Below are 56,772 nucleotides of genomic sequence, written 5' to 3'. Positions count from 1 at the left end.
AGGCCGACCTCTTTGTGACGTGCCATAGCTATCATGCCCTCCGCCGCGCCGTGGCGGTGCTCGATCGCGAGCAGGTGCCGTGGGTCATCATCGGCAAGGGCTCCAATCTGCTGGTTGCCGATGGCGGTTATCGCGGCGCCGTCATTTCGCTCGGACGTGAGTTTCAGCGCACGGTTGTTGCCGATGACGGTTGTACGCTGACGGTCGGTGCGGGCGTGATGTTTGCGCGCCTGGTCAACGATGCCCTGTCGCGTAGCCTCTCGGGCCTTGAGTTTGCCGTTGGCATCCCTGGTTCGGTCGGCGGTGCGATATCTATGAATGCCGGCACACGGACCGAGTGGATTGGCTCGCTGGTTGAGGATGTCGTAACGTTTGACCCGGCATCCGGTATCAAGCATTATGCGGGGTCCGAGATCACTTGGGGCTACCGCGAATGTAGCCTTCCCCGCAATGAGATCATCCTCGAGTGTGTGCTCAAGCTTAAACCGGCGCCCAAGGCCGACATTCGCGAGCGCATGGAGCGGTACCTGACGAGGCGCAAGCGTACACAGCCCATGGGTCGCGCATCCTGCGGGTCGGTCTTTCGCAACCCGCCTGATGCGAGTGTGGGCAAGCTTATCGAGGATTGTGGATTAAAGGGTTTTTCGATTGGCGGCGCGGAAGTTTCGCCCGTTCACGCTAATTTTATCGTTAATAACGGAACTGCCTCGGCCGATGACGTTGCCGCGGTTATCAGACATGTGCACGGAAAGGTGAGGGAGGCGTATGGCATCGAGCTCAGACCGGAAGTTAAATTCCTCGGCTTCTAGAGCATCGAAACCCACCTTCCGCCGCGCCGGAGGGCGTTCCGGCGCGCCTGCCAAACCTCAACGCAATACCGTCGCGCACTCTAAGTCTGTCGGGCATGCTCGACAGACCAGTCGTCCGGTCGTCGGCTCGCAGCTCGGTAATCGTCCGGCCGCAAAAAAGTCCTCGCGTCCCTCGGTGACGTCAAAGCCTGTTATGGGCGCCAAGCCTGCCCGTCCCATGGCAACTCCCAAGCCCTCGACGGGAACTAAAGCGGCGCGTCCGGGTCGCACGCTGGGCGCATCGAAACCGCGCTCGCTGACATCGGTGTCGGCTACCGCCAAGAAGCCTTCGGGTAAAAAAGGCGTCAACCTGTTGTCTTCACTTGGGGCGATGGCAAATAAAACATCAGACGCCGCTTCTGTCGTTGCAGGCAAAGGCAAAATCGTGGGCGGCGTTCTGGCCGTCTTGGCCGTGCTCGTCGTCGTTGCCATCGTGGTGATCAACTCTGGATTGTTTACCGCCACTGATATTCAGATTCAAGGCAGCGAGCATGTGACGAAGCACGATGCTATCCAGCTGATCGATTTGCCCGAGGGAACGTCGCTTTTTAACGTCGATCCCGACCAGATTACCGAGGACCTCAAGCAGAACCCGTGGGTCTCGGGCGTGGATGTCCAGCGTCAGTTCCCGCATACGCTCATCATTACGCCTATGGAGCGCAAGGTCATCGCAATTGCCTATATCAGCTCCGATGACCTTGCCTGGGCCATCGGGGATGATGACACCTGGATCGCCCCGCTGTCGACGTCGGTCGAAGTGGACGACCAGGGCAACGTCATCACGACAGGGCAGGGCTCAGATACCCTGACCGGCATTGATGCTGCGCTGGCGCTCGCTAAGCACTATGGCGCGGTGTTGTTGACTGATGTCTCGGCGGATGTCGCTCCGGTTTCCGGCCAGGCGGTGAGCTCCAAGGCCGTTAAGGCCGGCTTGGATTATGTGCGTGGTTTTTCGAGCGAGTTCTTGGGACAAGTCAAGGATATTTCCACGCCTTCGGTCGAAGCCATCTCGGCAAACCTCAATAACGGCATTGAGGTGTCGCTGGGTGATTCGGACGATATCGCCAAGAAGGAACGCGTAGTCACCAAGTTGCTTTCGCAGGTAGAGGGCGTAACGTATATCAATGTGCGCTCTCCGGGCAACTACACATTTAGGAATGCTCCGACCTCGTAGCGCTGGTTGATGCTTTGTTGAGGGGCCATACCACGCCGTTTATCTGGTTTGTTTGGTTTTCACGGTCAATTATTTGACTGATACGTTCATAATGTGCAACCATAATACGGTTTACCTTTGCATTTACTTTCAACCTGAAGGTTAATGTGCGCAGGGGTCGACCCATGCTATGGCTATAACCTTTGTTCGGAGGACCGACATGCACGAGACAGAGATCAACAACTACCTTGCCGTCATTAAGGTGGTCGGCGTCGGCGGCGGCGGTACCAACGCGGTCAATCGAATGATCGAAGAGGGCATCCGCGGCGTCGAGTTTGTTGCCATCAACACCGATGCTCAGGCACTCGCGATCTCTGATGCCGATATCAAGGTGCACATCGGCACCGACCTTACCCGCGGTCTGGGCGCCGGCGCCAACCCCGAGGTTGGCCGCAAGGCTGCCGATGAGTCCCGCGACGACATTGCCGAGGCGCTTGCTGGCGCCGACATGGTGTTCATCACCTGCGGCGAGGGCGGTGGCACCGGTACCGGCGCTGCTCCCATCGTTGCCGATATCGCGATGAACGAGGTCGGCGCACTGACCGTCGCCGTCGTGACCAAGCCCTTCACCTTCGAGGGCCGCAAGCGCAAGAAGAGCGCCGAGGAGGGTATTAAGACCCTCTCCGATTGCGTTGACACCATGATCGTCATCCCCAACGATAAGCTGCTCGACATCGCCGAGAAGAAGACCACCATGCTCGAGGCCTTCGCGATTGCCGATGGCGTCCTTTCCCAGGGCACCCAGGGCATCACCGACCTCATCACCGTCCCCGGTATCATCAACCTGGACTTCGCCGATGTTAAGACCATCATGAAGCAGGCCGGTACCGCCATGATGGGTATCGGTACCTCTTCTGGGGATACTCGTGCCGTCGACGCTGCCCAGCAGGCCATCTCCAGCCCGCTGCTCGAGAGCTCCATCGATGGTGCCACGCGCGTTCTGCTCTCCATCGCCGGTTCCAAGGACCTGGGCATCCAGGAGATCAGCGACGCCGCCGACGTTGTCGCCAACGCCGTCGACCCCGAGGCGAACATCATCTTCGGTACCGTTGTCGACGAGTCCCTGGGCGATCAGGTGCGTATCACCGTCATCGCTACGGGCTTCTCCGATTCCAACGTCAACCGTCAGGACGAGCTCTTTGCTGCTCAGCAGTCTCAGAGCAAGGCCGCTGCCTCCGCTGAGCCGCAGCGCACCGCTCCGGCTGCCAGCCCGGCTCAGGCCGCTCCGACCCGCAACGTCGGTGGTACCGAGCTGCCCAACTTTGGCAACGACCAGTTCGAGCTTCCCGACTTCCTGAAGCGCGGCAGCTTCTAGTTCGTTTTTCTCAACGACCTGCACGGGGTGTGTCCATTTGGATGCACCCCGTTTTGTTTCTCGTTTGTAAACGAAAGCCTCCAATCTCCTTACGTTCCCTTTACGTTTGGTCCCTACCGCTGCGGGTATCCTTTTAAGGAAGTATGACAGCCGTATAAACGCGGACTGCGCGGCGACGCCGCGGTACTTGTGTTATTAGGAGGCTTTAGTATGGCAGCACGTGCGGACAGGGTTTCGCGTGTCGACCATGATGGAGTTACGTTGGTGGAGGGCGCGACATCCGATGTCCGCTTTGCCTTCACCGAGCGCGCCGGTGGTGTTTCCGAAGATGCGTACTCCTCGCTTAACTTGGGCTCGCATGTTGGCGATGACCCCTTTGCTGTTCAAGAAAATCGTCGTCGCGCGCTCGAGGCTATGGGTGCCGCCGAGTGCGAGCACAACCTGCTCGTTCCCAATCAGGTCCATGGTGACCATATCGTTGCGGTGACCTCGAACGGCGCCGATGACCTTGAGGACGTCCGCGAGCAGATTGCCGAGGGCTGCGATGCCATCGTCTGTACGGCGCATAACGTGCCCGTGCTGCTCTGCTTTGCCGACTGCGTTCCCGTGGTGCTGGTGGCCCCTGGCGGATTTGCCGTGGTGCACTCCGGTTGGAAGGGTACGATTGCACGTATTTCCGCCAAGGCGTGCCAGGCGCTTTGCGATGCTGCCGGCTGCGATGCGAGCGACGTTTCCGCCTATATCGGCCCCCATATCTTGGGTGACGAATATGAAGTATCCCAGGAGCTCATGGATCGCTTTGCCGCCGAGTTCTCTTGCATCGATGCGAGTACCTCTCGCATGCTCGATCTTTCCGCTGCCATTTGCGAGGCGCTGGTAGATGTCGGTGTCGACGCGGATAATATCGTGGATACCCAGCTTTCGACTGTGCGTCAGAATGACCGCTTTTATTCCTACCGTAACGAGGACGGCGCCTGTGGGCGCCATGCTGCGATCGGCGTGATGCTATGAGAAAGATCGTATCGATCCTGAGCGCCGCTGTGCTTACGCTTACGCTGTGCGCCTGTTCTTCGGGATCTTCTACCTCTTCCATTACTGTCGCCGGCTCCACGACCTGCCTTCCTATCGCCGAGATTGCGGCAGAGGGCTTTAAGGAGGAGACCGGCATCGACGTGCTCGTTTCCGGTTTGGGCTCTTCCGCTGGCATCGAAGCCGTCAGCGCTGGCACGGCCGATATCGCCAGCTCCTCCCGTGGACTCAATGCCGACGAACAGGATCTGGGCCTGACTCCCATCGTCATTGCCCACGACGGTATCGCGGTCATCGTGAACGACGATAACCCGGTCGATAACCTCTCGACCGAGCAGCTCCGCGATATTTACGCCGGTAAGATCACCAACTGGAAGGAAGTCGGCGGAGAGGACCTGAAGATCCAGGTCATCAACCGAGACGAGGCGTCCGGCACGCGTGAGGCCTTCCGCACCATCGTGATGGACGGCACCCCGTTCGATCGCCGCTCGGCCGTTCTTTCGGGCACGGGCCAGGTGCGCGACGTGGTATCTCGTTCGCGCGGGGCTATCGGCTACATTTCACTGGGGTTCGTCGATAGCCTCAACGCCAAGACCTCGGTCAAGGCCGTCTCGGTCAATCATGTTGAGGCGTCCGAGAAGACGGTCGCGAGTGGCGGCTATCCCATCTCGCGCGACCTTTACTTCTTTGTGAAGGGTGCGCCTTCGCAGCGGGCGCAGGATTACATCGACTACGTGACGTCCGAAAAGATGGACAAGCAGATTCGCGAGGCGGGCTTTATTCCCGTCACCAACGACGAGAAGGGGAGTGAGTAGCATGGAAGCACAGGAAAACTCCCAGACTGAACAGAATGCTCAGGCGCCCAAGAAGCGCGAGCTGGCGCTCGTATCGCGCAGCACCTATATCAAGGAGAAGGCGCTGCAGTGGATCTTCTTTGCCTGCGCGTTCTTGGCGGTTGTTACCGTCATCCTGATTTTTGTCTTTACCACGTACTCGGCGCTGCCCGTCTTTACCGACATTGGTCTGGCGGACTTCTTTAGCTTTACGTGGGCGCCCTCTGAGGGCCACTACGGCATCGTGTCGCTGCTTGCCGGCTCGGGTCTGGTGACCGTCGGTGCACTCGCCATGGGTGTGCCCCTAGGCGTGGGCACGGCCGTGTATCTGGTCGAGATCGCCGGCAAGCGCGTGCGCAAGCTCATCAGCCCTGCCGTTGACCTGTTGGCCGGCATCCCTTCTATCATCTATGGCTTCTTTGGCATGATCATCATCCGTCCGTTTATCGCGCAGGTGACCGGTGGTCTTGGTTTTGGTGCGCTGACGGCGTGGTTCGTGCTTGCCATCATGATCGTCCCTACCATCACTACGCTCACCATCGATGCCCTCAATTCCATTCCCATGGGCATTCGCGAGGCATCGTATGCCATGGGCGCCACCAAGTGGCAGACCATCTATAAGGTCGTGCTACCTGCCGCCAAGCTGGGTATCGTGGATGCCATCGTGCTGGGTATGGGCCGTGCCATCGGCGAGACCATGGCCGTGCTCATGGTCGTGGGTAACGCCCCGGTTATTCCCGACAGCATTGCGAGCCCCATCTCGACGCTCACGAGCCAGATCGCGCTCGACATGAGCTATTCCTCGGGTCTGCACCGCTCGGCGCTGTTCGGCATGGGCGTGGTCCTGTTTATCATCTCCGCCACGCTGGTGGGCGTCGTCCGTCTGATTTCCAAGAAGAAGAGGGGGTAGGCTATGTCCGATTCCGTTGACACGACGGTCGATACGACCTCGTCGCGCGAGCGCATCAAGCGTGCCCTTTCCCACGGCAAGAAGGGCCGCATCAACAAGGACCTGTCCAACAAGATCATGCTTGGCGTGTTTCGTGCCGCGGCATACATTACCACACTGGTGCTGGTCGCTATCATCGCCTACGTGGTCATTAACGGCCTGCCGCATATCTCGCTCGACTTTATCTTCGGTTGGCCCCAGGGCGTCAACGCCGAGGGCGGAATTTGGCCCACGATCGTCTCGACCGTCTATGTGACGGCGCTCGCCATGCTTATCTGCACGCCGGTTGCTGTGCTGGCAGCCGTCTATCTGGCCGAGTACGCCAAGCAGGGCAAGGTCGTCGAGCTCATTCGCTATGCTGCTGACGCTTTGGCCTCGGTGCCCTCTATCGTTATGGGCCTGTTTGGCTACGCCTTGTTTGTCGAGGCCATGGGTCTGGGCCTTTCGATGGTCTCGGCCGCTCTGGCACTCGCGCTCTTGATGCTTCCCATCGTCATGCGCACCACCGAAGAGGCCATTCGCGCCGTTCCGCGCTATATCCGTTGGGGCGCGTACGGCCTGGGCGCCACCAAGTGGCAGGTCGTCTCCAAGATCGTGCTTCCTTCTGCCTTTGGCCGTATTGCCACGGGCATCGTCCTCGCCATCGGCCGTGCCATTGGCGAGACCGCGGTGGTGCTCTACACCATGGGCCAAGCCATCAATCTACCTATTTCGCCGCTCGATTCCGGCCGCCCCATGACGGTTCACCTGTACCTGCTTGCAAACGACGGCATCAACATGAACGCAGCCTACGGCACCGCGCTCTTGCTGATGGTGATCATTCTGGCCTTCAACCTGTTTGCGCGCTTCCTGTCGCGCAAGCGTCGCTAGTTAAGGAGTCCCATGTCCGTTTATCAGTCCGCTCCCACGCTGGAGCAAGCGGCCATTACGGCCAAGGATTTCAACTTTTGGTACGGTGACTTTCATGCGCTGACGGGGCTTGACCTCAACATCGCCAAAAACGCCATCACCTCCTTCATTGGCCCTTCGGGCTGCGGCAAGTCGACGTTTTTGCGCTGCATCAACCGCATGAATGATCTGATCGAGGGTACGCGCGTCGAGGGCACCATGACGCTCGACGGCAATGATATCTATGCCGAGGGCGTCGACCCGGTCGATCTCCGTCGTCGCGTGGGCATGATCTTTCAGCAGCCCAACCCGTTTCCCAAATCCATCTACGAGAATGTCGCCTTTGGCCCTCGTCTGCAGGGCGTGACTAGCAAAAGCGACCTCGATGACATCGTGGAAGAATCGCTCAAGCGCGCCAACCTCTGGAAAGAGGTATCCAATCAGCTCAACAAGGATGGTTTGGCGCTCTCGGGCGGTCAGCAGCAGCGTCTGTGCATCGCGCGCGTGCTTGCGGTGCAACCCGATGTCCTTCTGATGGACGAGCCCTGCTCCGCCATCGACCCCACGTCCGTCTCTAAGGTCGAGGATCTGATGGCCGAGCTGGCGCCCGAGATGACGATCATCATCGTCACGCATTCAATGCAGCAGGCAGCTCGTATTAGCGACTACACCGCATTCTTCTTGCAGGAAGTTGCCGGCGAGCCCGCCACGCTCATCGAGTATGGTCAAACCGACGCCATCTTCACCAGCCCGGTGGACTCGCGGACGGAAGACTATATCACCGGCCGCTTTGGCTGATCGGTGCGACTAGTCCCAAGCCGATCGGATCTGGTCCGGTGCGTATTCACTGTGCGGGCGGCATGACCGCACCCAACTGATTGGAGTGAACCATGCGCAAACTGTTTTCCCGTCAGCTCATCGAGGCCCGTCACGAGATGCTGAGCATCTACGAGGCCGTCGATCTGGCCCTCCACGATGCCGTGAAGGCCTATGTGACCGACGACCGCAAGCTCGCCACCAAGACCAAGAAGCGCACGCTTTCGATTGACGCACGCTGCGCCAACCTGGAGGCCGTCTGCTACAACCTGATTGCCACGCAGTCACCGGTCGCCTCCGACTTTCGCTTGCTGCAGACGATCATCTACGTCGACTTTAACCTGCAGCGCATGACCGATAAGGTTCGCCAGATTTGCCGCGCCACGCGTCATATGATCAAGGCCGACATCTCGCTGCCCAAGGAGCTTGTCGGCACGGTCGAGGCCGAGGCTGAGGCCGTCTACCAGGTACTGGGCTCTTCGCTTTCTGCGCTCGTCACCAACGACATGTCCATCATCTGCAACTTGGCCGTCGAGGACGAGCCAGTGCACGCCGCCTACGAGAAGTTCTTCCGCACCTTTAACCGCATGGACACGGGCGATTTTATGGACGACGACAGCAACTATGACGACCTGCGCCGCGCCATCATGGTATCGCGCTATCTCGATCGCATCGCCTCGATTTCCATCGATGCCGCCTGCCGTCTGACCTTCCTGTTGACCGGACAGCGTATGACTGCCGGTGATATCGCCTGCACTGATGAGGATGAGCTCGAGAGCATGCGCGTGCCTTCGGGCGAGGGTGTTATCATGAGGCCCGCCGTCGATGCACGCTACGTTGCCAAGGTGCCCGTTAACGAGGTCAGCGAGGGTCTTCGCTACCTGCTCGATCATCTTGAGGACGAGGACGATGGCGAGGACGACGAGGAGTAAGTAACCCCGTTCATCGAAAGATTGTAAATACCTAAGTGAGCGCGGCCTTGCACATGCGGGGCCGCGCTCTTGCGTTAGCATGGGACTACTTGTTTGGCTGTCAGCGGAGGCGATTAGCAATGGATAACTATTTGGACTTGATGCGCGCTCGCCGCGAGCGGATTCTGGAACGTTTTTATGCGGCGCTCGATCGCGCGGGCCGCCCCCACGACGCCGCGCGCCTCATTGCCGTGTCCAAGACCGTTGGTGTCGATGAGACCGTTGCCGCCATCCAGGCGGGGTATCGCCATTTTGCCGAGAACCGCCCGCAGGAGCTGGTTCGCAAGCTCGCGGGTCTGGCGGAGCATCCGGAGCTGCCCGAGGTGCGCTTCGATATGATCGGCAACCTGCAGACCAATAAGATAAATGCGGTGCTGGGCTCAGCCGAGCTGATTCACTCGGTGGGTTCGCTGCATCTGGCGCAGGCGATCTCGAGCCGTGCTGTCCGCAAGATTGGGGCAGGCGAGCTTGCCGGCCCTCAGCGTGTGCTCATTGAGGTCAATGTGAGTGGTGAAGAGTCGAAGGGAGGCTTTTCGCCCGATGAGATTCGCGCCGCCGCGGGTGAGCTTGCGGAGCTTGAGGGAATTTGCGTGCAGGGGCTTATGACTATGGCGCCCCGGGGGAATAAGGATGTGGCACGCCGCACCTTTGCGGGGCTTCGTGAGCTGAGGGATGAGCTGGAGGCGGCGCATCCCGATTTGAACCTACCTGAGCTTTCCTGCGGCATGAGCGAGGACTTTGAGCCTGCCCTTGAGGAGGGCTCTACACTCGTTCGCCTGGGCAGGGTAGTATTTAGCCCGGAGTTTGCAGTAAAATAAGGCTCTGAAGTGCGCACTGATTATCGGGGCGCCTGCACTAAACCGCGAGAGGACACAACCATGGGCTTCCTTGACGAGATTAAAAATAAGATGCACCTGGGCGGCCAGCAGGGTTACGACCAGGGTTATGGCCAGGACGACGACTACGGCTACGATGACGGCTACGACGATGGCTATCAGAACAACGGCTACAGTGGTGCTTCGGGCGAGGGCTTCTACACCCAAGACGAGCCGAGCAACGGCCTGCTTGGCCAGACGCGCCGCGGTGAAGCTGAGTCGGTTGCCGTGTATACGCGCTCCGGTCAGCTGGTCGGCGATGACTCCCGCCATGCCACGACGTATAACCCGCCTTCGCGCTCGCAGGACAGTGTTGCGAGCGGTTATCGTCCTGGTGCCTATGACACGCCGTCGAGCTACGCCGAGAATACCCGCGCCCGTGCCGCCGCTGCACCCGCGCCTGCACCGAGCGATGCCTCGGCCTATGCGAGCAATATCATCAACGCCACGCCGCAGCTGCCGGCCTATGTCCTGCGCCCCGAGAGCTATGACGACGTGGAGACCGTGGTGCGCCGCGTTCGCACCAAGCAGCCTGTCGCACTGATTTTTGTGGGCGTACGCACCGAAGTTGCCAAGCGCGTCTTGGACTTCTCTTACGGCTTTGCCTGCGGTCTGGGTGCCACGGTCAAGGAGGTGGGCGACCGCGTGTTCATGGTGCTGCCCGCCGGTTGCGAGGTCAAAGATTCCGATCTCAAGAAGCTTCGTGCCGACGGCTACCTTAAGTAAAGACAAGACGAGGAGATTCCCATCAACATCTACACTATCGTCCAGCTGGTCAACACGCTGTTCAACTTCTATTCCACGCTCATTGTCGTCTACTGCTTTATGACGTGGATTCCCATGAAGCAGGGTGGTTTGCTTCAGGATATTGCCGCGGTGCTTGATAGCGTGTGCGGTCCGTGGCTCAACCTGTTCCGTCGTTTCATCCCGCCGATGGGCGGTATCGATTTTTCGCCGGTCGTTGCGATTATTGCGTTGCAGTTGGTGCAGAGGCTGGTTCTGCAGCTTCTTATAGGTATACTCGTGTAGAACTGACTTAGTAACTTACGTCGGGCGTGTAGCGCCGAGGCGATGAAAAAGGAGACTTGTTATGGCTATTACCCCTGCAGACATCCAGGCTCAGACTTTCTCTGAGGCCAAGCGTGGCTACGATCCTGCTGAGGTCGACGTCTTCTTGGAGACGCTGTCTTCCGAGGTTGACGCTATGCTCGCTAAGATCGTCGACCTTAAGGGTCGTCTGACTGCTACCGAGCAGCAGCTTGCCGATGCGCAGGCTCAGCTTGCCCAAGCTCAGGATGCCACCGCCCAGGCCGTTCCTGCCGCCCCCGTGGCTGCTCCCGCCCCTGACTTCTCCGCTCAGGAGCGCCAGATTTCCGCTGCCCTGATCGCTGCCCAGCAGACCGCTGAGACCATCGTCAACGATGCCAACGAGAACGCTGAGCGTATCCGCAACGAGGCTGACGCCAAGGCCCGCGAGGTTATCCGCCAGGCTCTGACCGAGAAGCAGGCCGAGCTCGAGGAGATCGATCGTCTCAAGGCTTCCCGTGAGGAGTTCAAGGCAGAGTATCTCAAGCTCATCCAGCACTTCATGGACGATGCCCAGAATTCCTTCCCGGCCGATCTGATGGCCTCCACGCCGGTCGGTTCTGCCGCTTCTCCTGCAGTGACTGTTCCCGCCGAGCCGCTGCCCGTCGCTGACCCGGTTGTCCCCGTGGCCGATCCCTTCGCCCCGATCGACAACTTTGCTGCCGACGACCTGGACTAACATTCGGCCTACAATTTAGTGCCTAGAAAGGACCCGCAGCTTGCGGGTCCTTTTTTATGACTGTGCAGGGGCGCGCAACATAAAAAACCGAGCCCTGCACATTGTGGCGCAGAACTCGGCGAATGGGTGAGCGGTAAAAGGTAGGTTTTAGGGCATGTGCCAAAAAACTACTTGAGGAGGAAGTTGGGGAGGGGAATGGTACGGGCCTCGCGATGCTCGGGGTCGGCGATGTGGTCGGCAGGATAGCCACAGACAAGCATGTGATAGGGATAAACGCCCTTGGGCAGATTGAACTGCTCCTGTGCCACCTCTGGCTTAAAATGGCATACCCAGCACGTTCCCAGGCCCTGCTCGGTGGCCTCCATCATCATCTGATCGCAAACGATGGATGTATCGATTTCGCTGGAATTCATCTGATCATACGGGCGCACCCAAGCATCATCGGTAACGCTGCAAATAAGGAAGATAAGCGGAGCGCCAAAGATAGACCCATCACGAGCAAACCGAGGCTGACAAGCAGCAGCCTTCTCCAGAAGCTCAGGCGTATCCAACACCATCACACGGGTTGGATGATTATTACAAGCAGAAGGAGCAATCCGCCCAGCCTCAACAATGGCATCCACCACAGCCTGCTCCACAGAACGATTCTCAAACTCGCGACAAGAATAACGACCCCGAGCCAGATCCAAATAAGACATACAAGCCCTCCAACAATTTAATAACGAAATAAAAGACAACCAAAGGGTACCCAGAGCAACATTCAGCCAAACGCTCAGCGCTGCCCAAAGTCATGACTGATGCCAAAGACGCTTTCAACCAAAGCCACCATGCATTCCGCCTATTAGCCCAGGTTCCCAATGGTGATACGTAAGGCGAAGGCCCGACACCTATTTACTTTCGAACGACTCTGCCACGCAGCCGGAGTGAGAAAGCAAATAGGTGCCGGGCCTTCGCCGGTGGGACGCGTACCACTAATTAACCGCTTTTGAACGACTCTGCTTGCAGCCGGAGTGAAAAAGGTATTAGTGGCCGGGCCCGCGACCGGTGGGATACGTGCCCCCAATTAACTGTTCTTCATGACAATCGAATCCACGACATCGGCCACATTCTCGCAGCAGTCGGCGCAGTACTCCAGGAAGGCGTACACGTCACGCCAAGCGATGACCTCGAGCGGGTCCTTGCCGTTAACGTGCAGGTTACGCATGGCGTTGATATAGAGCTCGTCGGCCTCGGACTCGATGGTGTTGATCTGGATGACGAGCTCGCGCAGCGTTTTGGACTTGCGGTAGTTAGGCAGCTCGACCATCAGGTCTTTCATGGCGCGGCAGGCGTCGGTCACCTTGTGGGCGATCACGATGGCATCGGGATGGATGCTCTGGATGTTGGTGAAGTAGACGCGCTGCACGACGCCCTCGATGCGGTCGAGCACGGTGTCGAGCGAGCAGCTCATCAGGTCCAGATCCTCGCGCTCAAGCGGGGTGATAAAGGCGGTGAGCAGGGCGTCCTCAAGCTCATGGTGCTTCTTGTCGGCCGCATGCTCGATCGCATGCATCTTGTCGAGCATATCGTGAATCTTTGCGGGATTGAAGTTCTCGAAAATCTTGGTAAGCAGCTCGGCGGCCTGGACGGCGAGGTCGGCGCAGGCGACGTAGTTGTCAAAGTAGAACGAATCGGGTTTCTTTGCCATGAGTGGGTCCTTTCGAGGCGAAGACGGGTGGGCGAGGTGTTACGGTCCGGATGGACGTTCGGTTTGACTAGAGGAACATCATGAACAGCTTGGCCATGACAAAGCTGATGAGTCCGCAGGCGGGGAAGGTGAAGAACCAGGTGAACATCATGTCCTTGACGACGCCGAAGTTGATGGCCGAGAGGCGTTTGACGGCACCGACGCCCATGATGGCGCAGGTCTTGATGTGCGTGGAGGACACGGGGATGCCGGTAAGGGTGGCAAGCAGCAGGTTCGCGGCGCCCGCCAGGTCGGCGGAGAAGCCCTGGTACTTTTCGAGCTTGACCATGCTCTGGCCAACGGACTTGATGATGCGCTCGCCGCCCACGCTGGTGCCGATGCCCATGGTGGCCGAGCATAGCAGCATAATCCAGATGGGGATGCCGGCATCGCCGACGCTCGTCTGGCCGCTGGCAAAGGCCACGCCTAAAAAGAGCACGCCGATGAACTTCTGTCCATCCTGCGCGCCGTGCATAAAGCTCATGGCCGCAGCGCTCGCGATCTGAGCGTATTTAAAGAAGACATTGGCACGTCGCCTGTTGGCGGCGGCGAAAAGAATCGAGACGAGCTTGCACAGGACCCAGCCCATGACAAAGCCCAGACCGATGGAGAGCGCCAGGCCGTAGATGACCTTCATCCACTCGTGGACGTTGACGCTGCTCGCACCGCCGAGGGCGATGGCGGCACCGGTCAGGCCGGCGATAAGGCTGTGGCTTTGCGAGGTGGGGATGCCAAAACGCGACGCTGTGGCGCCGTAGACGACGATGGAGAACAGCGCCGCGCACAGACAGGCGAGCGCCATGGTGCTGTTTCCGCCAAAGTCGACAATATGGGAGATGGTGTTGGCGACGCTCGCGTTAAAGTGCGTCATGATGAGCACGCCAAGGAAGTTGAATGCGGCACTCATGAGAATAGCGGCGCGGGCGGGCATGCAACGCGTAGTGACGCAGGTCGCGATGGCGTTGGGTGCGTCGGTCCATCCATTGACGAAGATGGCGCCGAGCGCGAGGATCACGGTGACGGCAAGGACTGGGTTCGACACAAGTTGGCCGAGGAAGGTTGAGAACGTTACGTCCATATATGGGCTTTCTCGAAGTTTGCAGGCACGTTACAGAAACATGATAAATCGTATCACCTCCTGCGGGTTTCTTTACCGAGTTCTGATGGGAGCAGTGAATTTTTTGGCACTAAAAATGAATATTAGCCCTGTTGACCGTGGGTGTTCTTTTTGCTAACACACCATGAGGACACGTGCGCGCGCCCCAACACCCCAAAACCACAGCCTGTTCGCTTTACAACATGCAAACATGCGTTCGATAATAGGAGGCATGGAATATCGACAGACAGATGGCAAAACTCGGCGCGTGCACAAGCAGTATGTGGACGTCGTGGCTCGCATCCTCGCGGGCGGACAGGTCGTGCCGGTCACCGTCTGCTGGGTCGACGGTCGTTGCTTTACGATTGACGAGATTGTCTCGACCACTGGGTTTGGCCTGACGGTTCACGGCATTCGTACGGCAACCTATAAGGTGCGTTTTGGCGGGCACGCGACCGAGTTGTATCTGGAGGACCAGACGCGCGAACGGCCAGATGGCTCGCAGGCCCATCTGATGCGTTGGTGGGTGTGGGCATTCGACCGCACGCTCGAGGGCGAGCGCCGTGGGTAAGGACGTACGGCATTCGGGTACAATGACAGGAATCTTGTCAGCTACTGCGCCGTTATTTGTGGCGCTTTTTGAAAGGACGGACCTATGAACGATATCCAGGGCTATCAGAACGGCCCCGTCGAGAGCGGCGCAAGCCGCGCCAAGGAGATGTCGCCGCGCGCGTACAATCTCGCCATGTCTGCCCTGATCTTCTTGGGCTTTTGCGCCATGGGCGCCGGTGCCTACTTTACGAGCACCATGTCGTTTGCGCGCATGATGATGAGCGGCGCCGCCTTGCCGCTGGTCTTTGGCTCGTTTATTTTGACCATCGTCGGCATGGTCATGATGTCGGCCGCCGCCAGCAAGCAGTCCGTGGGCCTGTCCCTTGTGGGCTACGTAATCTTTGCGAGTACCTTTGGCCTGACCGCGTCGTTTGGCCTTGCCAACTACGACCTGCCCACCATCAACACCGCCTTTATCGCCACGGCCGCCATCACCTTCGTCTTTGGCGCCTTGGGCGTGACGTTCCCCAAGTTTTTCCAGCGCGTATATGGCATCGGTTTTGGCATTCTGCTCGCCACTATTCTGGTTGAGATCGTGCTGATGTTCATTGGCGTCTCGCAGACCATCACCGACTTGATCGTGATCGTGGTGTTCGCCGGCTTTATTGGCTACGACACCTATGCTGCCACGACGGTGCCGCCTACGCTGCCCAACGCCGTGCTCATGGCGTCCAATCTGTTCGTGGACATTATCAACGTGTTCCTGCGCATCCTGAACATCCTTGGCCGTCGCGACTAGTGACGAATTGCGGCGGTGCTTGCCGTGTGTGCAAATCGATGCGAAAGGCGGTCCTTCGGGGCCGTCTTTTTTGTACGCGGCGGGGTATCATGGATGGGAAAAGCCGATAGCGGCAGAGACCGAGAAAGGTGACCACTTATGGCAGACGTCGACAACAGGAACCGTAACCGCAGGTCCAATCCCAAGCGCGAGGCCCGTGCCAAGGCCGCCGAGCGTCACGTGGCGACCGTGTCCGAAGCGTGCGCCAAGGATATCGAGCGCTCGCTTGCTGGCGTGCGCGAGTTCGATGGTATGCCCGCCGGATTTGTCGCGGCGATGAAGGCCAAGGTTCAGAGTGCTGTGGCCACCGAAGAACAGGTTGCCGAGGACGTCGAGGGCGCGGAGGCTGCCGAGACCGAGGCAGCGCCCGAGCCCGTCGAGGAGCCTGCCGAGGAAATCGCCGAAGCTGAGTCCGCGCCCGCTGAGGAGCCCGCTCCGGTTCTGCCCGAGGTCACCGTGCTCGATGCCTCCGCCACGCAGGCCATCCTGGACAACGGTCGTGGCTATGCGCAGTTCTGCGACATGGCCGTGCTCGCCTTTGCCTCGTTCACCAACCCGGGCGGTGGCTATATTCAGGGTTATCTGGGCCAGGAGGCCACGCTGTGCGCCGATTCGTATCTGTACAACGTTCTCGATAAGCAGCGTAAGTGGTACGGCGAGAACCGTCGCCGCAACATCAACTGCGAGCTCTATCGCAACCGCGCCCTGGTGGTGCCTGCGGTGCGCTTCGACCGCAACCACGTGCATGCATACGCCGACGTGATCGTGGCCGCTGCGCCCAACGTTAAGCGCGCCCGCCAGGAGTATCGCGTGAGCGACGATGCTCTGCTGGATGCCCTGCGCGACCGCATCCGCTTTGTGCTTGCCATCTGCGACGAGTTGGGTCGCGAGAAGCTCGTGCTGGGCGCATGGGGCTGCGACAACAACGGCTTCGATGCCGAGGCCGTGGCCGAGCTCTTCCGCAAGGAGCTTGCGTCGGGCGACTTTAAGGTCAAGCAGGTCTTCCTTGCCGTGCCCTCTACGCGCTGGGACGAGGACTTCGCCAAGTTCGAGCACGTACTGGCAAACTTCCCCGAGCGCAACGAGGAGTCCTATGCCCAGGTTGCCGCTCGCGCTGCGGCAGCTCACGCCGCCGAGCAGGCCCAGGCTGCTACCGAGGATGATGAGGACGAGGACGATTGGCGCAAGTACCTGTAATCGGTACGTGCTGACAGATAGGTCGAGCCGGCGGGAGAGGCTGCTCCCGTCGGCTTTTTACCGAGCGAGGGGCTTACGATGAAAAACGTTCTATGCTTTGGCGACAGCAACACCTATGGTTATGATCCGGCGGGCATGCGCGCCGGCACCGCGGTGCGCTATGCGCGGGATGTGCGCTGGTGTGGCGTGGCCCAACGTGACTTAGGCGAGGGCTGGCATGTAATTGAAGAAGGCCTCAACGGCCGCACGACGGTACGCGACGACATGTGCCATTTGGACACCAATCTTAACGGCATCCGCGCGCTGCCGATGCTGCTCGAGGCCCATAAGCCGCTTGATGCGATCGTTATTATGCTGGGAACTAACGATTGCAAGACGGTCTTTGGTGTGACGGCCTCCGATATTGCCCGTGGCACTATGGCGCTGATTCGCGCGGTGCGTGCATTTCCCTGGACCAATGCCGCACCCTGCCCACGTATTCTGCTGATGGCACCTATCAAGATCAAGCCGCAAATCGCCGATGTATATATGACCGATTTTGACGAGCGTTCCGTCGAGGCCTCGGAGCATTTTGGTGAGTACTACGCACATGTGGCTGAGCAGTTTGGCTGCGACTTTTTGAATGCCGCCGACTTTGCCGAGCCGGGCGATATCGACTATCTGCATATGATGCCCGAAAGCCACGAGAGCCTGGGTCACGCCGTGGCAGCCAAGCTCCAAGAGATGCTCGGTGAGTAGCGCGACCCCAAACCACCACAGAAGTTCCCCTTGTGGTGGCTTGTTTCGTTGCTTTGTCTCGATCTGTAACAGTTGTAAGGCCGAAAACGGGCTAGATGTTACAGATTAAGATTATTTAGGTCGATATCGGTCGTTTGTCTCGATCTGTAACATCTAGGGTCGATTTCGCCGAGTTACTGTTATAGATCGAGATCTTTGTGTGAACCACCACAAAGGTGTTCTTTGTGGTGGTTTGGGTTGCGGACTTTAGTACTGCCACATGTGGTTGACGGGGCCGGAACCTTTGCCCATGTCAAAGCCGGCGGCGAGAGCGCCGGTTAGGTATGCCTTGCCCGCATTGACGGCGTCGGCAAGATCCATGCCCTGGGCCAGCGCGCAGGCGATGGCGGACGAGAGCGTGCAGCCGGTGCCGTGTGTGTTGTCGGTCTCGATGCGCTTGTGGCGGAACCACGTGGTGAGTGGATCTCCAAGATGGTTGCCCTCGTCATCGAGTGGCGCGGGTTCGGCCAGTACATCGTTGGCCTCGTTGACAAAATGTCCGCCTTTAACTAGAGACGCGCATCCAAAGCGGCGGGTGAGAAGCATGGCGGCATTTTGCTGCGTGCGCTCGGAATCGACATCGTAATCGAGCAGCGCCATGGCCTCGGGAATATTGGGCGTGATGACAGTCGCCAGCGGGAACAGGCGGCGTGTAAGCGCTTCGGCGGCATCCTCTGCGATCAAGCGAGCGCCCGAGGTCGCGACCATGACGGGGTCGACGACGATATTATGTGCGTCCCAAGCGCTCAGGCGGTCGGCGATAACATCGATAATCTCGGCAGAGGAAACCATGCCAATCTTGACGGCGTTGGGGCGGATATCGTCAAAAACGGCATCGATCTGCGCCGCGACAATATTCGGGGAGATGTTCTGCACGGCGGTGACGCCCAGGGTGTTCTGTGCGGTGATGGCGGTGATGGCCGTCTCGGCATACAGGCGGTGCGCCGTGATGGTCTTGATGTCGGCCTGAATGCCGGCGCCACCGCTGGAATCGGATCCTGCGATGGATAGAACGGCAGGTACCTTACTGCGATCCATGTTCGCTCCCTTGTTCGGTTGGAATCAAATGGGTCTATAAGCCAGCATTATAAAGATGCCCGGGCCGACTCTATGTCGAACCCGGGCGGGCGATGCAATCTTTACGCAAATGCAAGCAAATGTTCACACGTCAACAATTGACAGGCACCAGCTCGCCGCCAGAAGCGGCCGCGGCGACAGGGCTAGTCCTCCATGCCGAGGTCGATCGTGGTGCCCTCGAAGATCTTGTTGACGGTGCGGACGGCGCACATCTTGCCACACATGGTGCAAGTGCCCTCGGTGGCGGCGGGGGACTCCTCGTAGCGCTTCTTGCCCGTAACCGGGTCGAGCGCGCACTTCCACATGGCGTCCCAGTCGAGCTTGCGGCGTGCCTGGCCCATCTTGTCGTCCATGTCGCGGGCGTGGGGCACCTTTTTGGCGATGTCGGCGGCGTGTGCGGCGATCTTGGTGGCCATGAGGCCGTCGAGCACATCCTGGGCGTTAGGCAGGCATAGGTGCTCTGCTGGTGTCACGTAGCACAGGAAGTCGGCACCGGAGCTGGCGGAGATGGCGCCGCCGATGGCAGCGGTGATGTGGTCGTAACCCACGCCGATATCGGTCACCAGCGGCCCGAGCACATAGAACGGGGCGTTGTGGCACAGGCGCTTCTGTAGCTTCATGTTGGCAGCGATCTCGTCGAGCGCCATGTGACCCGGGCCCTCGACCATGACCTGGACGCCGGCGGCCCAAGCGCGCTTGCACAGCTTGCCCAGCTCGATCATCTCGGCGGTCTCGGTGGCGTCGTTGGAGTCGTAGAGGCAGCCCGGGCGGCAGGAGTCGCCGAGCGAAATCGTCACGTCGTACTCGTGGCAAATCTCGAGCAACTCGTCGTAGAACTCATAGAACGGGTTCTCGTTACCGGTGACCTCCATCCAGCCAAACAGCAGTGAGCCGCCGCGGCTCACGATGTTCATCAGGCGGCCGGTCTCCTTAAAGGTCTTGGTGACCGACTTGTTGATGCCGCAGTGGATAGTCATAAAGTCAACGCCGTCCTCGGCGTGCGCGCGCACGACTTCGAACAGGTCGTCCTTGGTGAGCTTGACCAGCGGCTTTTCCATGTAGCCGATGGCGTCGTACATGGGGACGGTGCCTACCATGAGCGGCGTCTCGTCGATGAGCTGCTGGCGGAACTGGCGCGTCTTGCCCGAGTTGGAGAGGTCCATGATGGCGTCGGCGCCAAAGTCCTCGGCGATCTTGACCTTCTTCCATTCCTCGGCGGCATCGGCCTTGTCGCCCGAGATGCCCAAGTTCACGTTGACCTTGGTGGACAGGCCCTCACCGACGCCAAAGGCGCGCATGCCCTTTTTGATATGCACGATGTTGGCGGGAATGGCGATGCGGCCGTCGGCCACGCGCTCGCGGATGTACTCGGGGTCGCGATGCTCGCGCTCGGCGACTTCCTTCATCTGCGGCGTGATCTGCCCGGCACGGGCGAAATCGATTTGCGTGACGAGCTTGGGCTCGGTCTGTGTGCTCATTGGCACGGCTCCCTTCGTTGGCATTACCCATATCAGGTTTGCGGGTCAGGGCGGGCGCGCCCAATCTCAGCCTGCCGTCTTGTCCCGCAAGCTCCCCGTTATGTCATGGGCTCAAGTATAGCCTGAATGGGTACGATTGGGCCAACGAGCGTGCCTGTGGGGAGGCGTACATGGAAGACAAGCATCTATATCGAGAGACACAATGGGACATATCGGCCGAGGAGGGCCGTGCGCACCATGGGTTGGTCGCGATTGGCTTTGCGGTGCTTGCCGTGCTGGTGATTGCCTTTTGTATTTGGACGTTTGGCGGTCGCGGCGGCGCTGCCTGGGAGTTCGAGGCCGACGATGTCCTGCCGATCATGACGGTGAAGGTCGCTGGCGGTAACACGGTGGCCGCACCGGGCGACTACTGGTATCCGCGCGACGAGTTTGTGCAGCTGCAGTTGAGCGGCGGGTCTATTCCGGGTGAAGAAATCGAACGCGTGACGTTTGATGAGGCACTCAAAACACTCACGGTGAAGCTCAAAGATCAGGGCGATGTGCCTACGACCATGGATATCGCTCTGACGGAGTGGCGTCTGGAACCTCCGTCGGGCGTTACGGTATCCGACGTAGAGCACGTTAAGATTACCTACCAAGATGGCTCGACGAGCGAGATTGCAAAGGCCGATGGCTTGGCGGAGTAATGGGGTGTTTGGAAACGGCGGGCCTATTGTGCCTGCGCGTTCATGAAAACCAGGGTGTTTTTGTCTGAAAGCTCGGGGATGTGCCGATAGCCGATGTTGAATGCGGTAAGTTCGCTTGCATCCTCGAGCTTGTTTTCTGCCATCCACCGCACCATGGAGCCGCGCGCCTTTTTGCTGGCGGTCGACCGTTGGATGGGCTTCCCGTTGCGGATACCCTCGCCAAAGAGGCATGTGACGGCCGTGGCGTCGTCCGCGAGGTGGGGCAGAACGGCTTTGGCATACTCTACGCTGGCGAGGTTGACGATCGTGGTGTTTGAGCCTGCCGGGGCGGTAGCCCGCGCGAGCTTGTCACCCCAAAACGCGTAGAGGTCTTGGGCATCGTCAACGGCGAGCTTCGCGCCCATCTCCAGCCGATACGGTTCGACGGCATGGAAGGGACGAACGCACCCGTAGAGGCCGGAGAGGATCCACAGATGGTCTTGCAGCCATGTGAGCTGCGCGGAATCCATCACCTCGGGCGCCATGCTCTGGTACTGAATGCCGTGATAGGACATGATGGCAGGGGAGAGGTGACAGGCGAGTGCGGGATTGTCGAGATCGCCGTTTTTCAGGATGGGCCCGAACTCATGCAGGGTGTTGAGGCAAGGCCCCAGCAGTTTGTCACTCACGTTCCATAGCGCCTGCAGGCTGTCGCTGCCTTCATTCCGCTCGATATCTAGCAGTGCGCGGTGGAGGCGAGCCGTCTCGCGCACAAAGGGTGGAATGCCCAGGACTTCAAAAGCATCTTGGGCCGCGCGCATCTGCTTGGCGGGCGAAATGACGACCTGCAGCATGGACTCTCCTCTGCCAAAAAGGAAGTTGCGGTGGAATACGGTCTGTTTTGGCCGTTTATGGGCCAGTTTAGTCTGTATTTCACCGCAACTGACGAAGGGTTGGTTACGCGCGCTCGATGAAGGCCTTGTAGCCGCGATAGGCCTCGTAGATATCGGCCTTGTTAGCGACCTCCCACAGGGCGTGCATGGACAGGACGGCAACGCCAGAGTCGATGACGTTCATGCCGTACTTAGCCATGATGTATGCGATGGTGCCGCCGCCGCCCGCGTTGACGCGACCGAGCTCGCAGGTCTGGAAGTCCACGCCGGCCTCGTCCATGATGTCGCGGATGAGGGCCACATACTCGGCGTCGGCGTCGTTAGAGCCGCCCTTGCCGCGGCTGCCCGTGTACTTGTTAAAGCACAGGCCGCGACCCATAAAGGCTGCGTTCTTGGTTTCGAACTTGCCGGCGTAGCCCGGGTCGAAGCCGGCGGACACGTCGGAGGAGAGCATGCGGCTGCGGGCGAGCGCGCGGCGCAGGGCCAGCGGGCTATCCTCGCCGGCGAGCGTCATGATCTCGGCGACGGTGTTCTCGAAGAAGCGGCTCGTCATGCCGGTGGCACCCACGGAACCGATCTCCTCCTTGTCTACGATGAGTGTGATGCTCGTGCGCTCCACGTTGGCGACGTTGATCTGGGCGAGCATGGACGGATAGGCGCAGACACGGTCGTCGTGGCCATAGCCCAGAATCATGGAGCGGTCGAGGCCCATGTCACGGGCGGGGCCGGCGGGCACGACCTCGATCTCGGCGGAGAGGAAGTCCTCCTCCTCGACGTCGTACTGCTCCTTGAGGATATCCAGGAACATCTGCTTGACGGGCTCCTTGGGAGCGTCCTTGTCGTCCTCGTCAAACTTGACGGGGCGGCCGCCCACGATCACGTCGAGGATCTCGGCGTCGACGGCGTCCTTGGCGGGCTTGGCCATCTGCTCGCTCGAGAGGTGGATCAGCAGGTCGGAGATGGTAAAGACCGGGTCGTCGGCCTTGTCACCGATGTTGATGTCGACGGTGGTGCCGTCCTTTTTGCAGATGACGCCCACGAGTGCGAGCGGGGAAGCGACCCAGTGGTAGCTCTTGACGCCGCCATAGTAGTGCGTGTCGAGATAAGCCATGTCGCCGGCCTCGAAGGCGGGGTTCTGCTTGAGGTCCAGGCGCGGCGAGTCCACGTGGGCGCCCAGGATGTTAAAGCCCTGCTCGAGCGGGGCGGTGCCCAGATTGACGAGCATAAGGTCCTTGCCGTGGTTAGCGGCATACACCTTGTCGCCTGCCTTAAGCTCGCGGCCTGCGGCGATTACGGTCTCCAGGTCGACGTATCCCGCCTCCTCGGCCATCTTGATGCCGGCCTTGACGCACAGGCGCTCGGTCTTGTTCTCACTCAAAAACTGCTTATAGCCGCGGCAAAGCTCCTCGAGCTCCTCGATTTGCTGTGGCGTGTACTTTTTCCATGCGCAGGGACGCTCCATGACGCAGGCTCCTTTCGGATCGATCGTGCTGGTTGATGTACCGTGAGCCATCGTATCACGCGCGGGCTCACGGTGGCGGGGGAGCTTGATGTGAGGTGGCCGCGGGGCGGGGAGCGTGTAAACTGGAGTGAGCAAACCGTGCCCAGCCCAAAGCGAGGTATTCAATATGTCTGACAAGCGCCGCACCTTTGCCGTTATCGACGGCAACTCGCTCATGCATCGCGCCTTCCACGCCGTGCCGCCGACCATGAACGCGCCGGACGGTCGCCCCACCAACGCGATCTTTGGCTTTCTGAACATGTTTCTCAAGATGATCGATGCCTTTAACCCCGACGGCGTCGTCGTGGCGTTTGACAAGGGTAAACCGCGCGTGCGCATGGAGATGCTGCCGCAGTATAAGGCGCAACGCCCGCCCATGGACCCCGATCTGCATGCGCAGTTCCCTATGATTAAGGAGCTGCTCGCCGCGCTCAACGTGCCGATTCTGCAGTCCGAGGGCTGGGAAGGCGATGACATCCTGGGAACCATGGCGCGCCTGGGTGAAGAGGCCGGCTGCGACATGCTACTGGTGACCGGCGACCGCGACATGTATCAACTCGTGACCGAGCACGTCAACGTGGTCTCGACCCGCAAGGGCCTGTCCGACGTGGCGATTATGACGCCCGAGAGCGTGGACGACCTGTATCACGGCATTACGCCGGCGCTCGTGCCCGATTTTTACGGTCTAAAGGGCGATACGTCCGACAACATCCCCGGTGTACCGGGCATCGGTCCCAAAAAGGCGAGTGCGCTCATTGCGAAGTACGGTAGCCTGGACGAAGTCATCGCGCATGCCGATGAGGTCAAGGGCAAGATGGGCGAGAACCTGCGTGCACACATCGATGACGCACTACTGAGCCGCAAGGTTGCGACAATTCGCACCGATGCGCCCGTCGAGCTCGACTTTGAGGCGACGTCCTTCCCGGCGTTTTCTGCCGACGAAGTGTCCGCGGCGCTGGGTACGCTTGGTATCACCGCCATGCAGAACCGTTTCTTGGCGCTGATCGGCGGCGAGGGCGGGACTGCTGCCTCCAGTGTGTTTGAGATACCTGCTATGGTTCGCGCAGCCGCCGGCGATGCCGACGCGCTTGGTGCCGTTGCGGCTGAGGTCTCCCGCGCGATTGATGCCGGCGAGTGGGTCGCCGCCGTGGTGGACGACGACAAGGAAGAGGGCGCGCTCTTTGGGCTGACGCGCACGCTGTGGTTGGCGACGTCCAAGGGCCTGTTCGCGCTCGAGGAGGGCGACAGCTGTGCGGCGGCTGAGGTTGAGGGCTTCAACTTCGCTCACGGTGTGATCGCCGGCGTGCTTGCGCGCCTGTTTATGGAGGGCCGCGTGGCGAGCCCGGATACGAAAGCGCTGCTGCACGAGCTTTCGCCCATCGATTCTTCTGAGCCCGAGCTCATGGATCCGCTCGCTGCCGATTCCACGCGTATCTTCGATACCGTGGTCGCTGCCTATCTGCTGGATTCCGATCGCTCCGAGTTCGATGAGGCATATCTGGCCGATACCTATCTGCAGATGGCGTTGCCTGCGGCGCGCGGTGCAGAGGGTGCTGGTGAGGACGCTCCGGCGCCTGCCGCCCGTACTGCGGCTCTGACGCTGGCGCTCGTGGCGCCGTTGCGCGAGTGCATGGCCCGTGAGAACGCCGCCAACGTGTTCGATGGCATCGAGATGCCGCTCGTTCCGGTACTTGCCAAGATGGAGCGCGCGGGCATGCTCGTGGACCCCGACCGCCTGCACAGTCTGTCCGAGGGTCTGGCGACCCAGATCACCGAGGTCGAACGAAGCATTCGCGACCTTGCCGGTGACGAGACCTTTAACATCGGCAGCCCCATGCAACTTTCGCATGTGCTCTTTGATGTGATGGGCCTTCCGACCAAGGGTCTCAAAAAGACCAAGCGCGGGCACTATTCGACCAATGCCAAGGTACTGAGTGATCTTGCCCGTGACCACGAGATTGTTCGTTTGATCTTAGACTGGCGCGAGAAGTCCAAGATCAAGTCAACCTATCTGGACACGTTGGGCCCGCTGCGCCGCGGTGACGGTCGTGTGCACACCACGTACAACCAGACCATCACCGCAACGGGGCGTCTGTCTTCGAGCGACCCTAATCTGCAAAACATTCCGACGCGCTCGGAGCTGGGGCGTACCGTCAAGACGGCGTTTTCGGCAGGCGAGGGAAGCGTCTTTTTGGCGGTGGACTACTCGCAGATCGAGCTGCGTCTGCTGGCACATCTCTCGGGTGACGAGCACTTGGTGCGCGCCTTTAACGAGGGCGAGGACTTCCATGCCGAGACGGCGGCGCGCGTGTTTGGTGTGCCGGTGTCCGAGGTAACGCCCGACCTGCGCAGTCGCGCCAAGGCCGTGAACTTTGGCATCGTGTATGGCCAGCAGGCCTACGGCCTGTCGCAGTCGCTGCATATCTCGATGGCCGAGGCGCGCGACATGATCGACCGCTACTACGAGGCCTACCCGGGCGTGCGTACGTTCCTCGACAACGTGGTGGCGCGCGCCAAGCAGACGGGCTACGCCGAGACCATGTATGGCCGCAGACGCCATATTCCCGAGCTCAAGGCCAAAAACCCGCAACTCCGCGGCTTTGGCGAGCGCACGGCCATGAACCATCCCATGCAGGGCACCGCAGCAGACATCATCAAGATCGCCATGGCCCGCGTAAGTCGTCGCCTGGAAGAAGAAGGCTTTGCCGCCCACATGATCCTGCAAGTGCACGACGAACTGGACTTTGAGTGCCCCGTCGACGAAGTCGAGCGCCTAACCACCATGGTCCGCGACGTCATGGAGCACGTAGTGGACCTCCGCGTTCCCCTAATCGCCGAAGCCAGCACCGGCATAACCTGGGCCGATGCCAAGTAAAGACATACCAACAACCCCAAAGTAACCAAAACAGAAGGGGGCTCCTTGCCAACAAGGAGCCCCCTTCATTCCAAACTATCAGCCAAGTATCCAGACGCCAAGACGCCATCCATGCGGCAAGCAAGTCACCGCAGGACCTGGCCGGGCGACGCGGGTAAGTTTTTCGTAGATTCCGCACGAGCCGAAGGCCACTTAATGTGGCCTTCGAGCGAGCCCAGGACCTGACCGAACGAAAAACTTACCCGCGTCGCCCGGCCAGGTCCGACAGGTTGCGTTAACGAGCCGCCAAGATGGCGTCGATGAGCGTCAGTACGCCCCCGTCGTTGTTGCTCGGAATGCGCCACTTGGCATGCGCGTTCATGTGCTCCTCGGCGTTGTCCACGATAAAGCTGTGACCGACGCGCTCGAGCATGGGGATGTCGTTGTAGGTGTCGCCCACGGCGGCGGCGTCGGCAATATCGATGCCCAGGTGCTCGCACAGGTGAGCGATGCCGGCGCCCTTGTCGACGCCCAGGTTCATAAAGTCGATCCACTCGCGCCCAGCGTTGGTGACGTAGAGCTTGTCCGAGAACTCGGGGCTATAGGTCTCGCGGAAAGCGGGCTCGGCGTCGTAGCCGGGGAAGAAGACCGAAATCTTGTTGGACTCGAAATCAATGCCCTCAAAGCTGTCGACGTAGTTGATTGTGTTGTAGTAGACGCTGATCTCGTCGTGGTATTGATGGTCGCGGGCAAGCACGTAGAACTCGTCGAAGCAGCACAGGACGGGAACGGCACGCGGGTCCTCCGAGGCACGGGCGAGCACCTGCTGATACAGCGCCACATCGATGTTGCTCTTATAGATATAGCTGCCGCGATAGATGACGCAGGCTCCGTTGTCGGGACAAAAAGCAAGTCGGTTCTTAATGCTCTCGAACATTTCCTCGAGTTTGGGGGCGGGGCGTCCGCTGGCGGGGCAGAATACGATGCCGGCGTCGGCGAGCTTGTCCAGGCGCTCATCAAGACCCTGGGGCAGCACACGCTCGTCGGTCAGCAGCGTCTTGTCCATATCGACGGCGAGAATCTTAATGTTGCCGATGTTGGCGTCCGATTCGTAAGTTTGCATAAAAATGCGCCTTTCGTTTCGAGATTGTTTCAGACGTTATAACCATCAACTAGTAGTCGAGCGTATTTTCGCAGGAATGGTGCGTATTTGCACCACGCTTCACAAAGTAATGAAAAAACTTTTCAGAAATTTGAATTTGTCGCTTGTGCTGCGGGCACTTTAGCGTAATATAGCGACCATCGAAAACGGAGACGGAAAAACAACCGCTTACCGAGGAAAAGGTACCGTTTACGATATTAGAATTGCGCCCGGTGATAGGTGAAAGGAGAGGCAGATGCAGTTCGTAACGATCATCACCACTGCAGACAATGCCATCCGACGCCAGCGCGCAATTTCCCGACGACGATAACAATCGTCTCTGTCCGCATGGGGCGAATTGCCTCAACAGAGTCATTTTGAGGTCGTTGGGTTTTAGCACGACATTGCTGCATGTTTCTAGGGCATGTATGTGCTGATTTTTGCTATTTAACCTGATATTGCACGGTTTTTGACCTCAAGGTGACTTGCAACTGACCGATGTTCTAACTAGCTACCAAGGGCGAAAGGAAACAGCCATGAGCAAGGAAAAAGTCGTTCTCGCATATTCCGGTGGTCTTGATACATCCGTATGTGTCAAATGGCTCCAGGACGAGAAGAATCTCGATGTCGTTTGTGTCTGCGGCAACGTGGGCCAGGAAGAGACCGGACTGGATGCCAAGAAGCAGAAGGCGCTCGACCTGGGCGTTCTCGATTGCCAGGTGCTCGACCTGCGCGACGAGTTCTCTGATGAGTTCCTGACTAAGGCCATCGCAGCAAACTCCATGTACGAGAACAAGTATCCGCTGCTCTCCGCCCTGTCTCGCCCGCTGCTTGCCAAGAAGCTTGTTGAGGTCGCCCACGAGTTTGGCGCTACCTACGTCGCCCACGGCTGCACCGGCAAGGGTAACGACCAGGTCCGTTTTGAGGCCGCCGTAAAGGCCCTCGACCCCGAGCTCAAGGTTATCGCCCCGGTTCGCGAGTGGGACCTGAAGTGCCGTCCCGACGAGGTCGCCTATGCCCACGCCCACAACGTGCCGGTTCCCGAGGGTGCCAACGACAACCCCTACTCCATCGACGACAACCTGTGGGGTCGTGCCATTGAGTGCGGCCACCTGGAGGATCCCTGGAACGAGCCGCTCGATGACGCTTGGGTTATGACTAAGAACCCCGAGGACACGCCGGACACCCCGACCTACACTGAGATTGAGTTTGAGGCCGGCAAGCCCGTCGCCGTCGACGGCAAGAAGATGAAGCTCTCCGAGATTGTCATCTCCCTCAACAAGATCTCCGGCGACAATGGCTTTGGCCGTCTCGATCTGGTCGAGGATCGCCTGGTGGGCCTTAAGAGCCGCGAGTGCTACGAGGTTCCCGGCGCCCTGACGCTCATCACCGCCCACAAGGCGCTCGAGGACATTTGCGTCGAGGGCGACCTGCTCAAGACCAAGATCAAGCTCGAGCAGGATTGGGCCACCGCCGTGTACAACGGCCAGTGGTACAGCCCGCTCAAAAACGCGCTCGACGCCTTTATGGCCGACACCCAGAAGTTCGTGACCGGCACCGTCCGTCTGAAGTTCTTTAAGGGCAACTGCCATGTCGTCGGCCGCAAGAGCCCGTTTAGCCTGTATGACTACGGTCTGGCTACCTACGACCGCGACACTACGTTTGACGAGAAGGCCAGCGCCGGCTTTATCGAGATCGATACGCTGTCACTCAAGACGTGGGCAAAGGTCCAGGGCCCCAGCTCTGCTGCCGCCCAGGCCTAGCGCCTCCTTCCCTTGGTATCCGCGCGGCCCATCCGCGTGATACATAACGGGCGCACGGGGTCCCTACCTTTCGTTATGCTTGCTGACACTTCTTAACATCGGTGGCCCCTACGTTCCGCCCGCATATATGATGCCGCGACTGTGGCTGAGTCCGAGCCCCGCCGGGGTTGTCCGGCGGGGCTCCTTCTATCAATTTGGCGGCTCTGCGCCTATATATATGAGGAGTATCCATTATGTTCAATGCTATCGCGCATGCTTTACTTGCCCTCGCGCCCGAGTTCGATGCTGCAAGGGTCGAGGACGTCCCTATGAGCCTGAAGGCCTGGATCGATGGTTCGCAGGGCAACATCCGGAGGGAGACGTTGGGCGCCAAGTGCATGGCGCGTCACTTCTTTGCAAATTAGCTACATGGCTCCGCACACGGTGGGGAATGTGTAAAACTAGCGGTTGAAAAATCGCTTTAGCGATATGGCGCATTGCTTTGGGCGCTTGTTTTGGTATTTGGAGAAAGGGGACGGTTCCATGGCTCTTTGGGGCGGTCGTTTTGAGGCAGGCGTGGCCGAGGTCACGCAGGAGTTTGGCGCGTCGCTGCCGGCCGACAAACATCTCTATAAGCAGGATATCGCAGGCTCTAAGGCGCATGCCAAAATGCTGGCGGCCCAGGGCATCATCAGTGCCGAGGACGAGCAGGCGATTGCCAAGGGCCTGACCGGAATCGAACAGGATATCGATGCCGGCAACTTCACCTTCGACATCAACGACGAAGACATTCATATGTCCATCGAGAGCGAGCTGACGCGTCGCATCGGCGAGGCCGGTAAGCGCTTGCATACCGGACGTTCGCGCAACGACCAGGTGGCGACCGACACGCGCCTGGGCGTCAAGGCGCTGGCCAAGGAGCTCATGGAGGCCAATCTTGAGCTGCGCCATGTGCTGGTGGATGCGGCTAAGAAGTACGACAAGGTGATTCTGCCGGGTTACACGCATATGCAGCACGCTCAGCCCGTGCTGCTCTCGCATCATCTGCTGGCGTATTCCTGGATGTTCGCGCGCGACTTTACACGCTTGAAGGCCGCCTTTGATGCCGCCGACAACTGCCCGCTGGGTGCTGCCGCGCTTGCCGGTACGAGCTATCCGCTCGATCGCCAGATGACGGCTGCCGAACTTGGCTTTGCGGGCGTGATTCCTAACTCACTCGATGCTGTTTCCGACCGTGATTTCCTGCTCGATCTGCATTACGCTGGCTCCGTCATGGCCATGCACCTGTCGCGTCTTTCCGAGGAGATCGTGCTGTGGTCGAGCTCCGAATTTGGCTTTATCACGCTTTCAGACTCCTACTCCACCGGCTCGTCCATCATGCCGCAGAAGAAGAATCCCGACTTTGCCGAGCTTATTCGCGGCAAGAGCGGCCGTGTCTATGGCAACCTGGTGCAGCTGCTCGTGACCATGAAGGGCCTGCCGCTTGCTTATAACAAGGACTTGCAGGAGGACAAGGAGGGCGCGCTCGATACCGCCCATACGCTCATGCAGTGCCTGTCGGTTATGGCCGGAATGATTTCGACTTGGACCGTCAACGAGGATGCCATGGCGCGCGAGTGCGGCGTGGGGCACCTTGCCGCTACCGATGTTGCCGATTACCTGGCCAAGCGTGGCCTGCCGTTCCGCGAGGCACATGCCGTGGTGGGGCATCTGGTTCTGATGTGTGAGAAGCGCGGCTGCAATCTTGAGGACCTGCCGTTTGAGGTGTTCCAGGAGGCAAGCCCGCTCTTTGAGCACGACATTACCGAGGCGCTCGACATCCCGTCGATTGTCGCCGCGCGCACGACCGAGGGCGGCACCGCCCCTGCCGCCGTTGCCGTGCAGCTGCAGCGTGCCGAGGCGCAACTCGTGGTCGACGAAGGTGTGTTTGGATCGCTAACCAAGGTCGTCGAGATGGGTCACGGGGCAAAGTAGAGGTTTGGCTGAAGACGTATTGTCCATTTATTGATAAATCGTTTTCGCTTTACGGGCGCCTGCTGATGTGGGAGCCCGTATTTTGTTGCTATGGGGGAGGGGCTTGTCGAGAACTTCTGTAGGACCTTTGGGCAGGTTGTGAAGGGGATACGTTCGCGGGCGGCAACCGACCGCCTGCTCTGTTCGGCGCGGTTGATGGGCGGTCGGATGGTACTCTAATCGGGCTTCGAAACAGAAGTGACACATATGGAGCGCTTTAATAAATTGCAACGTTTCAATAAACAGCTTTTTGTTTAACTGCAGCTAAAACTCTGTTACGATGCAGTCCAGGCGGGTGCCGGAATGGGACTTGGGCACGCGCGAACCTACTTGAAAGGCTACTTTTATGGCTATCGAGAAGACCTTCATCATGATTAAGCCCGACGCCGTGCGCGACCGCAAGATCGGCGAGATCGTTGCTCGCATTGAGCGCAGCGGCCTTGTCATCGAGCGCATGGAGATGACCACGCTCGAGCGCGCTACCGTCGAGGAGCACTACGCCCATCTGGCCGACAAGCCCTTCTTTGGCGGTCTCTGCGACTTTATGACGAGCGGTCCGGTCGTCAAGATGGTCGTTTCCGGTCTCTCCGCTGTTGCTAAGATGCGCACCCTCATGGGCGCTACTAATCCGCTTGACGCTGCTCCTGGTACCATCCGCGGCGACTTTGCCGTCGATGTCAACGCCAACGTGATCCACGGCTCCGACTGCCTGGAGAACGCCGAGATTGAGATCAAGCGCTTCTTTGGCTAAACCAGCTTTGACTCCTTAAAGCTGTTAGCGTGTGGCTTGGGCGCCGCGGAACTCCATCCGCGGCGCCCTTTTATTCCAAAATCTATGAAGGGGCCCGCTCGGTCATGAGTTCCGAGCGGGCCCCTGCTGTTAGCTTGTGGCACTGAGTGGTTTAGGCCTCGTCGACGACCTTGAGGCCGCGCGTGTGATCGATCTCGTTGAGGAGGTTAACGCGACGCTCGTGACGGCCGCCCTCAAACTCGGCGTCGAGCCACTCGTCGACGATCATCTTAGCGAGCTCGGAGCCCACGACACGGGCACCAAAGGCGAGCACGTTGGTGTTGTTGTGCATGCGGGAGAGCTTGGCGCTGAAGGGCTCGGAGCACACGACGGCGCGTACGCCCTCGACCTTGTTGGCAGCCAGGCTAATCCCGACACCGGTGCCACAGATGAGGATGCCCAGGTCGACGTCGCCGTTGGCAACGGCCTTACCCACCTTGTAGCCGGCGATGGGGTAGTCAAAGCTCTCGGAGGTGTCGGTGCCAAAGTTCACGACCTCGCAGCCGCGCTCCTTCAGGTGCTCGGAGATGATGTTCTTGAGCTCGACGGCGGCGTGGTCGTTGCCGATACCAATCTTCATGAGTGGTTCCTCTCTGGTCTGTGCGGCGCAAATGCTAAAGGTTTTACCGCGTTCGACTGCATGATAGCGCGACTTTTGCGTAAACGCTCGGGCGTTTTTTGGTCAAACGCTTTAGCATGCAACAAGACCGGCTTCTCGTGAATGAATGTCGTCAGTTTGCGCTTGAGCGCCGTCTGCCGGAACCATGGTTGCGGTTTTTGATGCATTGTTATCAAATAAAAGAACTAATTATTTTCGAGAGCCCAGTCCGTTATACAAGTAGGAGATACCTATGCCTACCGATTCCTTTCGTGATGCCGCGTTTTGCGATGTTTTGAACCGCGAGCTTGTCTGTGCGCTCGGCTGCACCGAGCCCATTGCCGTTGCCTATGCAGCGGCACTGGCGAGCCAGACGCTCGGTTGCGAGCCCGATCATATGGACGTTGCCTGCTCGGGCAACATCATCAAGAACGTTAAGAGCGTGACCGTGCCCAACTCGGGTGGTATGCACGGTATTGAGGCGGCAGCCGTGCTGGGTGCCGTGGGTGGCGACGCTAAGAGCGCTCTCGAGGTGCTCGAGAGCGTTAACGATGAAGACCGTGCACGCGTGGCCGAGCTCCTCGCCGACGCCGGCTACTGCGATGTGTCGCTTGTCGAAGGTGTGCCCAACCTCTACATCAAGGTGACTGCCACGGCCGGGGGCCATACCGCGGTCGTCGAGATTACCGATCATCACACCAATGTCACGTGCCATACGCTCGACGGTATTCCGGTATGCGGCAAGTCGGCGGGGGAGTGTGCCGCCTGCGCCGAGCGTGTGGTGGCCGAGCGGGCGGCGGATAAGGCCGACACGCCCATGTCGATTGAGTCCATCATCGACTTTATTGAGGACGGCGACATTGAGGACGCCCGCGCTGCCGTTGAGCGTCAGATTGAGCTGAATGGCGCGATCAGTGCCGAGGGCCTTGCGCACGCTTGGGGCGCCGAGGTGGGCCGCACGCTGCTGGGTGCTCGTGCCGATGACGTCGCCTGCCGTGCCCGTGCCCGTGCGGCCGCCGGGTCCGACGCCCGCATGAACGGCTGCGCGCTGCCGGTCGCCATTGTGTGCGGCTCGGGCAATCAGGGCATTACCTGCGCATTGCCCGTCATGGAGTATGCCGAGTACCTGCGTTGCGACCACGAGCGCCTGGTGCGCGCCGTGATGCTGTCCGATCTTATCGCCGTGCATATCAAGAGCTATATTGGTGCGCTCTCGGCGTTTTGCGGTGCTATTTGCGCCGCGTGCGGCGCCGGCGCTGCGATTACCTGGCTGTGCGGTGGCACGCGCGAGCAGATTGGCGCGACGGTCTCGAATACGCTCGGTAACGTGGGCGGCATCGTGTGCGACGGCGCCAAGGCGAGCTGTGCCGCCAAGATCTCGGCTGCCGTCGATGCGGCGATTCTGGGCCATGATATGGCCATGCAGGGTCGCGGCTTCCGCGCCGGCGAGGGCCTGATCCAAGATACCGTTGAGCAGACAATCGCCAGCATGGGCTACGTGGGCCGTGTGGGTATGAAAGATACCGACGTCGAGATCCTCAACATCATGATCGGCAAAACCCAGGTGTGCTAGTTACGCGGTTTTACCAAACCGCGTAACCAGTCGACGCTGCAAATGCCCCTAAGCGAGCAATGTGCCTTTCAATCGTCGGGCATGGCCAGAAGGCCTATGCCCTTCTCTTTCAAGGCACATTGCTCGCTTAGGGGCATTTTCGCTGACTTGTGCTCAACCTGCGGCGATATTTGGTTTGGAGCGAGGGGTCCTACGACAGTTCGTGGGCTACTTGGTGCTCGTAGAAGGCCTCGATTACGGCGTTAAAGTCGCGGGCGAAGTCTTCCATGGTTCCGCGCCAGGTGGCTCGGCTGGGCTTGCCTTGGCCCACAAAGGCGGTTTGGATGCCGCAATCGGGGGACGGGAAGTCGCGCTTGGGATCGTTGCCCACCATAAGGACCTCGTGCGGCTCGAGCCCCATCACCTGAAGCTGCTCTAGATAGTAGGTGGCATCGGGCTTGCAGCGGGTGGTGTTTCCCATGTGCGTGACGAGCTCAAAGGGAGCGTCGGCCAGGTCGCCCCAACCCATGCGGCACTCGATGGCCCCCTGGGGAAAGCTGGGGTTGGTAAAGAGCGCACAACGCAGCCCTGCGTCCTGTACGGCCTGGAGCGCGGCGTGTGCGCCCGGCATGGCGTGGGCGTTAATGACATCGTCGTTCTTGTACGGAAGAACTTCGCGGTCATAGTAGGTAAACGCCTCGTAGATGAGGGGATCGGAGAGTCGGATCCCGCATCGGCGCTCGACCTCTTCTTGGTAAAACTCAAGATTGGTGCGGTTGTCCGTGCCGCTGCGGCGATTGGCGTTGAGGTCGACCAGGATGGTGCCGAGGCGTGCCATCGTGCCACCGCGGCTGCGGCGCCCGATATCCGCGAGCATCGAAGAGACATCCTTAAAATAGCGAAGGATGAACGCGTTGAGGTTGATGCTAAGAAGCGTTTCGTCCATATCGAAAACGACTGCTTTGAGCACGAGGGCACCTTTCTCGTAAATTTGATCTAGAGTCGTTGGCTCCGGATACTTTACCCCAAAGCCAATTGCCTGGCTGGTTATCGTCAAGTTGCGGAGACGTGTGTTCATAAGATTACGAAAAAGTCTCCACACGAGTAAAAAATCGCAGTTCACGCTTGAAATCGAACTCATTTCCCCGTAACCTATACGAACGTGATTGCATAAGCGTCACATTAGTATCTGTCGGCTCCCGAGTGTTCCTAAACGTTGTGTGCTTGTCGCACCCTTCTGTAGGTCCTAGCAATCGGGGCCCCGTAGTTCGAAAGGGGTCCACCTTTGAGTGAGATTCAGAACTCGTCCATTTTCTCTCTTGACGATGTCAATGAGGAGGAGATGAACAACCTCATCGACGGTACGATTACCGACTTTGATGAGGGCGATCTCGTTAACGGCACTGTCGTTAAGATCGAGCATGACGAGGTGCTCGTTGACATCGGATTCAAGTCCGAGGGCGTTATCCCGGTCCGCGAGCTGTCCATCCGCAAGGACGCTAACCCTGCAGACATCGTTGCACTCGGTGATCCCATCGAGGCTCTGGTTCTCCAGAAGGAGGACAAGGACGGTCGTCTGGTCCTGTCCAAGAAGCGTGCCGAGTACGAGCGTGCTTGGAACCGCATCGAGGAGAAGTTCAACTCCGGCGAGAACGTCGAGGGCGAGGTTATCGAGGTTGTCAAGGGCGGCCTGATCCTCGACATCGGCCTGCGTGGCTTCCTGCCCGCTTCCCTCGTCGACCTCCGTCGCGTCAAGGACCTCACCTCCTACATGGGCACCCGCATCGAGGCCCGCGTCATCGAGATGGACCGCAACCGCAACAACGTCGTCCTCTCCCGTCGCGTCGTGCTCGAGGAGTCCCGTAAGGCCGAGCGCTCCGAGATCCTGTCCAAGCTCAAGTCTGGTATGCGTCTCCAGGGCACCGTTTCCTCCATCGTCGACTTCGGCGCCTTCGTCGACCTCGGCGGTATCGACGGCCTCATCCACATCTCCGAGCTCTCCTGGAACCACGTCAACCATCCTTCCGAGGTTGTCAAGGTCGGCCAGGAGGTCGAGGTCGAGGTTCTCGACGTCGATCTCAACCGCGAGCGCATCTCCCTGGGTCTCAAGCAGACCACCGAGGATCCGTGGCGCGCACTGGTCAAGAAGTACCCCGTCGGCGCTATCGTCGAGGGCACTGTGACCAAGCTTGTCCCGTTTGGCGCTTTCGTCGACCTGGGCGAGGGCATCGAGGGCCTGGTGCACATCTCCGAGATGGCCAACAAGCACGTCGACCAGCCTTCTCAGGTCACCCACGTGGGCGACAAGGTTCAGGTCAAGGTCATGGAGATCGACCTCGACCGTCGTCGTATTTCCCTGTCCATGAAGTCCGCTGCTGAGACTCTGGGCGTTGAGATCGAGGTTACCCCGCTGCCTTCCGAGAAGAAGGACGAGGAGACCGACGCTGAGTAAATCGGTTTGACGATCACTTGTTTTAAGGGATCCGTCCGTAATGGACGGGTCCCTTTTTGCATTTGCAGCTGAGATACACGGTGCTGCCCGGTGTGTCCGTTTGCTATTGGGTTGTTGGCACATGAAAAAAGCCGACATCCCGCCTCGGGGAGGAGGCGGGAACGCACCGAGTAGACGGAGGGGTGCGGAGCGCGGTCGCGTCTCGACTGACAACGTTGCCCATCGACGGGATTATTGTAGCGCATGGGCGCTTCTTGGTTTATCGTGTCGAGCGCTTGTGTTGTGCCGTTGCCTGTGGCGGCGGTGTGCTACACTCTTGCACTGCTGAGTGGGCCAGACGGTCGCGCGATGTACTGCTTGCGGTACGCGTGAGGAAAGTCCGGGCTCCAGAGGGCGGGATGCCGGCTAACGGCCGGGCGGAGTGATCCGACGGAAAGCGCCGCAGAAAAGAAGACTCCCACCTGCGTCGCAAGGCGTAAAGGGAAAAGCTGAAACGGTGGTGTAAGAGACCACCAGCGTCGTGGCAACACGGCGGCTTGGCAAGCCCCATCCGGAGCAAGCGCGAATAGGAACGCTATGGGCCGGCCCGGTCCGCGTTCGGGTAGCGTGCGTGGAGCTGCACGGTAACGTGCAGACAAGATAAATGACCGTTCACGACAGAACCCGGCTTATCGGCCCACTCGGCACTTTGTTGACGCTGCGAACCCGTCAGCGCGGCAATCTGCCTTTCAAACCTTCGGGCATGACCATAAGGTCAATGCCCTCGGCTTTCAAGGCACCTTGCTCGCGCTGACGGGTTCTCGCTTTCGTTGACGGAATCATCGGCGTTGCCATTCTTTTTACTAGGGTTATCGTATTATTGAGGCTGTTTGTTGCTGCGCTTTATTTTGTTGAGGGGCTTTGTTGGACAGCTATTTTACTCTGCAATCGAATATTGAGGTTTCGGGCGAGTTTGTGGACCGCAAGAGCCGGTTTATTGCCCAGCTGGTCCATATTGAGTCCGAGGACGAGGCGAATGCCTTTATCGAGATGGTTCGCAAGCGTCATTACGACGCTCGACACAATGTTCCCGCGTGGATTTTGGTCGATGGACGCGAGCGCCAGAGCGATGATGGTGAGCCGAGCCGCACGAGCGGTATGCCGACACTCGAGGTGTTGCGCGGTGCGGAGCTCAAAAATGTTTGCTGCGTAGTGACACGCTATTTTGGTGGTACGTTGTTGGGGCCCGGTGGCTTGGTACGCGCCTATACCGCGGCGACGCAGGCGGCGGTGGCCGCGGCTCAGGAGGCCGGGCAGATCGTCGAGATGACGAGTGTCGTGCCTGTTGACGTGCATGTGGCCTATCCGCAGTATGAGCAGGTGCTTCGCTTGGCCCAGGATTCCGGTGCCAAGGTTGCGGATACCGAGTACGCGGATGCTGTGACACTTCATTTGGTGTTTAAGGCGGGGGAGCAGGGGTCGTTTTGCGCTAAGATGCGCGAGCTTATGGCGGGGCGCGAGGAGATTGAGGTCAGCGCTCCCGAGTTTGCGGAGTTCTAACGACGACGGCCGGCGTGCATTTGGATGAATCCCAAGCGCGCCGGCTGTCGTTTTATGTTGCTGCCGTTTACTCGGCGAGCTGCTTTAGCACATCGCAGGCGATCTCGACGGCATCGTCGATGCAGCCGGGGCAGCTGCGGAGCGGACCCTTGTCCGATCCGATGCCCTTGAGCGTGCCGCAGACGGTCGTCGTGTTCTTCTCGCCAAAACGCTTGGCGATTTCGCGCGACAGCTTGTAGGTATGGCCCTTGGTCTTGGGGTTTTCCATGCCATCGCTCATTACAAAGCCCATGATGGCCACGGCACCCGAGATGGCGCCGCAGGTTTCGGTCATGCCGCCCATGCCGGCGCCAAAGCCCTCGGTGAGGGTAAAGGCGACCTGGGGGTCGAGCCCGACGGCGGGCGCGAGCGTGCAGGCGACGGCCTGCGCGCAGTTAAAGCCGCGGGCGTGGTACTCGGCAGCCTGAGCCTGACAGGCGGTGATGTCGAGCTGGGCTGTATCGATTTGCTTCATCGGTGTCTCCTTGATTACGGTGTACCCGCCTATGGTACCCTTGCTGGCGCATTCGCTTATCGAGACCGCAGTGCATATCTCATTGTTTTTCGCCATCGAACACTTTCTTAAGATTTGGGACAAATAAACCTGATTAATTTGTCCCATAACCTATCGGCGGGATGGGTTGAGAGGGGTGCGGGGTAGCGGTATCGTGAACCGAATAAAACAAAACCCAAGTAAGGGAGTTGGATATGTGCGAGCAGACTATCGGTACCACGTGCGTTCAGGGCGGCTATCATCCGGGCGATGCGGAGCCGCGCCAGGTGCCCATCTACCAGTCCACCACGTGGAAGTACGACACGTCCGAGCACATGGGCAAGCTGTTTGACCTAGAGGAGTCGGGCTACTTCTACAGCCGTTTGCAGAACCCCACGTGCGATCTGGTTGCCGCCAAGATCTGCGAGATGGAGGGCGGCACCGCTGCGATGCTCACGAGCTCGGGCATGGCTGCGAATTTCCTCGCGATCTTTAACGTGGCCGGTGCCGGCGATCACGTGGTCGCCAGCTCTGCCATCTACGGCGGTACCTACAACCTGCTTGCCCATACCATGGGTCGCATGGGCCTGACCTGCACGTTCGTTGCCCCTGACTGCACCGATGAAGAGCTCGAGGCAGCCTTTGAGCCCAATACCAAGCTCGTCTTTGGCGAGACGATCGCAAATCCCGCCCTTGCCGTGCTCGATATTGAGCGCTTTGCCAAGGCCGCGCACGACCACGGCGTGCCGCTGATGGTCGACAACACCTTCCCGACGCCCGTGATGTGCCGTCCCTTTGAGTGGGGCGCCGACATCGTTACGCACTCCACCACCAAGTACATGGATGGACATGCTGCCTACCTGGGCGGCGTGATCGTCGACCACGGCCAGTTTGACTGGATGGCCTATGCGGACAAGTTCCCGGGTCTCACCACGCCTGACGAGAGCTACCATGGCGTGACCTATGCCGAGAAGTTCGGTCGCGAGGGCGCCTTCATTACCAAGGCCACCGCGCAGCTCATGCGAGATCTTGGTCCTATGCAGAATCCGCAGGCGGCCTTCTTCCTGAACAGCTCGCTCGAGAGCCTGCATGTGCGCATGCCGCGTCATTGCGAGAACGGCCTGGCCGTTGCCAAGTTCCTGCAGAGCCATCCCAAGGTGCGCTTCGTGAGCTATCCGGGCCTGGAGGGCGATAAGTACTATGACATCGCTCAGAAGTACATGCCCAACGGTACCTGCGGCGTTGTGAGCTTTGGCTTTAACGGTGGTCGCGCGGCGGCCGAGACCTTTATGAAGAGCCTCAAGCTCGCCCAGATCGCCACGCACGTTGCCGACGCCCGCACTTGCTGCCTGCATCCTGCTAACGCTACGCATCGCCAGATGAACGACGAGGAACTCATCGCCTGCGGTATCTCCGCCGACATGGTGCGCCTGTCGTGCGGCCTCGAGGACACGGCCGATCTGATTGCCGACCTTGAGCAGGCGCTCGAGCAGTGCTAGGCTAGCGTTCGCATAAGGCGCCGATGCTGGCAGAAAGCTTCGGCGACCTTTAGTTCCGATTCCGTAGGCGGGACCCCAATCGCGACTGTTTACAGGCGATTGGGGCCCCGTTTTTGCGTTGGGCCACTCGAAAGGATGGATATGGAGAAAACCGCAGAGCAGCTGCGCCGCGAGCACATTGCCCTAGAGGGCGACACCCATGGCAAGAACAAGTGGGCGATTCTGTTTACCGTGCTCATCATGACGTTTATGGTGTGTCTGGATTCGACCGTCGTGACCGTGGCGCTGCCCGTGATGCAAAAGGAGCTGGGCGTGGGCCTCGATCGCATTCAGCTGGTAAGCTCGGTGTATCTGCTTGCGACTTGCGTGGCTATGTTGCCGTTTGGCCGTCTGGGCGACGTGCGCGGCAAGGTGAATGTGTTTCAGTTGGGCGTCATCGTCTTTTCGGTCGGTTCGCTGCTGTGCGGCCTTTCGGCCTCGCTCGAGGTTCTTATCCTGGCACGCATTGTTCAGGGCGTCGGTTGCGCGGCGGCCATGGCTAACAACATGGGTATCATCACCGAGTCGTTTCCGGCGCGCGAACGAGGCCGTGCCATGGGTATTCTCGCGACCTTCGTGGCCCTCGGCATGATGTGCGGCCCCGTGCTCGGCGGCATGCTGGTGGCAAGCTTTCCCTGGGAGAGCATCTTCCTCATCAACCTGCCCATCGGCGTAATCTCGTTTATCGTGGGGCTCTACACGCTGCCGCACGTTAAGCCAGAGGCCGGCGAACGCCCCATGTCCCTGATCGAGGCTGCTCGTCGCTGCTTTGCAAGTTCGGCCTTCACCATCAACCTTGCCTGCATGCTCATCGTGTTTGTTGGCATTGGTGCATCCGAGTTTATCCTGCCGTTCTATTTTCAGGACGCCCACGGCTTTGGTTCCGACATTTCCGGATTGCTCTTTTTGGCGCTGCCAATGGTGAATGCCTTTATCGGCCCGCTTTCGGGTACGGTTTCGGACCGTGTTGGCTGCGAGGGCCCCACGGCAGTCGGCCTGGGCGTGTACGTATGCGGTCTTTTTGCGGTAAGCACACTCGACGAGCATTCTTCCATCCCTGTGATCGTGTGCTGTGTCGCGTTTATGTCGTGTGGTACTTCGATTTTCCAGAGCCCCAATAACTCGCTGTATATGGGCTCGGCTCCGCGCGAAGCGCTCGGCTTTGCAGGCAGTCTGGGCAGCTTGGCGCGCTATGCGGGCATGGCGCTGGGTATTACGGCAGGTTCGCATATCCTCTATGGGCAGATGGGCGTGGCGATGGGCGCGGCCGTGACCAGTTTTGTTGCAGGCCGTCCGGATGTGTTCCTGTTTGGTTTCCGTTCGGTGTTCTATGTGTTGATGGCTGTGGCCGCTGTGGGCTTTGCGCTCGCCATGGTGCGTTTGGTGAAGATGCGCGCCCGCCATTAGCGTGTTGGGAGGCTGTCTGCCACGATTCGCGCCGTCCCAAAAAGACTGGTTTGTGGTGCGATGCGGCTTGTGGGGCGGGCGGGGGTCGGTCCGTGGTAGACTATCGAACAACGTTTATTAATCGCGCGGTATCGTTGCCGCGAGAAGGAGTTGCGCCATGCAGGAGCTTGAGGATCGTATTCGCCATGACGGCATCGTAAAGGCCGGTAACGTCCTTAAGGTTGATGCCTTCCTCAACCACCAGTGCGACGTTGAGCTGTTCGACCACATGGGCGCCGAGTGGGCCCGTCTGTTCAAGGATGTCGAGATCAACAAGATCCTGACGATCGAGGCTTCGGGCATTGGCATGGCTTGTATCGCGGCTCAGCATTTTGGCGGCGTGCCGGTGGTCTTTGCCAAGAAGGCGCAGTCCATCAACCTCGACGGCGAGCAGTATGCCACGACCATCTACTCCTTTACCAAGCAGAAGGAGTACCCGGTCATCGTTGGCAAGCGCTTCCTGTCCGAGGGCGACAAGGTCCTGATCATCGACGACTTTTTGGCCAACGGGTGCGCGCTCGAGGGTCTTATCAAGATCTGCGAGGCTGCGGGTGCCGAGGTGTCCGGAATTGGTATTGCGGTGGAGAAGGGCTTCCAGGGCGGCGGCGATAAGCTCCGTGAGCGCGGCTTCCGCGTTGAGAGCCTGGCCCGTATCGCCGATATGGACTGCGAGACCGGCGAGATCACCTTCGCCTAAGCGCGCAACACAAGCGATTGGTATGCGATGTGACAAAGGGACTGTCCCTTTGTCACATTTTTTGTATGAGGGGAGGTGTTGATATGGATGAGAACAAGATGGGATGGCGCGAGTACGCGCGCTATGCCGAGATGTCGGCCGAGGAGTTGGCGCGCGATTGCGAGGTGCAGGTGTTTCGCGCGACGGGTCCGGGCGGCCAGGGTGTGAACACGACGGACTCGGCGGTGCGCATGAAGCATGGGCCCACGGGGATTGTCGTGACGGCGCGTGAGAGCCGCAGTCAGTTTCAGAATCGCAGCTGCTGTCTGCGTAAGCTGAGGGCAGAGCTTGAGCGTCGCGGGCGTCCACCGCGCCGACGCGTAAAGACCAAGGTGCCTCAGCGATCGCGCCAGCGCAGGCTCAACGACAAGCACTTCAACGCGATTAAAAAGGCCAACCGTCGCAAGCCAGGCGGGGAGGAATGATCTTCTCAATAAGTTGCGGTGAAATGGGGACTGTTTTGCGGCTTTAGCTGCATAAACAGTCCCCATTTCACCGCAACTTAGGTGGGGTTAGCGGGTGGGGCGCCAGACGTGGAGGGCTCCACCGAGGACGTCGACCTCGATGCGCGAGGCGACAACGGGCTCGCCGTCGGCTTGGATGGGGTAGTCGGGCTCCTCGAACGTGAGCTCGGCATGACGGCAACGACGCATGCGAACCGGCGGCAGCTTGGTATGGTGGCCGTCCTTGGCCGAAAGAAACATGGGCAGGGCAACCGCACGAGGGACGGGGCCGCAGGCGTAGCAGACGTCGAATATACCGTCACAGGGGTCGGCGTCGGGACAGATACGATAGCCCGAGCCGTAGGTAGGACCCAGCTGAATCGCCATGATGATCGCCCTCGCGCGCTCGGCAGGCGCCCCGTCAAAGCTGACTGTCATGGGGTAGTTGCGATAACGTAGGCCAAACTGCTCAAGTCCCGAGAGGGTGTAGAGCGGCGCGCCCGTCAAGCCGGTCTTTTTGCGCAGCTCGGTGGTGCCAAGGCCGATGGCGGCATCGATGCCGACCGAAAGCGTCTGGTCGTAGTACTCAACGGTAGCCTCGCCGCTGCCGCTCGCAGGGCTCCACGAGCGAATTCGCCCGATGTCCTGACGCTGCAGCTCACAGTTGAGCAGCGCGCCAAAATCCTTACCGGAGAAATCGTCGATGCCGAGCGTTTGGGCAAAATCGTTGCCAGAGCCCACGGGTAGGATGGCAAGAGCGGGGCGGGCGTCCTCCTCTTGCGTCATAAGCCCGTTGACGACCTCGTGAATCACGCCGTCACCGCCAAGGGCGATAACGGTGCGATAGCCCTGAGCCTGTGCGGCCAGCTCCTTGGCGTGTCCCATGCGCTCGGTCAGCACCAGGTCAAACTGGGATGCTCGCGCGGTCATATCCAAAAAGCGTTGCAGGCGCTCGGCAACTTCGTGCGCCGCACCCGATTGGGCTGCTGGGTTGGCGATGATGAGCGTGCGGCCAAAATCAGTTGCGTGCATGGGGCGACTCCCGGCGTATGACGTGACGGTGCGGTCGCGCTCAGGTCTAATTGCCCCCGATTGTGGCTGCACGTCGAATACTTACGTCTACTCTATCAGGTCGTTGTGGCGCTCGATAGCATCCGCTACCGTACCGCCCTCATCCACAATAAGCGAACGGCGCTTGGGCGAGATGATGCGCTGGGCGGGGTATACGCCGCGGTGTCCGGCGGTTAGGTAGCTGATAAAGGCCACGATGACAAAGAACCCGGCTGCCGTGCCGTGGAACAGGTCGATGGCCATCATGCAGGTGGTGATGGGCACGTTGAGGCCGGCGCAGAACACGCCGAGCATGCCGAGAGCCGCCAGAAAACTGGGGTCGAGCCCGGTGAGGCAACCGATCCAGCCGCCGAGCGCCGCACCGATACCAAACAGGGGCGTGACCTCGCCGCCTTGGAAGCCGGCTCCAAGGGTGAGCGCTGTGACGACCAACTTGATGGCTGCGTCCGCCAGGGTGGTGTTGCCGGCAAAACCGGCGCCGGAAAGCCACGTGGAAAGGCCGGCGTAGTCCCAGGCGTCGAGGAGGGCATAGGCGGCCAAAACCACGAGTGCGCCTATGAGTGCGCGAATGAGGTAATTGGTGATAAAGCGACCGTACAGGCTCTTGACGGCTCGAACCGACCAGGCAAAGAGGCGTGCAGTCAGACCGAAGATAATGGCGCTGATAACAACGATGACAACCGTTTTGGGCGTCATAGCGGGAACGCTGGCGATGACATTCGCCTCGTACTCGGTACCCAGGGCGAGTGATGTAAAGTAGCCGGTAAACGAGGCGACCAGGCAGTAGATGCCCGCGGTGTAGTCGATCTTGCCGATAAAGCACATCTCCATGCCAAAGAAAGCTCCGGCAAGGGGCGAACCGAATACGGCGCCAAAGGCCGACGAGATGCCGGCGAGCATGAGGTCGTGATGGTCATGCTTTTTGAGGTGGGCGAGGCTCGAGATGTTGCTGGCGATGGTGCCGCCGATCTGCACCGCGGCTCCCTCGCGACCGGCCGATCCGCCCGTTAGGTGCGTGAGCGTGGAGCACACAAACGTGAGGACGGCCATGCGCATATGGATGAGGCGCGTGCCCAGAGCGGAGTCGATGACCAGGTTGTTGCCGCGCTTGGCGGCAAGACCGTGGTTTTTGTACACCCATGCGGTGGCCATGCCCACAACGGGAAGCAGCGCGTAAATCCACGCATGGTGCTCACGATAGTCGGTCGCGATATTCAGCGAGGCCAAAAACGCCCAAGCGGCAACGCCCATGGCGAGCGAGACGATGACGACGAGTGCGAGCAACTTGGCGCTCGCGAGTAGGTTGCGGGCGTTGCGGCGCGTGTCGGCAGCCAAGAGATGCTCAGAGCGGGTGAGCTGATGCCTGCCTGCCGTGATGACGTCGTTCAGGGAGAAAAAGCCGCCATCGTCGAGCGGCTGGGAATGATCCTGCGTTTCGTTTGCGCTTTCGGTTTTGTCGTTATGAGCCATACGTTCCTCTTTTAGGTTGCAACGCAAGCATTATAAAACGCGGTAAACGCGACGAGCCGGTGGGTTGGTTTCCATTCTGTTTCGCGGCCTGCAACCGACAGGTGTATTTGCGGGTACAGGCCGAGTCGCGGTCGTGCGTCGGGGGATTATACTGAGACAAGCATAAAGAATCGGCGCCCCTGTTGTGCGCCGTGGCATTAAGAGGTGCATATGGCAGAGAAACTCATTCCGCTGGAGGACGCGCAGTCGATTGTTCTGTCGCACGTTGCTCCGACCGATCTCGTCGAGATTCCCGTGTGGCAGGCCACCGGTCTTCCCTTGGCCGAGGATGCGGTGGCCGATATCGACATCTCGCCGTTTGCCAACAGCGCTATGGACGGATATGCCGTGCGCTCGGCGGACTTGGCGCGGGCATCTGGCGAGGCGCCGGTGATGCTCGACGTTATCGGACACGAGGCCGCGGGCCATGTGTTTGAGGGCGCAATCGGCGCGGGCGAGACAGTCCGCATCATGACGGGCGCGCCGGTACCCGAAGGTGCCGATGCCGTGGTGAAGTACGAGATCGTTGATGTGCTCGACGGTGACGGCAACGAGGGCTCGCGTGTGAGGTTCTCGGCGCCGGCCAAGGTGGGGGAGAATGTTCGCTCTGCCGCCGAGGAGGCCCATGCCGGCGATGTTGTGATGCACGCCGGCGAGGTTGTGGCTCCGGCGGGCGCGGGTCTGCTGGCAAGCGCCGGATACGCGAGCGTGAAGGTGCACGCTGCCCCACGTGTGGGCATCATCTCGCTGGGCACGGAGCTGGTTGCGCCGGGTGAGCTGCCGACGCACGGGCAGATTCGCGATTCCAACTCGTCGGCGTTGATGGCCGAAGCACTCGATGCCGGCGCCGAGCCCGTGTTCTACGGCATTGCGCCCGATGATGAGCAAGCGATCGCCGAGCTCGTGCATCGTGCCGTGCAGGAGTGCGACTTTGTCATTACGAGCGGTGGCGCCTCGGCGGGCGATTACGATTTCGTGACGGCGCTCGTCCGGCGCGAGGGCGAGGTACTGTTCGATCGCATCTCGATGCGTCCGGGTAAGGCCATCACGTTTGGCTTGCTCGGGGGTAAGCCCTACCTGGGGCTTTCGGGCAATCCGGCCGCGGCGTATGTGGGCTTTGAGATGCTTGCCCGTCCGGCGATTCGCAAGATGCGCGGTTTTGCCGAGGTTGCGCGTCCCGTGCAGCAGGCGACGCTCACACACGGCGTGAAAAAGCGACAGCATCGCCGCTTCTTCGATCGCGCCACGGTTTTGCGCGACTTCGAGACCGGTGAGCTGTTGGTGACCGAGGCTAAGACACAGAATTCGGCGCTGCTCGGCACGATGCAGCGGGCCAACTGTCTACTGCGTATTGACGAAGGACCGTGCGAGTTCAAGGCGGGCGATGCCGTGGACGTTGTTCGCGTCGACCTGCCCGAGGGCGCCGTGTTGTAGGAGGAATGCTATGGAGCTGAAGATTTCGATTGTGACGTGCTCGGATACGCGCGATCTTGCCCAGGACGAGGCTGGAGCCGCACTCGAGGAACTTATCGAGGCACAGGGCTGGACGGTCGCCTCACATGTGGTCGTGCGCGACGACGTCAGCGAGATCGGTGATGCCATTGTGGAAGCCGCCGATGAGTGCCACGCCAATGTCGTGCTCACCTGCGGCGGCACGGGGCTTTCGATGCGCGATGTAACGCCCGAGGCGACGCGTTCCGTCTGCGACCGCGATGTGCCGGGTATTGCAGAGGCAATCCGCGCGTATTCGATGACCAAGACGCGCCGCGCCATGCTCTCGCGTGCTATTTGCATGCAACGAGGTCATACACTTGTCGTAAACTATCCCGGTTCTACGAAGGCCGCCCGCGAAAGCTGGGAGGCCATAGCGGACCAGCTGGAGCATGCGGCTCAGATGACAGCGGGCGGCGGACATACCAACTAAGCGGTTTACCTGCGGCGGGGCGACCTTATCGGTCGCTCCGCTTTTGTTTTCCGCCGAAGCGACACCGAGGTGCACGGTAACTTGAAACTATATTCTCTGGAGAGAATAATTTCTCATAATCATTATTCGCGCAGAAGTATAAGCTGATTGCAGATTAAAGCCCGCGGTGGGGTACCCGGGCACAAGGTCCGAAAGGGTTGAATATGTTCGATATGGCTTCTCGCCGCGGATTCGTCTCGCTTTCTGCTGTCGCCGCCGCCGGCCTTGGCCTTGTTGGCTGCTCGGGCAACAAGACGTCCGACCCCGCTGGTTCCGATGCCGGCTCCGCCAAGTCTTCCTCTAAGAAGAAAGCTGTCGAGCTGCAGGTCTTTGCCGCCAACTCGCTCGAGAAGGCTCTGCCCGAGGTTCAGGAGCTTTACACCGAGCAGACCGGCACCACGTTTGCCGACACGCAGTTTAAGGCGTCTGGCGACCTTGTCGAGCAAATGCGCGCCGGTGCCGCCGTCGACGTGCTTATCACGGCCTCCAAGGGCACCATGGACGACGCCGAGGCCGCCGAGCTCGTCGACACCGACACGCGTGAGGACATGTTCGTCAACGACCTCGTGATTATTCGCGCCGAGGGCTCCGACACCAAGGTCCAGGCCATCGCCGACGTCGCGAATCTGGACGGCAAGATCGCCATCGGCGACGCCAAGACCGTTCCCGCCGGCAAGTACGCCAACCAGGCCCTGGCCTCCGTGTGCCTCTACACCGGCACCGAGGGCGACGACGGCGTGTATGCTCCCGAGATCGCCGACAAGGTCGCACTGGCCGACAAGGTCGGCACTGCTGCCGCCTATGTGTCCACAGGCGACTGCGTGGCCGGTTTTGTCTACAGCTCCGATATCTTCCGCTACGACGGCATCGAGGAGGCCTTCGTGTGCCCCGAGGACTCGCACAAGCCCATCGTGTATCCCGGCGTTGTCGCCGATAGCTCCGAGCATGCCGACGAGGCCAAGGCGTTCATCGACTTCTGCCTGACCAACAAGAAAGCCCAGAAGATTTGGGCCAAGTACGGCTTTGAGCTTTCCGAGTAGTGCGGCTTGGCGCGATAATTCCATCGTTTTGTGTTTCACTCCGTCCTTGTATTCGCTTGGAGCTTTTCGTGCTTAATAGATTCCGCATGCTTGTCGCCTGTGCTTTGACCTTCGCGCTTTGCTGGGTGCCGGGATTTGCGTTTGCTGGGGACGCTGAGGACGGGGCCCAGGCTGCTGCGACCGCTCATGGGCTTTCCTATGGGATCGAGGGTTTTGAGCGGTTGGCCAAGGGGACCGCTCGTGCCATGGAGGGCCAGCCTGAGGGCTACCGGTTTCCCGTTGACGAGGACGTGGACCTTGTGGTGGCGCCTGCTGCCGATCGCGTTGTGGTGTGGATATCGCCCAAGGCGGTCGAGAAGTATGGATTGGATCCGCAGGACAACGAGTGCGTATCGGGTCTCAAGGCCCTCGTCTGTAAGCTCGACAGCGCAAACTGCATGGGAGGTGCGCAGCTGGGGGACGTGGATCTTCCTTGGTATGTCACGGCGGAAACAACGTTTGATTCCGGCGGGTATACCTATGGCTTTGACGAGCGCGGTGCGGATGGGGACCGCTATGTGGTGATTGCATCAGACTCGGGTGATGCCAAGGGCGGCGCGCGTTGGCTTGATAGCGCTCAAATGGTAGAAGCATCGTCTGTCGTATTGCGGGATGAGCAGGGGCCCTGGACCTCTCTGACCTCCTTTTTGTGCGACATCGACTATCGCCCGTTTTGGGTGTCCATAAAAACGAGCGGCCTTGCCCTGCTGATCTCCTTTGCGCTGGGCCTGTTCGCCGCGTGGAAGACTATGGGTACCTCGAGTCGCATCAAGGGCCTGCTCGACTCGGTCTTTACCATCCCTATGGTGCTGCCGCCCACGGTCTGCGGCTTTCTGCTCCTCATGCTGTTTGGCCGCTCGACCGGGGTGGGCCAGTGGCTTATCGCGCACGGTATCTCGATTGTCTTTACGTGGCCTGCGGCGGTGATCTCTGCCGTGGTGGTGTCGTTCCCCCTGGTCTATCGAACGGCCCTCGGTGCCTTTGAGAGCCTCGACACGCAAATGCTCGATGCGGCGCGCACGCTGGGCTGGTCCGAGCGTCGCATCTTTACCAAGCTTATGATGCCGCTTGGCTGGCCCTCGATTGCCGCCGGCACGGTACTCGCCTTTGCCCGCGCGATGGGCGAGTTTGGCTGCACCCTGTTCTTTGCGGGCAACTACGCCGGTATTACGCAGACCATTCCCATTGCCATCTACTTTGAGTGGATGGGCGGCAACACGTCGGTGGCCCTCTTTTGGGTCGTCGTCGTGATCGTGTTTAGCTTCCTGGTCATCCTGTTCATCAACATGTACACCGCTCATTCGCAAAAGTATCGCGAGCGGGGCCTTTCCCGTGCGGAGCGCAAACAGGCCAAAGATCTCGCCGGACAGGGCGATTCGCTCGACCCAGTCGGCGGCGATGCGCTGCGTATCGATCGCGAGGCGCTGGCCGAGCTCATGCGCGATGATGCGGCGCCGCAGGGAGGTCGATAGGTCATGTCACTCGTTCTGGATATCAAAAAGCGCTATCCCGGGTTTATGCTCGACATGCAGCTTGAGGCCGGCGAGGAGCGTGTGGCACTGCTGGGCGCCTCGGGTTGCGGCAAGAGCTGTACGCTGCGCTGCATCGCCGGCGTGGAGACGCCCGACGAGGGCAGGATCGTCGTCAACGGCGTGACCTTTTTTGACTCGGCAGCGGGCATCAACCTGTCGCCTCAGGAGCGAAAATGCGCCCTGCTGTTCCAAAACTATCAGCTGTTCCCTAATATGACAGTGGCCGATAACGTATGTGCCGGCGTAAAGGATGCGGGCGACGCCGCGGCGCGCAAGCAGCTTGCCGAGCGCTACCTGGGTATCTTTGGACTGGCCGATTTTGCCGACCGCTATCCCGTGCGACTCTCGGGCGGTCAGCAGCAACGTGTGGCGCTTGCGCGCATGGTGGCGGCGCATCCGGGCATCTTTATGTTCGACGAGCCCATGAGCGCACTCGATTCCTATCTTAAGAGCGCCCTCGAGCAGAATATGCTCGACCTGTTCGATGTATGCAACCGCACCGTGCTCTACGTGAGCCACGACATCGACGAAGCGTGCCGCCTGTGCCAGCGCATCTGCGTGATGCACGACGGGCATGTTGAGGAGATCGGCTCCGTCGAGGACGTGGTCCGCCGTCCGCAGACGCTGGCGGCGCTGCGCCTGACGGGCTGCAAGAACACAAGCCGGGCGCGCAAGATCGGCGACGAAGAAGTTGAGGCCCTCGACTGGGGCATGAGCTTTAACGTGGGTCGCGAGGTTCCCGATAATGTGGCGTACCTGGGCATTCGCGCAAGCTACTTCCATGTTGACAATCGCGCGGAGCGGGGTCGCAACAGTTACGACTTGCATGTGGCCCGTGTGAGCGATTCGCGCTTTGAGCGGCTGGTGTTGCTGGACGTGCCGCGCGTCGATGCGCCCACGCGTCTACAGTGGAAGGTCAACAAAGTGGGCGTGCCTGTCGACGAGCTGCCGCAGGCAGGCGAGAACCTGCGCATGCACTTCGATGCGAGTAGGATCCATTTGGTTTGTCGATAGCGCCGGGTAATGCCGTCGGGGATATAGGCCTCGGCGGCTTTGTCTTGCCGTTCGCCGAATGAAGGATGACAAACTCTTATCAATAAAGATAATTATTTATTAAACTACGGCACGCGACGCTGTCGTACGAATGTCAACGGTGTTCGCATGGTCGACGACCGTTGATATAGTTGACCTCAACTTGTAAAGGAGGGTGCGCACATGCCGCAGACGACATACATTCGCCGCGTTGCCGCGCGCGCCCTGTATATGGCTCGGAGTCGCATATGAGCAGGTATGTTCACGGCTCCGGGAGAGACGACGCACAACTAAATAATCGACCGCAAAGCGGGTTCCCCAAAATTCCGGGTTTGAGCACGGCTGGGTTTTCGCCACCCACCGTGCAGAAATACCGTAGCTATTCATTTTTGGTTCGAGAGGGGAACCGTCATGGCTGAAGAATTCGATTTCCATCCGATGTGGGAAAGCCTCGGCATGAATCTTGCCGACCACGACATGCTGCTGGGCGCCGTGGGCCAGATGTACGGCGATATGTTCCTGACGCAGAACAATCGCCCCAAGTCTACGTCCTACCTGGATTTTGTCGCCACCAACATCCACAGCGGCCGTATTAAGGAGATGCTCGACAAGAAGGAGGCCGGCGAGGCCACCAAGATCGTCGGTTCGTTCTGCGTCTACGTGCCCGAGGAGATCGTGCTTGCCTGCGATGGCATCCCCGTGGGCCTGTGCTCGGGTGCCGACTGGGCAACGGACAAGGTCGAGGAGCACTTGCCGCGCAACACCTGTCCGCTCATCAAGAGCTTTGCCGGCTTTAAGCTGGGCGAGGTCTGCCCCTACATTGAGTCGAGTGACCTGGTGGTGGGTGAGAACACCTGCGACGGCAAGAAAAAGGCCTACGAGTTCTTTGCCACGCAAAAGAACATGTACGTCATGGATATTCCCAACGTACACGACGAGTCGACGCTCGTGACCTGGAAGGCCGAGGTCAAGAAGCTCGCCGCCAAGATCGAGGAAGAGTGCGGCGTCAAGATCACGCCCGAGCGTCTGAAGGCCGCCATCCACGCCGTCAATGAGAAGCGTCGCGCCCTGCAGCGCCTGGCTGCCACGCGCGCTGCCGACCCGGCGCCCATCAGCGGTCTCGACAGCCTGCTGACCGTTCAGGCCGCCTTTATGGACGACACGCCGCGTCTGACCGGAGCCATCAACGAGATGGCCGCCGAGTGCGAGCAGCGTGTCGAGGCCGGCGAGGGTGTGGCGCCCAAGGGCACCAAGCGCATCCTGTACACCGGTACGCCCATGGCCGTCCCCAACTGGAAACTGTTCAACCTTATCGAGAAGGCCGGCGGCGTCGTGGTAGGCGAGGAATCCTGCACGGGTTCACGCTACTACAAGGACCTGGTCGACGAATCCGGCGAGACGGTCGACGAGATGCTCGACGCCATCGCCGAGCGCTACTTTAAGATCAACTGCGCCGTCTTTACGCCCAACGACCAGCGTATGAAGGACATTGTCCAGATGGCCAAGGACCTGCATGCCGACGGTATCGTCGACGTGGCCCTGCAGTTCTGCACGCTCTACGAGATGGAGTCGTTTGCCGTGGAGAAGGCCGCCGAGGAGGCCGGCATTCCGTTTATGCACATCACGACCGACTACGCCGGCGAGGATGCAGGCCAACTGCAAACCAGGATTGAGGCTTTCTTGGAAACCATTTAGGGCTATCCGGTCCAGCGGCTTCCCCAGGCACCCGATCTTGCCGTTCAAACCATCGCTTGCATACCAAAGTACGCGGCGCTCCTCTTTCGCGGCAACCTCGGGCACCTGGGAAAGCCGTTTCCTTGGTTGGTTAAAAGGTTTGTTAAGGAGTTATATGTCGGAAAATATTGAGCAGCCGTTGCCGTCCACGTTTGAGGAGTTCAACGAGCAACGCAAGGCGGCGTTTATTCGCGTCAAGGTTTATAAGCAGGCGGGTAATCGCCTGGTCGGTTTTCTGTGCAGCTACACGCCGCTCGAGATTATCGATGCCGCGGGGGCTGCGAGCGTGGCGCTGTGCGGCACGTCCGACGAGGTGATTCCCGAGGCCGAGAAGGTGCTGCCGGCAAACCTGTGCCCGCTCATCAAGTCTACGTATGGTTTTGCCTATTCGCAAAAGTGCCCGTTTACGTACTTTAGCGACATGATCATCGGCGAGACCACCTGCGACGGCAAGAAGAAGATGTACGAGCTACTCAACGAGCTCAAGCGCACGCACATTCTGCACCTGCCGCAGAGCCGCGATCGCGCCTACGAGCGCGAGGGCTGGTACGAGGAGTGCCGCCTGCTCAAGGAGGAGCTCGAGAACTTCTACGGCATCGCGATTACCGACGATGATCTGCGCGCTGCCGTCCGTCGTCGCAACCGCTTGCGTGCGGCCCAGCTCGACATGTTTGCGCTGCAGGCCAACCAGCCGGCGGCCATGAGCGGCGTCGACCTGATGAGCACCATGTTTGCCGGTACGTTTAGCTTTGATATCGAGGCTTATACGCAGCAGCTGGAGCAAAAGGTTGCCAAGCTGCGCGAGACCTACGACGCGGGTGAGTGCCCGGTCGCGGCAGACGCCAAGCGCATTCTGATCACCGGCTGCCCGGTGGGCGGCGTGATCAACAAGATCGGCCGTACTATCGAGTCCAACGGCGGTGTGGTCGTGTGCATGGACGACTGCTCGGGCGAGCGCACGGCGGCCATGATGATCGACCCGGAGGCTCCCGATATCCTGCGCGCCATCGCCGACCGCTACCTGGACATCAACTGCTCGGTCATGACGCCCAACGACGGTCGCATGGGAAACACGCTGGCTATGTGCGAGAAGTACCATGTCGATGCCGTGGTAGAGAGCGTGCTGCAGGCCTGCCACACCTTCAACGTTGAGAGCGCGCGCATGCAGGAGGCTGTCGAGGGTGCGGGCATTCCGTACATGAAGATTGAGACCGATTACAGCAATGGCGACATGGGTCAGATCGAGACGCGCATCGCCGCCTTTATCGAAACCCTCTAGCTTCCTCAGGCACCGGATCTTGCCCCTCAAACCGTCGCTTGCGTACCAAAGTACGCTGCGCTCCTCTTTCGGGGCAACCTCCGGCACCTGAGAAACCTAGAGCTAAGGCGCCTGAACGCGCCGCTATCTTTGATGTTTAGATTGGGAGAGAGCCATGATAGGGATCGGGATCGATATCGGGTCTACGGCGGCTAAGGCTGCTGTGGTCGACGGGGAGGGTTCGGTGGCGTGGACGTGCGTGCGGCCAACCGGGTTTTCCTCGGTCGATGCTTCCGAGCGGCTGCGCGAGGCACTGGCAGCGGCCGGCTACGACGTGACGGGCGACGATGTTCGCGTGGTCGCGACTGGCTACGGCCGTGTTGCCGTGCCCTATGCGCACAAGGTCGTGACCGAGATCACCTGCCACGGTACCGGTGCTGTGCGCCTGTTTGGCGACCACGGCACCGTGATCGACGTGGGCGGTCAGGACACCAAGGTCATTCAGATCAAGGGCGGTCGCGTGGCCAAATTTGCCATGAACGACAAGTGCGCTGCCGGCACGGGGCGCTTTTTGGAGATCATGGCCGACCGCCTAGGCATTTCCCAGCAGCAGATGACCGTCCTGGCGCGTTCCGGCGGGCCCACCAAGATCAGCAGCATGTGCACGGTGTTTGCCGAAAGTGAGGTTATCAGCCTGATCGGTCGCGGTGAGCCGCGCGAGAACATTGCGCGTGGCGTGATCGACAGCGTGGTCTCGCGCGTGGCCACTATGGCCGGGCAGGCGACGGGTGCTCCGTACTACCTGACGGGAGGCTTGTGCGAGAACGCTTACGTTGTGGAGCGGCTGGCGGCGCTGCTGGGGTCGCCGGTCACCACCTCGCCCCAGGCCCGCTTCGCCGGTGCCATCGGCGCGGCGATTCGCGCACAGGCGCTCAATTAATGCATCCGCCGTAGGCTCGCATTCATGCGTATACTGGGAGAAAATGATTGACCGATGAGAGGAGGTATCGATGGCTGACGATCAGATTAAGCTTACGTCTATGACTGCCGCGAGCGGTTGAGCCGCTAAGTTGGCTCCCGGAGCCCTCGCCCAGGTTCTGGGCGACTTGCCAAATGTGCATAACGACAACTTGCTCGTGGGGTTCGATACCTCTGACGATGCGAGCGTCTTCCGCGTAGGGGAGAACCTGGGGCTTGTGCAGTCCATCGACTTCTTCCCGCCGATGGTCGACGACCCGTTTCTGTTTGGCCAGATTGCCGCGGCCAACTCGCTGTCGGACATCTACGCCATGGGCGGGCGGCCGAGCCATGCCATGAACCTACTCTGCATACCCAGTTGTCTGGGCATCGAGGTTGCCGGTCAGATTCTGGCGGGCGGCGCCGACAAGTGCGTCGAGGCGGGTTGCTCCATCGCGGGCGGCCATACCATCAACGACGACGAGCCCAAGTACGGCCTGTCCGTGAGCGGCTTTGTCGCGCTCGACCACATGCTCGCCAACAGCGGCGCGCGCGTGGGCGATGTTCTGCTGCTGACCAAGGCGATCGGCTCAGGCATCATCACCACGGCCATTAAGGGCGAGCTCATCGAGCAGGACGAGGCCGCAGCCGTGTTTGACTCGATGCGTACCCTCAACGAGGCCCCGATTCGTCTGACCGAGGGACTCGAGCTTCACGGCTGTACTGATATTACGGGCTTTGGTCTGATCGGGCACGCGTGCGAGATGGCCGAGGGCTCGGGCGTGCAGGTTGAGCTTGCGTCGGGGGCGGTGCCGCTCTTTGACCAGGTGCTCGACATGGCGCGTCTGGGCATTATCCCCGCGGGCTCCTACCGCAACCAGGACTTCTTTGGCCCGCGCGTGGCTGCCGACGAGGACCTGGAGCCGGGCATACTGGATGCGCTGTACGATCCGCAGACTTCGGGTGGTTTGCTTATTGCGGCACCTGCTGCCGATGTGGATGAGCTTGCGCGCCGTCTGCATGCCGAGGGGCGCGTTGCCGCCACAATCGGCCGCGTGTGCGAGCCGGTGCCAGGCGGTCCTGCCGTCCACATTGTCCGTTAACGACACGTTTATTGAACTATGCACCGTTCTAAAACGATTTATTCGAAAGGAATTTACTATGTCTACCAAGATTGATGTCAATGCCATGGGCGATGCCTGCCCGCTGCCCGTCGTCAAGACGCTCAAGGCCCTCAAGCAGCTCGATGGCGAGGGCGTTGTCGTGACCTCGGTCGACAACGAGACCGCCGTCAAGAACATCTCCAAGATGGCACAGGAAAAGGGCTGCACGGCCTCGGTCGAGAAGGTTTCTGACGCCGAGTGGCACGTGACCTTGGCGACCTCTGGCGCCGTTGCCGTTGCGGACCCCGAGCAGGATAGCGCTGCCTTCTGTGATGCCAGCGCCGGCAAGGGCAAGCTCGTCATTTCCGTCTACACCGATTGCATGGGCCGTGGCGACGACGAGCTGGGCCACAAGCTCATGAAGGCCTTTATCTTTGCCGTGACGCAGCAGGAGGAGCTGCCCGCGACCATGCTGTTCTACAACGGTGGCGCCAAGCTCACCGTCGAGGGCTCTCCGGTGCTCGACGACCTGAAGGGCCTGGCCGAGCAGGGCGTCGAGATCCTTACCTGTGGCACCTGCCTCGACCACTATGGCATTAAGGACCAGCTTGCCGTGGGCGAGGTCACGAACATGTACGTGATCGTGGAGAAGATGGAGCAGGCCGTGCGCGTCGTGCGCCCGTAGCGTATTGGTTGGAGTTGCCATGAGGGAGAAGCGCCCGGCGCTTGTCATCACGTTTCCCACCACGGCGGCCGCCATGGGTTGCGAGTCCCTGTGCGTCGAGCGCGGCCTTCCCGGGCGAACGATTCCCGTGCCCGGGGAGGTCGCTGCCGGCTGCGGTCTGGCGTGGAAGGC

The 56,772-nt window shown here is 60.0% G+C and carries 53 protein-coding genes, 1 other RNA gene, 1 pseudogene and 1 riboswitch (2 of these 56 running past the window's edge); of the genes and pseudogenes, 42 read left to right on the top strand and 13 right to left on the bottom strand.

Going from position 1 to position 56,772, the window contains the following annotated elements; translation table 11 throughout:
* From murB to AAAX32_RS08375, 13 genes are all read left to right on the top strand, one after another.
* Window positions 1–809, top strand: the 3' portion of a protein-coding gene (gene murB / locus AAAX32_RS08435; RefSeq protein ID WP_006234257.1) for a UDP-N-acetylmuramate dehydrogenase. Its footprint begins 103 nt before the window's first position; 809 of the gene's 912 nt are visible here — the last part of the coding sequence; the start codon falls outside the window, past its left edge; the stop codon is at window positions 807–809.
* Window positions 810–1,026: 217 nt separating this feature from the next.
* The gene (locus AAAX32_RS08430; RefSeq protein ID WP_349100518.1) at window positions 1,027–2,022 is read left to right on the top strand and encodes an FtsQ-type POTRA domain-containing protein; all 996 of its coding nucleotides are present in this window, start codon (window positions 1,027–1,029) and stop codon (window positions 2,020–2,022) included.
* Between the two features lie 199 nt (window positions 2,023–2,221).
* A complete protein-coding gene (gene ftsZ / locus AAAX32_RS08425; RefSeq protein WP_055251674.1) occupies window positions 2,222–3,376 on the top strand; it encodes a cell division protein FtsZ in 1,155 nt (384 codons plus the stop codon).
* A gap of 210 nt (window positions 3,377–3,586) precedes the next feature.
* Complete coding sequence (locus AAAX32_RS08420) at window positions 3,587–4,387, top strand: polyphenol oxidase family protein (protein ID WP_349100517.1); 801 nt, start codon at window positions 3,587–3,589, stop codon at window positions 4,385–4,387.
* Entirely contained in the window at window positions 4,384–5,220 is an 837-nt protein-coding gene (locus tag AAAX32_RS08415) for a phosphate ABC transporter substrate-binding protein (protein ID WP_349100516.1), read from the top strand. The genes AAAX32_RS08420 and AAAX32_RS08415 overlap by 4 nt, the downstream gene beginning before the upstream one ends.
* 1 nt (window position 5,221) lies before the next feature.
* The gene (gene pstC / locus AAAX32_RS08410) at window positions 5,222–6,148 is read left to right on the top strand and encodes a phosphate ABC transporter permease subunit PstC (protein ID WP_349100515.1); all 927 of its coding nucleotides are present in this window, start codon (window positions 5,222–5,224) and stop codon (window positions 6,146–6,148) included.
* Between the two features lie 3 nt (window positions 6,149–6,151).
* Window positions 6,152–7,057 (top strand): phosphate ABC transporter permease PstA, encoded by a 906-nt coding sequence (gene pstA, locus AAAX32_RS08405; protein ID WP_349100514.1) that lies wholly within the window; start codon window positions 6,152–6,154, stop codon window positions 7,055–7,057.
* Window positions 7,058–7,069: 12 nt separating this feature from the next.
* On the top strand, window positions 7,070–7,873 hold the full coding sequence (pstB, locus tag AAAX32_RS08400; protein WP_089571588.1) for a phosphate ABC transporter ATP-binding protein PstB: 804 nt from the start codon (window positions 7,070–7,072) through the stop codon (window positions 7,871–7,873).
* Between the two features lie 92 nt (window positions 7,874–7,965).
* Window positions 7,966–8,823 carry a PhoU domain-containing protein gene (locus AAAX32_RS08395; protein WP_006234247.1) on the top strand — a complete coding sequence of 286 codons (858 nt, stop codon included), beginning with the start codon at window positions 7,966–7,968 and terminating at the stop codon, window positions 8,821–8,823.
* A gap of 119 nt (window positions 8,824–8,942) precedes the next feature.
* Complete coding sequence (locus tag AAAX32_RS08390; RefSeq protein ID WP_117758726.1) at window positions 8,943–9,680, top strand: YggS family pyridoxal phosphate-dependent enzyme; 738 nt, start codon at window positions 8,943–8,945, stop codon at window positions 9,678–9,680.
* Between the two features lie 60 nt (window positions 9,681–9,740).
* Window positions 9,741–10,463: a cell division protein SepF gene (locus AAAX32_RS08385; RefSeq protein ID WP_006234245.1), complete on the top strand. Its 723-nt coding sequence runs from the start codon at window positions 9,741–9,743 to the stop codon at window positions 10,461–10,463.
* A gap of 15 nt (window positions 10,464–10,478) precedes the next feature.
* On the top strand, window positions 10,479–10,766 hold the full coding sequence (locus tag AAAX32_RS08380) for a YggT family protein (RefSeq protein WP_040358293.1): 288 nt from the start codon (window positions 10,479–10,481) through the stop codon (window positions 10,764–10,766).
* A gap of 61 nt (window positions 10,767–10,827) precedes the next feature.
* Window positions 10,828–11,502, top strand: a complete 675-nt coding sequence (locus AAAX32_RS08375) for a DivIVA domain-containing protein (protein WP_006234242.1) — start codon at window positions 10,828–10,830, stop codon at window positions 11,500–11,502.
* Window positions 11,503–11,669: 167 nt separating this feature from the next.
* Here the strand turns inward: AAAX32_RS08375 and AAAX32_RS08370 are convergent, their stop codons facing one another.
* The 3 genes from AAAX32_RS08370 to AAAX32_RS08360 form a co-directional block, all read right to left on the bottom strand.
* Window positions 11,670–12,200: a nitroreductase family protein gene (locus AAAX32_RS08370; RefSeq protein WP_349100513.1), complete on the bottom strand. Its 531-nt coding sequence runs from the start codon at window positions 12,198–12,200 to the stop codon at window positions 11,670–11,672.
* A gap of 365 nt (window positions 12,201–12,565) precedes the next feature.
* Window positions 12,566–13,189: a DUF47 family protein gene (locus AAAX32_RS08365; RefSeq protein WP_349100512.1), complete on the bottom strand. Its 624-nt coding sequence runs from the start codon at window positions 13,187–13,189 to the stop codon at window positions 12,566–12,568.
* A gap of 67 nt (window positions 13,190–13,256) precedes the next feature.
* Window positions 13,257–14,306 carry an inorganic phosphate transporter gene (locus tag AAAX32_RS08360; protein WP_117584218.1) on the bottom strand — a complete coding sequence of 350 codons (1,050 nt, stop codon included), beginning with the start codon at window positions 14,304–14,306 and terminating at the stop codon, window positions 13,257–13,259.
* A 250-nt stretch (window positions 14,307–14,556) separates the two neighbouring features.
* Here AAAX32_RS08360 and AAAX32_RS08355 point away from each other — a divergent pair, with 250 nt between their 5' ends.
* The 4 genes from AAAX32_RS08355 (at window position 14,557) to AAAX32_RS08340 (ending at window position 17,649) form a co-directional block, all read left to right on the top strand.
* The gene (locus tag AAAX32_RS08355) at window positions 14,557–14,895 is read left to right on the top strand and encodes a hypothetical protein (protein ID WP_006234236.1); all 339 of its coding nucleotides are present in this window, start codon (window positions 14,557–14,559) and stop codon (window positions 14,893–14,895) included.
* Between the two features lie 84 nt (window positions 14,896–14,979).
* Window positions 14,980–15,675 (top strand): Bax inhibitor-1 family protein, encoded by a 696-nt coding sequence (locus tag AAAX32_RS08350; RefSeq protein ID WP_349100511.1) that lies wholly within the window; start codon window positions 14,980–14,982, stop codon window positions 15,673–15,675.
* A 138-nt stretch (window positions 15,676–15,813) separates the two neighbouring features.
* Entirely contained in the window at window positions 15,814–16,911 is a 1,098-nt protein-coding gene (locus AAAX32_RS08345) for a TIGR02452 family protein (protein WP_349100509.1), read from the top strand.
* Between the two features lie 78 nt (window positions 16,912–16,989).
* Window positions 16,990–17,649 (top strand): SGNH/GDSL hydrolase family protein, encoded by a 660-nt coding sequence (locus tag AAAX32_RS08340; RefSeq protein ID WP_349100508.1) that lies wholly within the window; start codon window positions 16,990–16,992, stop codon window positions 17,647–17,649.
* A gap of 246 nt (window positions 17,650–17,895) precedes the next feature.
* Here AAAX32_RS08340 and thiD read toward each other — a convergent pair whose 3' ends face one another.
* Both thiD and thiC read right to left on the bottom strand, forming a co-directional pair.
* Complete coding sequence (gene thiD, locus AAAX32_RS08335) at window positions 17,896–18,726, bottom strand: bifunctional hydroxymethylpyrimidine kinase/phosphomethylpyrimidine kinase (RefSeq protein WP_349100507.1); 831 nt, start codon at window positions 18,724–18,726, stop codon at window positions 17,896–17,898.
* A 182-nt stretch (window positions 18,727–18,908) separates the two neighbouring features.
* A complete protein-coding gene (gene thiC, locus AAAX32_RS08330; protein WP_117820371.1) occupies window positions 18,909–20,243 on the bottom strand; it encodes a phosphomethylpyrimidine synthase ThiC in 1,335 nt (444 codons plus the stop codon).
* Window positions 20,235–20,351, bottom strand: a riboswitch (TPP riboswitch). It overlaps the preceding gene by 9 nt.
* A gap of 62 nt (window positions 20,352–20,413) precedes the next feature.
* Here thiC and AAAX32_RS08325 point away from each other — a divergent pair.
* Window positions 20,414–20,929, top strand: a complete 516-nt coding sequence (locus AAAX32_RS08325) for a hypothetical protein (protein ID WP_349100506.1) — start codon at window positions 20,414–20,416, stop codon at window positions 20,927–20,929.
* Between the two features lie 23 nt (window positions 20,930–20,952).
* On the opposite strand, the gene AAAX32_RS08320 is transcribed toward AAAX32_RS08325, so the two are convergent.
* A complete protein-coding gene (locus AAAX32_RS08320; RefSeq protein WP_349100505.1) occupies window positions 20,953–21,762 on the bottom strand; it encodes a YaaA family protein in 810 nt (269 codons plus the stop codon).
* 103 nt (window positions 21,763–21,865) lie between these two features.
* A complete protein-coding gene (locus tag AAAX32_RS08315) occupies window positions 21,866–23,263 on the bottom strand; it encodes an aminopeptidase (RefSeq protein ID WP_349100504.1) in 1,398 nt (465 codons plus the stop codon).
* 166 nt (window positions 23,264–23,429) lie between these two features.
* Between AAAX32_RS08315 and polA the strand changes: the two genes are divergently transcribed.
* Window positions 23,430–26,177: a DNA polymerase I gene (gene polA / locus AAAX32_RS08310; RefSeq protein WP_349100503.1), complete on the top strand. Its 2,748-nt coding sequence runs from the start codon at window positions 23,430–23,432 to the stop codon at window positions 26,175–26,177.
* A gap of 274 nt (window positions 26,178–26,451) precedes the next feature.
* On the opposite strand, the gene AAAX32_RS08305 is transcribed toward polA, so the two are convergent.
* On the bottom strand, window positions 26,452–27,279 hold the full coding sequence (locus tag AAAX32_RS08305; RefSeq protein ID WP_349100502.1) for an HAD family hydrolase: 828 nt from the start codon (window positions 27,277–27,279) through the stop codon (window positions 26,452–26,454).
* Between the two features lie 554 nt (window positions 27,280–27,833).
* Between AAAX32_RS08305 and AAAX32_RS08300 the strand changes: the two genes are divergently transcribed.
* The 4 genes from AAAX32_RS08300 to ndk all read left to right on the top strand — a co-directional run bounded on the left by AAAX32_RS08300 (window position 27,834) and on the right by ndk (window position 31,803).
* Entirely contained in the window at window positions 27,834–29,060 is a 1,227-nt protein-coding gene (locus AAAX32_RS08300; RefSeq protein ID WP_349100501.1) for an argininosuccinate synthase, read from the top strand.
* 233 nt (window positions 29,061–29,293) lie between these two features.
* Entirely contained in the window at window positions 29,294–29,464 is a 171-nt protein-coding gene (locus AAAX32_RS08295; RefSeq protein ID WP_158550218.1) for a hypothetical protein, read from the top strand.
* Window positions 29,465–29,582: 118 nt separating this feature from the next.
* A complete protein-coding gene (argH, locus tag AAAX32_RS08290) occupies window positions 29,583–31,013 on the top strand; it encodes an argininosuccinate lyase (protein ID WP_349100500.1) in 1,431 nt (476 codons plus the stop codon).
* A gap of 385 nt (window positions 31,014–31,398) precedes the next feature.
* A complete protein-coding gene (ndk, locus tag AAAX32_RS08285) occupies window positions 31,399–31,803 on the top strand; it encodes a nucleoside-diphosphate kinase (RefSeq protein ID WP_006234152.1) in 405 nt (134 codons plus the stop codon).
* A 151-nt stretch (window positions 31,804–31,954) separates the two neighbouring features.
* On the opposite strand, the gene rpiB is transcribed toward ndk, so the two are convergent.
* Entirely contained in the window at window positions 31,955–32,422 is a 468-nt protein-coding gene (rpiB, locus tag AAAX32_RS08280; protein WP_006234151.1) for a ribose 5-phosphate isomerase B, read from the bottom strand.
* A 271-nt stretch (window positions 32,423–32,693) separates the two neighbouring features.
* On the opposite strand from rpiB, the gene AAAX32_RS08275 reads away from it, so the two are divergent.
* Entirely contained in the window at window positions 32,694–34,013 is a 1,320-nt protein-coding gene (locus AAAX32_RS08275; protein WP_349100499.1) for an L-serine ammonia-lyase, iron-sulfur-dependent, subunit alpha, read from the top strand.
* A 190-nt stretch (window positions 34,014–34,203) separates the two neighbouring features.
* Here the strand turns inward: AAAX32_RS08275 and AAAX32_RS08270 are convergent, their stop codons facing one another.
* Window positions 34,204–34,962 carry an HAD family hydrolase gene (locus AAAX32_RS08270; RefSeq protein ID WP_349100498.1) on the bottom strand — a complete coding sequence of 253 codons (759 nt, stop codon included), beginning with the start codon at window positions 34,960–34,962 and terminating at the stop codon, window positions 34,204–34,206.
* 315 nt (window positions 34,963–35,277) lie between these two features.
* On the opposite strand from AAAX32_RS08270, the gene rpsA reads away from it, so the two are divergent.
* From rpsA to AAAX32_RS08255, 3 genes are all read left to right on the top strand, one after another.
* Complete coding sequence (gene rpsA, locus AAAX32_RS08265; RefSeq protein WP_022095232.1) at window positions 35,278–36,444, top strand: 30S ribosomal protein S1; 1,167 nt, start codon at window positions 35,278–35,280, stop codon at window positions 36,442–36,444.
* 325 nt (window positions 36,445–36,769) lie between these two features.
* An RNA gene (rnpB, locus tag AAAX32_RS08260) (RNase P RNA component class A) lies at window positions 36,770–37,131 on the top strand.
* A gap of 213 nt (window positions 37,132–37,344) precedes the next feature.
* Entirely contained in the window at window positions 37,345–37,983 is a 639-nt protein-coding gene (locus AAAX32_RS08255; protein WP_349100497.1) for a YigZ family protein, read from the top strand.
* A gap of 67 nt (window positions 37,984–38,050) precedes the next feature.
* On the opposite strand, the gene AAAX32_RS08250 is transcribed toward AAAX32_RS08255, so the two are convergent.
* On the bottom strand, window positions 38,051–38,497 hold the full coding sequence (locus AAAX32_RS08250) for a C-GCAxxG-C-C family protein (RefSeq protein ID WP_118256164.1): 447 nt from the start codon (window positions 38,495–38,497) through the stop codon (window positions 38,051–38,053).
* A gap of 233 nt (window positions 38,498–38,730) precedes the next feature.
* On the opposite strand from AAAX32_RS08250, the gene AAAX32_RS08245 reads away from it, so the two are divergent.
* From AAAX32_RS08245 to AAAX32_RS08230, 4 genes and pseudogenes are all read left to right on the top strand, one after another.
* Window positions 38,731–40,014 (top strand): O-acetylhomoserine aminocarboxypropyltransferase/cysteine synthase family protein, encoded by a 1,284-nt coding sequence (locus AAAX32_RS08245; RefSeq protein ID WP_349100496.1) that lies wholly within the window; start codon window positions 38,731–38,733, stop codon window positions 40,012–40,014.
* Window positions 40,015–40,155: 141 nt separating this feature from the next.
* Window positions 40,156–41,460 (top strand): MFS transporter, encoded by a 1,305-nt coding sequence (locus tag AAAX32_RS08240; RefSeq protein WP_349100495.1) that lies wholly within the window; start codon window positions 40,156–40,158, stop codon window positions 41,458–41,460.
* Between the two features lie 157 nt (window positions 41,461–41,617).
* Window positions 41,618–42,196, top strand: coding sequence for a xanthine phosphoribosyltransferase (locus tag AAAX32_RS08235; protein ID WP_117629416.1), 579 nt, complete (start codon window positions 41,618–41,620; stop codon window positions 42,194–42,196).
* A gap of 164 nt (window positions 42,197–42,360) precedes the next feature.
* A pseudogene (locus AAAX32_RS08230) lies at window positions 42,361–42,660 on the top strand (peptide chain release factor-like protein); the annotation flags it as partial.
* Window positions 42,661–42,747: 87 nt separating this feature from the next.
* Here the strand turns inward: AAAX32_RS08230 and AAAX32_RS08225 are convergent.
* Together AAAX32_RS08225 and AAAX32_RS08220 are read right to left on the bottom strand one after the other, a co-directional pair.
* Window positions 42,748–43,710, bottom strand: coding sequence for a diacylglycerol kinase family protein (locus AAAX32_RS08225; protein ID WP_349100494.1), 963 nt, complete (start codon window positions 43,708–43,710; stop codon window positions 42,748–42,750).
* Between the two features lie 87 nt (window positions 43,711–43,797).
* Window positions 43,798–45,219, bottom strand: a complete 1,422-nt coding sequence (locus tag AAAX32_RS08220) for a chloride channel protein (protein WP_349100493.1) — start codon at window positions 45,217–45,219, stop codon at window positions 43,798–43,800.
* Window positions 45,220–45,429: 210 nt separating this feature from the next.
* Here AAAX32_RS08220 and glp point away from each other — a divergent pair, with 210 nt between their 5' ends.
* The 11 genes from glp to AAAX32_RS08165 all read left to right on the top strand — a co-directional run.
* Complete coding sequence (glp, locus tag AAAX32_RS08215) at window positions 45,430–46,692, top strand: gephyrin-like molybdotransferase Glp (protein ID WP_349100492.1); 1,263 nt, start codon at window positions 45,430–45,432, stop codon at window positions 46,690–46,692.
* A gap of 10 nt (window positions 46,693–46,702) precedes the next feature.
* Window positions 46,703–47,182 (top strand): MogA/MoaB family molybdenum cofactor biosynthesis protein, encoded by a 480-nt coding sequence (locus AAAX32_RS08210; protein ID WP_349076274.1) that lies wholly within the window; start codon window positions 46,703–46,705, stop codon window positions 47,180–47,182.
* 203 nt (window positions 47,183–47,385) lie between these two features.
* Window positions 47,386–48,261 (top strand): molybdate ABC transporter substrate-binding protein, encoded by an 876-nt coding sequence (gene modA / locus AAAX32_RS08205; RefSeq protein WP_349100491.1) that lies wholly within the window; start codon window positions 47,386–47,388, stop codon window positions 48,259–48,261.
* A gap of 68 nt (window positions 48,262–48,329) precedes the next feature.
* Window positions 48,330–49,772 carry a molybdate ABC transporter permease subunit gene (gene modB, locus AAAX32_RS08200; RefSeq protein ID WP_349100490.1) on the top strand — a complete coding sequence of 481 codons (1,443 nt, stop codon included), beginning with the start codon at window positions 48,330–48,332 and terminating at the stop codon, window positions 49,770–49,772.
* A gap of 3 nt (window positions 49,773–49,775) precedes the next feature.
* A complete protein-coding gene (locus AAAX32_RS08195) occupies window positions 49,776–50,846 on the top strand; it encodes an ATP-binding cassette domain-containing protein (protein WP_349100488.1) in 1,071 nt (356 codons plus the stop codon).
* A 429-nt stretch (window positions 50,847–51,275) separates the two neighbouring features.
* Window positions 51,276–52,559, top strand: a complete 1,284-nt coding sequence (locus AAAX32_RS08190; RefSeq protein ID WP_055286139.1) for a double-cubane-cluster-containing anaerobic reductase — start codon at window positions 51,276–51,278, stop codon at window positions 52,557–52,559.
* Between the two features lie 154 nt (window positions 52,560–52,713).
* Window positions 52,714–53,877, top strand: a complete 1,164-nt coding sequence (locus AAAX32_RS08185) for a double-cubane-cluster-containing anaerobic reductase (RefSeq protein WP_349100486.1) — start codon at window positions 52,714–52,716, stop codon at window positions 53,875–53,877.
* A 154-nt stretch (window positions 53,878–54,031) separates the two neighbouring features.
* On the top strand, window positions 54,032–54,796 hold the full coding sequence (locus AAAX32_RS08180; RefSeq protein WP_349100485.1) for an acyl-CoA dehydratase activase: 765 nt from the start codon (window positions 54,032–54,034) through the stop codon (window positions 54,794–54,796).
* Window positions 54,797–54,866: 70 nt separating this feature from the next.
* On the top strand, window positions 54,867–55,916 hold the full coding sequence (gene selD / locus AAAX32_RS08175; RefSeq protein WP_349100484.1) for a selenide, water dikinase SelD: 1,050 nt from the start codon (window positions 54,867–54,869) through the stop codon (window positions 55,914–55,916).
* A 58-nt stretch (window positions 55,917–55,974) separates the two neighbouring features.
* Window positions 55,975–56,601 (top strand): sulfurtransferase-like selenium metabolism protein YedF, encoded by a 627-nt coding sequence (gene yedF, locus AAAX32_RS08170; protein ID WP_349090751.1) that lies wholly within the window; start codon window positions 55,975–55,977, stop codon window positions 56,599–56,601.
* A gap of 19 nt (window positions 56,602–56,620) precedes the next feature.
* On the top strand, window positions 56,621–56,772 hold the 5' portion of the coding sequence (locus AAAX32_RS08165) for a DUF3343 domain-containing protein (RefSeq protein WP_117773607.1). It continues 100 nt past the right edge of the window; the window shows 152 of its 252 coding nt (coding positions 1–152); it begins with the start codon at window positions 56,621–56,623; the stop codon falls past the right edge of the window.

It is taken from the genome of Collinsella sp. CLA-ER-H3, from assembly GCF_040092425.1.
GTDB lineage: Bacteria > Actinomycetota > Coriobacteriia > Coriobacteriales > Coriobacteriaceae > Collinsella.
The sequence above is the reverse complement of the archived record's forward strand: the minus strand, read 5'-3'. Positions and strand labels throughout refer to the sequence as shown.

Coding starts and splice junctions, on each gene's coding strand:
- AAAX32_RS08415 (WP_349100516.1), top strand. CDS start 4,384: ATGAGAAAGATCGTATCGATCCTGAGCGCCGCTGTGCTTACGCTTACG.
- ndk (WP_006234152.1), top strand. CDS start 31,399: ATGGCTATCGAGAAGACCTTCATCATGATTAAGCCCGACGCCGTGCGC.
- AAAX32_RS08390 (WP_117758726.1), top strand. CDS start 8,943: ATGGATAACTATTTGGACTTGATGCGCGCTCGCCGCGAGCGGATTCTG.
- AAAX32_RS08250 (WP_118256164.1), bottom strand. CDS start 38,497: ATGAAGCAAATCGATACAGCCCAGCTCGACATCACCGCCTGTCAGGCT.
- AAAX32_RS08190 (WP_055286139.1), top strand. CDS start 51,276: ATGGCTGAAGAATTCGATTTCCATCCGATGTGGGAAAGCCTCGGCATG.
- ftsZ (WP_055251674.1), top strand. CDS start 2,222: ATGCACGAGACAGAGATCAACAACTACCTTGCCGTCATTAAGGTGGTC.
- AAAX32_RS08325 (WP_349100506.1), top strand. CDS start 20,414: ATGGAAGACAAGCATCTATATCGAGAGACACAATGGGACATATCGGCC.
- modA (WP_349100491.1), top strand. CDS start 47,386: ATGTTCGATATGGCTTCTCGCCGCGGATTCGTCTCGCTTTCTGCTGTC.
- AAAX32_RS08365 (WP_349100512.1), bottom strand. CDS start 13,189: ATGGCAAAGAAACCCGATTCGTTCTACTTTGACAACTACGTCGCCTGC.
- AAAX32_RS08420 (WP_349100517.1), top strand. CDS start 3,587: ATGGCAGCACGTGCGGACAGGGTTTCGCGTGTCGACCATGATGGAGTT.
- AAAX32_RS08315 (WP_349100504.1), bottom strand. CDS start 23,263: ATGGAGCGTCCCTGCGCATGGAAAAAGTACACGCCACAGCAAATCGAG.
- AAAX32_RS08370 (WP_349100513.1), bottom strand. CDS start 12,200: ATGTCTTATTTGGATCTGGCTCGGGGTCGTTATTCTTGTCGCGAGTTT.
- AAAX32_RS08235 (WP_117629416.1), top strand. CDS start 41,618: ATGCAGGAGCTTGAGGATCGTATTCGCCATGACGGCATCGTAAAGGCC.
- AAAX32_RS08360 (WP_117584218.1), bottom strand. CDS start 14,306: ATGGACGTAACGTTCTCAACCTTCCTCGGCCAACTTGTGTCGAACCCA.
- AAAX32_RS08395 (WP_006234247.1), top strand. CDS start 7,966: ATGCGCAAACTGTTTTCCCGTCAGCTCATCGAGGCCCGTCACGAGATG.
- yedF (WP_349090751.1), top strand. CDS start 55,975: ATGTCTACCAAGATTGATGTCAATGCCATGGGCGATGCCTGCCCGCTG.
- AAAX32_RS08375 (WP_006234242.1), top strand. CDS start 10,828: ATGGCTATTACCCCTGCAGACATCCAGGCTCAGACTTTCTCTGAGGCC.
- polA (WP_349100503.1), top strand. CDS start 23,430: ATGTCTGACAAGCGCCGCACCTTTGCCGTTATCGACGGCAACTCGCTC.
- AAAX32_RS08195 (WP_349100488.1), top strand. CDS start 49,776: ATGTCACTCGTTCTGGATATCAAAAAGCGCTATCCCGGGTTTATGCTC.
- AAAX32_RS08355 (WP_006234236.1), top strand. CDS start 14,557: ATGGAATATCGACAGACAGATGGCAAAACTCGGCGCGTGCACAAGCAG.
- AAAX32_RS08185 (WP_349100486.1), top strand. CDS start 52,714: ATGTCGGAAAATATTGAGCAGCCGTTGCCGTCCACGTTTGAGGAGTTC.
- rpiB (WP_006234151.1), bottom strand. CDS start 32,422: ATGAAGATTGGTATCGGCAACGACCACGCCGCCGTCGAGCTCAAGAAC.
- AAAX32_RS08225 (WP_349100494.1), bottom strand. CDS start 43,710: ATGCACGCAACTGATTTTGGCCGCACGCTCATCATCGCCAACCCAGCA.
- AAAX32_RS08210 (WP_349076274.1), top strand. CDS start 46,703: ATGGAGCTGAAGATTTCGATTGTGACGTGCTCGGATACGCGCGATCTT.
- argH (WP_349100500.1), top strand. CDS start 29,583: ATGGCTCTTTGGGGCGGTCGTTTTGAGGCAGGCGTGGCCGAGGTCACG.
- AAAX32_RS08180 (WP_349100485.1), top strand. CDS start 54,032: ATGATAGGGATCGGGATCGATATCGGGTCTACGGCGGCTAAGGCTGCT.
- AAAX32_RS08350 (WP_349100511.1), top strand. CDS start 14,980: ATGAACGATATCCAGGGCTATCAGAACGGCCCCGTCGAGAGCGGCGCA.
- AAAX32_RS08275 (WP_349100499.1), top strand. CDS start 32,694: ATGCCTACCGATTCCTTTCGTGATGCCGCGTTTTGCGATGTTTTGAAC.
- AAAX32_RS08340 (WP_349100508.1), top strand. CDS start 16,990: ATGAAAAACGTTCTATGCTTTGGCGACAGCAACACCTATGGTTATGAT.
- AAAX32_RS08385 (WP_006234245.1), top strand. CDS start 9,741: ATGGGCTTCCTTGACGAGATTAAAAATAAGATGCACCTGGGCGGCCAG.
- thiC (WP_117820371.1), bottom strand. CDS start 20,243: ATGAGCACACAGACCGAGCCCAAGCTCGTCACGCAAATCGATTTCGCC.
- thiD (WP_349100507.1), bottom strand. CDS start 18,726: ATGGATCGCAGTAAGGTACCTGCCGTTCTATCCATCGCAGGATCCGAT.
- AAAX32_RS08220 (WP_349100493.1), bottom strand. CDS start 45,219: ATGGCTCATAACGACAAAACCGAAAGCGCAAACGAAACGCAGGATCAT.
- pstC (WP_349100515.1), top strand. CDS start 5,222: ATGGAAGCACAGGAAAACTCCCAGACTGAACAGAATGCTCAGGCGCCC.
- AAAX32_RS08320 (WP_349100505.1), bottom strand. CDS start 21,762: ATGCTGCAGGTCGTCATTTCGCCCGCCAAGCAGATGCGCGCGGCCCAA.
- AAAX32_RS08305 (WP_349100502.1), bottom strand. CDS start 27,279: ATGCAAACTTACGAATCGGACGCCAACATCGGCAACATTAAGATTCTC.
- AAAX32_RS08245 (WP_349100496.1), top strand. CDS start 38,731: ATGTGCGAGCAGACTATCGGTACCACGTGCGTTCAGGGCGGCTATCAT.
- glp (WP_349100492.1), top strand. CDS start 45,430: ATGGCAGAGAAACTCATTCCGCTGGAGGACGCGCAGTCGATTGTTCTG.
- AAAX32_RS08300 (WP_349100501.1), top strand. CDS start 27,834: ATGAGCAAGGAAAAAGTCGTTCTCGCATATTCCGGTGGTCTTGATACA.
- AAAX32_RS08295 (WP_158550218.1), top strand. CDS start 29,294: ATGTTCAATGCTATCGCGCATGCTTTACTTGCCCTCGCGCCCGAGTTC.
- AAAX32_RS08345 (WP_349100509.1), top strand. CDS start 15,814: ATGGCAGACGTCGACAACAGGAACCGTAACCGCAGGTCCAATCCCAAG.
- AAAX32_RS08240 (WP_349100495.1), top strand. CDS start 40,156: ATGGAGAAAACCGCAGAGCAGCTGCGCCGCGAGCACATTGCCCTAGAG.
- AAAX32_RS08430 (WP_349100518.1), top strand. CDS start 1,027: ATGGCAACTCCCAAGCCCTCGACGGGAACTAAAGCGGCGCGTCCGGGT.
- pstA (WP_349100514.1), top strand. CDS start 6,152: ATGTCCGATTCCGTTGACACGACGGTCGATACGACCTCGTCGCGCGAG.
- pstB (WP_089571588.1), top strand. CDS start 7,070: ATGTCCGTTTATCAGTCCGCTCCCACGCTGGAGCAAGCGGCCATTACG.